The 54880-nt window shown below is 60.3% G+C and carries 64 protein-coding genes, 1 tRNA gene and 1 pseudogene (1 of these 66 cut by a window edge); 41 read left to right on the forward strand and 25 right to left on the reverse strand.

Going from position 1 to position 54880, the window contains the following annotated elements; all coding sequences use genetic code 11:
• Positions 1-99 precede the first annotated feature (99 nt).
• Positions 100-825 carry a protein sorting system archaetidylserine synthase gene (locus C481_RS14125; protein ID WP_049904672.1) on the reverse strand — a complete coding sequence of 242 codons (726 nt, stop codon included), beginning with the start codon at positions 823-825 and terminating at the stop codon, positions 100-102.
• A 248-nt stretch (positions 826-1073) separates the two neighbouring features.
• On the opposite strand from C481_RS14125, the gene C481_RS14130 reads away from it, so the two are divergent.
• The 3 genes from C481_RS14130 (at position 1074) to C481_RS14140 (ending at position 3636) form a co-directional block, all read left to right on the forward strand.
• Entirely contained in the window at positions 1074-1511 is a 438-nt protein-coding gene (locus tag C481_RS14130) for a cupredoxin domain-containing protein (protein ID WP_006109922.1), read from the forward strand.
• 158 nt (positions 1512-1669) lie between these two features.
• Positions 1670-2599: a sulfide-dependent adenosine diphosphate thiazole synthase gene (locus tag C481_RS14135; protein ID WP_006109923.1), complete on the forward strand. Its 930-nt coding sequence runs from the start codon at positions 1670-1672 to the stop codon at positions 2597-2599.
• A gap of 386 nt (positions 2600-2985) precedes the next feature.
• On the forward strand, positions 2986-3636 hold the full coding sequence (locus C481_RS14140) for a hypothetical protein (RefSeq protein ID WP_006109924.1): 651 nt from the start codon (positions 2986-2988) through the stop codon (positions 3634-3636).
• Between the two features lie 134 nt (positions 3637-3770).
• On the opposite strand, the gene C481_RS14145 is transcribed toward C481_RS14140, so the two are convergent.
• Both C481_RS14145 and C481_RS14150 read right to left on the reverse strand, forming a co-directional pair.
• On the reverse strand, positions 3771-4622 hold the full coding sequence (locus tag C481_RS14145) for an ABC transporter permease subunit (RefSeq protein ID WP_006109925.1): 852 nt from the start codon (positions 4620-4622) through the stop codon (positions 3771-3773).
• On the reverse strand, positions 4619-5536 hold the full coding sequence (locus tag C481_RS14150) for an ABC transporter ATP-binding protein (protein WP_006109926.1): 918 nt from the start codon (positions 5534-5536) through the stop codon (positions 4619-4621). Before C481_RS14150 ends, C481_RS14145 begins: the two co-directional genes overlap by 4 nt.
• A 267-nt stretch (positions 5537-5803) precedes the next feature.
• Between C481_RS14150 and C481_RS14155 the strand changes: the two genes are divergently transcribed.
• The gene (locus C481_RS14155; protein WP_006109927.1) at positions 5804-6574 is read left to right on the forward strand and encodes a DUF7001 family protein; all 771 of its coding nucleotides are present in this window, start codon (positions 5804-5806) and stop codon (positions 6572-6574) included.
• A 114-nt stretch (positions 6575-6688) separates the two neighbouring features.
• Positions 6689-7099, forward strand: a complete 411-nt coding sequence (locus C481_RS14160; protein WP_006109928.1) for an acyl-CoA thioesterase — start codon at positions 6689-6691, stop codon at positions 7097-7099.
• A 38-nt stretch (positions 7100-7137) separates the two neighbouring features.
• On the opposite strand, the gene C481_RS14165 is transcribed toward C481_RS14160, so the two are convergent.
• Together C481_RS14165 and C481_RS14170 are read right to left on the reverse strand one after the other, a co-directional pair.
• Positions 7138-7809, reverse strand: coding sequence for a class I SAM-dependent methyltransferase (locus C481_RS14165; RefSeq protein WP_006109929.1), 672 nt, complete (start codon positions 7807-7809; stop codon positions 7138-7140).
• 136 nt (positions 7810-7945) lie between these two features.
• Entirely contained in the window at positions 7946-8845 is a 900-nt protein-coding gene (locus tag C481_RS14170; RefSeq protein ID WP_006109930.1) for a thiamine-phosphate synthase family protein, read from the reverse strand.
• A 235-nt stretch (positions 8846-9080) separates the two neighbouring features.
• Between C481_RS14170 and C481_RS14175 the strand changes: the two genes are divergently transcribed.
• Positions 9081-9431, forward strand: a complete 351-nt coding sequence (locus C481_RS14175; protein ID WP_006109931.1) for a hypothetical protein — start codon at positions 9081-9083, stop codon at positions 9429-9431.
• A gap of 28 nt (positions 9432-9459) precedes the next feature.
• Here C481_RS14175 and dcd read toward each other — a convergent pair whose 3' ends face one another.
• Complete coding sequence (gene dcd, locus C481_RS14180) at positions 9460-10056, reverse strand: dCTP deaminase (RefSeq protein ID WP_006109932.1); 597 nt, start codon at positions 10054-10056, stop codon at positions 9460-9462.
• A gap of 82 nt (positions 10057-10138) precedes the next feature.
• Entirely contained in the window at positions 10139-10762 is a 624-nt protein-coding gene (locus C481_RS14185) for a DsbA family protein (RefSeq protein WP_006109933.1), read from the reverse strand.
• A 104-nt stretch (positions 10763-10866) separates the two neighbouring features.
• Here C481_RS14185 and pth2 point away from each other — a divergent pair, with 104 nt between their 5' ends.
• The gene (gene pth2, locus C481_RS14190) at positions 10867-11205 is read left to right on the forward strand and encodes a peptidyl-tRNA hydrolase Pth2 (protein ID WP_006109934.1); all 339 of its coding nucleotides are present in this window, start codon (positions 10867-10869) and stop codon (positions 11203-11205) included.
• Between the two features lie 132 nt (positions 11206-11337).
• Here pth2 and C481_RS14195 read toward each other — a convergent pair whose 3' ends face one another.
• Both C481_RS14195 and C481_RS14200 read right to left on the reverse strand, forming a co-directional pair.
• Entirely contained in the window at positions 11338-11808 is a 471-nt protein-coding gene (locus tag C481_RS14195; protein ID WP_049904673.1) for a DUF7344 domain-containing protein, read from the reverse strand.
• Positions 11809-11963: 155 nt separating this feature from the next.
• On the reverse strand, positions 11964-12185 hold the full coding sequence (locus tag C481_RS14200) for a hypothetical protein (RefSeq protein WP_006109936.1): 222 nt from the start codon (positions 12183-12185) through the stop codon (positions 11964-11966).
• Positions 12186-12385: 200 nt separating this feature from the next.
• On the opposite strand from C481_RS14200, the gene truD reads away from it, so the two are divergent.
• Positions 12386-13822, forward strand: a complete 1437-nt coding sequence (gene truD, locus C481_RS14205) for a tRNA pseudouridine(13) synthase TruD (RefSeq protein WP_006109938.1) — start codon at positions 12386-12388, stop codon at positions 13820-13822.
• Between the two features lie 103 nt (positions 13823-13925).
• Here truD and C481_RS14210 read toward each other — a convergent pair whose 3' ends face one another.
• Genes C481_RS14210 through C481_RS14225 form a run of 4 tightly spaced genes read right to left on the reverse strand, consistent with a single transcriptional unit; the run spans position 13926 to position 16785 of the window.
• The gene (locus C481_RS14210) at positions 13926-14567 is read right to left on the reverse strand and encodes a 30S ribosomal protein S3ae (RefSeq protein WP_006109939.1); all 642 of its coding nucleotides are present in this window, start codon (positions 14565-14567) and stop codon (positions 13926-13928) included.
• Positions 14560-14955 carry a KEOPS complex subunit Pcc1 gene (locus tag C481_RS14215; protein WP_083860920.1) on the reverse strand — a complete coding sequence of 132 codons (396 nt, stop codon included), beginning with the start codon at positions 14953-14955 and terminating at the stop codon, positions 14560-14562. The genes C481_RS14210 and C481_RS14215 overlap by 8 nt, the downstream gene beginning before the upstream one ends.
• Before the next feature lie 2 nt (positions 14956-14957).
• Positions 14958-16265, reverse strand: a complete 1308-nt coding sequence (locus C481_RS14220) for a hypothetical protein (RefSeq protein ID WP_006109941.1) — start codon at positions 16263-16265, stop codon at positions 14958-14960.
• Between the two features lie 49 nt (positions 16266-16314).
• Positions 16315-16785 (reverse strand): 30S ribosomal protein S15, encoded by a 471-nt coding sequence (locus C481_RS14225; protein ID WP_006109942.1) that lies wholly within the window; start codon positions 16783-16785, stop codon positions 16315-16317.
• A 421-nt stretch (positions 16786-17206) separates the two neighbouring features.
• Between C481_RS14225 and C481_RS14230 the strand changes: the two genes are divergently transcribed.
• Positions 17207-17278, forward strand: a tRNA-Ala gene (locus C481_RS14230).
• Between the two features lie 114 nt (positions 17279-17392).
• On the opposite strand, the gene C481_RS14235 is transcribed toward C481_RS14230, so the two are convergent.
• From C481_RS14235 to C481_RS22710, 5 genes are read right to left on the reverse strand one after another with little or no spacing between them, the layout of a single operon-like run.
• Positions 17393-18400, reverse strand: coding sequence for a tyrosine-type recombinase/integrase (locus C481_RS14235; RefSeq protein ID WP_006109943.1), 1008 nt, complete (start codon positions 18398-18400; stop codon positions 17393-17395).
• Positions 18397-19002: a J domain-containing protein gene (locus tag C481_RS14240; protein ID WP_006109944.1), complete on the reverse strand. Its 606-nt coding sequence runs from the start codon at positions 19000-19002 to the stop codon at positions 18397-18399. The genes C481_RS14235 and C481_RS14240 overlap by 4 nt, the downstream gene beginning before the upstream one ends.
• The gene (locus C481_RS14245) at positions 18999-19244 is read right to left on the reverse strand and encodes a DUF7389 domain-containing protein (protein WP_006109945.1); all 246 of its coding nucleotides are present in this window, start codon (positions 19242-19244) and stop codon (positions 18999-19001) included. Before C481_RS14245 ends, C481_RS14240 begins: the two co-directional genes overlap by 4 nt.
• The gene (locus C481_RS14250; protein ID WP_006109946.1) at positions 19241-19711 is read right to left on the reverse strand and encodes a helix-turn-helix transcriptional regulator; all 471 of its coding nucleotides are present in this window, start codon (positions 19709-19711) and stop codon (positions 19241-19243) included. Before C481_RS14250 ends, C481_RS14245 begins: the two co-directional genes overlap by 4 nt.
• Entirely contained in the window at positions 19708-19860 is a 153-nt protein-coding gene (locus C481_RS22710; RefSeq protein ID WP_241434687.1) for a hypothetical protein, read from the reverse strand. Before C481_RS22710 ends, C481_RS14250 begins: the two co-directional genes overlap by 4 nt.
• Before the next feature lie 433 nt (positions 19861-20293).
• Here C481_RS22710 and C481_RS14260 point away from each other — a divergent pair, with 433 nt between their 5' ends.
• From C481_RS14260 to C481_RS21750, 4 genes are all read left to right on the forward strand, one after another.
• The gene (locus tag C481_RS14260; RefSeq protein WP_006109947.1) at positions 20294-20605 is read left to right on the forward strand and encodes a helix-turn-helix domain-containing protein; all 312 of its coding nucleotides are present in this window, start codon (positions 20294-20296) and stop codon (positions 20603-20605) included.
• 146 nt (positions 20606-20751) lie between these two features.
• Positions 20752-20904 carry a hypothetical protein gene (locus tag C481_RS22715; RefSeq protein WP_006109948.1) on the forward strand — a complete coding sequence of 51 codons (153 nt, stop codon included), beginning with the start codon at positions 20752-20754 and terminating at the stop codon, positions 20902-20904.
• 60 nt (positions 20905-20964) lie between these two features.
• Entirely contained in the window at positions 20965-21474 is a 510-nt protein-coding gene (locus C481_RS14270) for a type II toxin-antitoxin system antitoxin SocA domain-containing protein (protein WP_006109949.1), read from the forward strand.
• Positions 21475-21855: 381 nt separating this feature from the next.
• Entirely contained in the window at positions 21856-23151 is a 1296-nt protein-coding gene (locus C481_RS21750) for a hypothetical protein (RefSeq protein ID WP_152422185.1), read from the forward strand.
• A 3-nt stretch (positions 23152-23154) separates the two neighbouring features.
• Here the strand turns inward: C481_RS21750 and C481_RS14275 are convergent, their stop codons facing one another.
• Positions 23155-23820: a hypothetical protein gene (locus C481_RS14275; RefSeq protein ID WP_006109950.1), complete on the reverse strand. Its 666-nt coding sequence runs from the start codon at positions 23818-23820 to the stop codon at positions 23155-23157.
• A gap of 292 nt (positions 23821-24112) precedes the next feature.
• On the opposite strand from C481_RS14275, the gene C481_RS14280 reads away from it, so the two are divergent.
• A complete protein-coding gene (locus C481_RS14280; RefSeq protein ID WP_006109952.1) occupies positions 24113-24640 on the forward strand; it encodes a hypothetical protein in 528 nt (175 codons plus the stop codon).
• A 97-nt stretch (positions 24641-24737) separates the two neighbouring features.
• A complete protein-coding gene (locus C481_RS21755) occupies positions 24738-25181 on the forward strand; it encodes a hypothetical protein (RefSeq protein ID WP_152422186.1) in 444 nt (147 codons plus the stop codon).
• Positions 25182-25197: 16 nt separating this feature from the next.
• On the opposite strand, the gene C481_RS14285 is transcribed toward C481_RS21755, so the two are convergent.
• A complete protein-coding gene (locus C481_RS14285) occupies positions 25198-25785 on the reverse strand; it encodes a tyrosine-type recombinase/integrase (RefSeq protein WP_006109953.1) in 588 nt (195 codons plus the stop codon).
• Between the two features lie 224 nt (positions 25786-26009).
• Here C481_RS14285 and C481_RS14290 point away from each other — a divergent pair, with 224 nt between their 5' ends.
• The gene (locus C481_RS14290) at positions 26010-27872 is read left to right on the forward strand and encodes a DUF4365 domain-containing protein (RefSeq protein WP_006109954.1); all 1863 of its coding nucleotides are present in this window, start codon (positions 26010-26012) and stop codon (positions 27870-27872) included.
• A 71-nt stretch (positions 27873-27943) separates the two neighbouring features.
• On the opposite strand, the gene C481_RS21760 is transcribed toward C481_RS14290, so the two are convergent.
• Positions 27944-28579, reverse strand: a complete 636-nt coding sequence (locus C481_RS21760) for a hypothetical protein (protein ID WP_152422187.1) — start codon at positions 28577-28579, stop codon at positions 27944-27946.
• A gap of 386 nt (positions 28580-28965) precedes the next feature.
• On the opposite strand from C481_RS21760, the gene C481_RS14300 reads away from it, so the two are divergent.
• From C481_RS14300 to C481_RS14380, 17 genes are all read left to right on the forward strand, one after another.
• Entirely contained in the window at positions 28966-29289 is a 324-nt protein-coding gene (locus C481_RS14300; protein ID WP_006109956.1) for a hypothetical protein, read from the forward strand.
• Complete coding sequence (locus C481_RS22405; RefSeq protein WP_006109957.1) at positions 29289-30383, forward strand: hypothetical protein; 1095 nt, start codon at positions 29289-29291, stop codon at positions 30381-30383. The genes C481_RS14300 and C481_RS22405 overlap by 1 nt, the downstream gene beginning before the upstream one ends.
• A complete protein-coding gene (locus C481_RS14310; protein ID WP_006109958.1) occupies positions 30380-31018 on the forward strand; it encodes a hypothetical protein in 639 nt (212 codons plus the stop codon). Before C481_RS22405 ends, C481_RS14310 begins: the two co-directional genes overlap by 4 nt.
• On the forward strand, positions 31002-31529 hold the full coding sequence (locus C481_RS14315; protein WP_049904676.1) for a hypothetical protein: 528 nt from the start codon (positions 31002-31004) through the stop codon (positions 31527-31529). The genes C481_RS14310 and C481_RS14315 overlap by 17 nt, the downstream gene beginning before the upstream one ends.
• Positions 31526-32113: a hypothetical protein gene (locus C481_RS14320; protein ID WP_006109960.1), complete on the forward strand. Its 588-nt coding sequence runs from the start codon at positions 31526-31528 to the stop codon at positions 32111-32113. The genes C481_RS14315 and C481_RS14320 overlap by 4 nt, the downstream gene beginning before the upstream one ends.
• Positions 32110-32898 (forward strand): ATP-binding protein, encoded by a 789-nt coding sequence (locus C481_RS14325; protein ID WP_006109961.1) that lies wholly within the window; start codon positions 32110-32112, stop codon positions 32896-32898. Before C481_RS14320 ends, C481_RS14325 begins: the two co-directional genes overlap by 4 nt.
• 4 nt (positions 32899-32902) lie before the next feature.
• Positions 32903-33094, forward strand: a complete 192-nt coding sequence (locus C481_RS22720; protein ID WP_006109962.1) for a hypothetical protein — start codon at positions 32903-32905, stop codon at positions 33092-33094.
• Positions 33095-33662: 568 nt separating this feature from the next.
• Complete coding sequence (locus C481_RS21770; protein ID WP_206537180.1) at positions 33663-34826, forward strand: hypothetical protein; 1164 nt, start codon at positions 33663-33665, stop codon at positions 34824-34826.
• A 148-nt stretch (positions 34827-34974) separates the two neighbouring features.
• Positions 34975-35250, forward strand: a complete 276-nt coding sequence (locus C481_RS14340; protein WP_006109965.1) for a hypothetical protein — start codon at positions 34975-34977, stop codon at positions 35248-35250.
• On the forward strand, positions 35251-35742 hold the full coding sequence (locus C481_RS14345) for a hypothetical protein (protein ID WP_006109966.1): 492 nt from the start codon (positions 35251-35253) through the stop codon (positions 35740-35742). It abuts the gene before it with no gap.
• Positions 35742-36479, forward strand: a complete 738-nt coding sequence (locus C481_RS14350; protein ID WP_006109968.1) for a hypothetical protein — start codon at positions 35742-35744, stop codon at positions 36477-36479. The genes C481_RS14345 and C481_RS14350 overlap by 1 nt, the downstream gene beginning before the upstream one ends.
• Positions 36480-36485: 6 nt before the next feature.
• Positions 36486-36716, forward strand: coding sequence for a hypothetical protein (locus tag C481_RS14355; protein WP_006109969.1), 231 nt, complete (start codon positions 36486-36488; stop codon positions 36714-36716).
• A gap of 65 nt (positions 36717-36781) precedes the next feature.
• The gene (locus C481_RS14360) at positions 36782-37474 is read left to right on the forward strand and encodes a phage tail protein (RefSeq protein ID WP_241434689.1); all 693 of its coding nucleotides are present in this window, start codon (positions 36782-36784) and stop codon (positions 37472-37474) included.
• A 1-nt stretch (position 37475) separates the two neighbouring features.
• Positions 37476-37691 (forward strand): hypothetical protein, encoded by a 216-nt coding sequence (locus C481_RS14365; RefSeq protein ID WP_006109971.1) that lies wholly within the window; start codon positions 37476-37478, stop codon positions 37689-37691.
• Positions 37688-38236 carry a hypothetical protein gene (locus C481_RS14370; RefSeq protein WP_006109972.1) on the forward strand — a complete coding sequence of 183 codons (549 nt, stop codon included), beginning with the start codon at positions 37688-37690 and terminating at the stop codon, positions 38234-38236. Before C481_RS14365 ends, C481_RS14370 begins: the two co-directional genes overlap by 4 nt.
• Positions 38237-38271: 35 nt before the next feature.
• Complete coding sequence (locus C481_RS14375; protein WP_206537181.1) at positions 38272-39045, forward strand: hypothetical protein; 774 nt, start codon at positions 38272-38274, stop codon at positions 39043-39045.
• Between the two features lie 6 nt (positions 39046-39051).
• A complete protein-coding gene (locus C481_RS14380; protein WP_006109975.1) occupies positions 39052-39675 on the forward strand; it encodes a hypothetical protein in 624 nt (207 codons plus the stop codon).
• 42 nt (positions 39676-39717) lie between these two features.
• Here the strand turns inward: C481_RS14380 and C481_RS14385 are convergent, their stop codons facing one another.
• Both C481_RS14385 and C481_RS14390 read right to left on the reverse strand, forming a co-directional pair.
• Complete coding sequence (locus C481_RS14385) at positions 39718-40170, reverse strand: ribbon-helix-helix domain-containing protein (protein ID WP_006109976.1); 453 nt, start codon at positions 40168-40170, stop codon at positions 39718-39720.
• 130 nt (positions 40171-40300) lie between these two features.
• Complete coding sequence (locus tag C481_RS14390) at positions 40301-40732, reverse strand: SWIM zinc finger family protein (protein WP_006109977.1); 432 nt, start codon at positions 40730-40732, stop codon at positions 40301-40303.
• Between the two features lie 802 nt (positions 40733-41534).
• On the opposite strand from C481_RS14390, the gene C481_RS22725 reads away from it, so the two are divergent.
• The 6 genes and pseudogenes from C481_RS22725 to C481_RS14420 all read left to right on the forward strand — a co-directional run bounded on the left by C481_RS22725 (position 41535) and on the right by C481_RS14420 (position 48261).
• Positions 41535-41918 (forward strand): hypothetical protein, encoded by a 384-nt coding sequence (locus C481_RS22725; RefSeq protein ID WP_006109978.1) that lies wholly within the window; start codon positions 41535-41537, stop codon positions 41916-41918.
• Positions 41919-42058: 140 nt separating this feature from the next.
• A complete protein-coding gene (locus C481_RS14400; RefSeq protein ID WP_006109979.1) occupies positions 42059-43702 on the forward strand; it encodes a thiamine pyrophosphate-binding protein in 1644 nt (547 codons plus the stop codon).
• A gap of 104 nt (positions 43703-43806) precedes the next feature.
• Complete coding sequence (locus C481_RS14405; protein WP_006109980.1) at positions 43807-45087, forward strand: MFS transporter; 1281 nt, start codon at positions 43807-43809, stop codon at positions 45085-45087.
• Positions 45088-45227: 140 nt separating this feature from the next.
• A complete protein-coding gene (locus C481_RS14410) occupies positions 45228-46580 on the forward strand; it encodes an aminotransferase family protein (protein WP_006109981.1) in 1353 nt (450 codons plus the stop codon).
• A gap of 80 nt (positions 46581-46660) precedes the next feature.
• Positions 46661-47665 (forward strand): ornithine cyclodeaminase family protein, encoded by a 1005-nt coding sequence (locus C481_RS14415; protein WP_006109982.1) that lies wholly within the window; start codon positions 46661-46663, stop codon positions 47663-47665.
• Positions 47666-47738: 73 nt separating this feature from the next.
• Positions 47739-48261 (forward strand): annotated as a pseudogene (locus C481_RS14420) (8-oxo-dGTP diphosphatase).
• A 645-nt stretch (positions 48262-48906) separates the two neighbouring features.
• Here C481_RS14420 and C481_RS14425 read toward each other — a convergent pair.
• Both C481_RS14425 and C481_RS22250 read right to left on the reverse strand, forming a co-directional pair.
• Complete coding sequence (locus tag C481_RS14425) at positions 48907-49878, reverse strand: quinone oxidoreductase family protein (protein ID WP_006109984.1); 972 nt, start codon at positions 49876-49878, stop codon at positions 48907-48909.
• Between the two features lie 99 nt (positions 49879-49977).
• On the reverse strand, positions 49978-50226 hold the full coding sequence (locus tag C481_RS22250) for a hypothetical protein (RefSeq protein WP_006109985.1): 249 nt from the start codon (positions 50224-50226) through the stop codon (positions 49978-49980).
• Between the two features lie 118 nt (positions 50227-50344).
• Here C481_RS22250 and proS point away from each other — a divergent pair, with 118 nt between their 5' ends.
• Positions 50345-51826: a proline--tRNA ligase gene (gene proS / locus C481_RS14435; protein WP_006109986.1), complete on the forward strand. Its 1482-nt coding sequence runs from the start codon at positions 50345-50347 to the stop codon at positions 51824-51826.
• 434 nt (positions 51827-52260) lie between these two features.
• Positions 52261-54880: the 5' portion of a glutamate synthase large subunit gene (gene gltB, locus C481_RS14440; RefSeq protein ID WP_006109987.1), read on the forward strand. It continues 1940 nt past the right edge of the window; 2620 of the gene's 4560 nt are visible here — the first part of the coding sequence; the start codon lies at positions 52261-52263; its stop codon lies beyond the right edge, outside the window.

Here is a 54880-nt window from a genome sequence, read left to right on the forward strand (position 1 = left end):
AGATGTGTATAAGAGACAGCTCATACTCTCACCGCCCCGGGGGTGGGACGACGCCGACGCGTACCACTGTTCATACGCTACGGTCGTGTCAGGATCGTCCTAAGCGTTTCCATGCGCGGTCGTCCCCTGCCGGGGAGTTTCCTCGCGCCAGTAGAACCACGGACTGAGCGTCATGTAGGCGAGTCCGAGCGTCAAGAGGGCGTAGGGAAACGTGCGCCCGGCGAAATTCGGGATCAAGATCGCGAGGACGTGGACGACGCCCATGATGGCCGCGTCGCGGGCGAGCAGGTCCGGGTAGCTGATCCGCGAGACCATCAGGTAACAGAACGCGCCCGTCACGGCGAGGACGAGCCAGGGATCGGCGACGCCGGCGAGGATCGCCGCACCCAGGACGGTCGCCGCGAGGGTCGTCTGGACGCCTTCGGTGTAGTTGACGGCGGTATCGTAGGCCGTGTAGAGACCGAGTCGAGCGACGGCCATGGCGACGAACAGCGCACAGACGCCGGAGACGAGCAGTAGTTCACCCGTCACGGTCTCGTGCGAGATGTCGAGTCCGGCCGTGATGACGACGAACGCGAGGGCGGCGGGGGCGACGGCGAAGGAGGCGACGTCGGCGAGAGAGTCGAGGTAGGGGCCGGCATCGGTGCCGCCGTAGCGGCGGGCCAGGATACCGTCGAGACCGTCGGCGACGGCGGCGAACAGGATGAGTCGGGCGGCGAGGTCGATGTCGACGAAGGCGACGACGACGGCGACGAACCCCAGGGCGGCATTGGCGATCGTCACCGCGTCGGCGACGCCCAGTCGCCCGACGAACCGGGGGAGCATACTCGCGGATTCGGCGGGCGTGTACCTTACGTGTTTTCGTTTCATGACGACAGGGAGTATGGGAGTCGTGTGGGACGAGCGCGGGAGCCGGGAGAGATTGGGGTGCATGGCTGGGGAGAGTGCAGAGGGGAAAGAGTAGAGAACGCCGGAGACGTGGCTCCAGGCGGGACAGCTCCGACGGTGGTTCGAGCGTCGAACCGGAGCCCGGAACCGGGGCGATTATATCGCGAGTCTCCCAAGCGTTCGGTATGAACCGGCGCGCCTATCTCGCCGCCGTCGGCACTTCCCTCTCGGCCAGCCTTGCCGGCTGTACCTCCACGCTCGGCGTGTTCGACGATTCGCCCTGTAGCGGCGACGACTGCACCATCGGGATGACTCGCAACGAGTTCCTCCCCAGAGAGTACGAGGCTACCGTCGGGGAGACGGTCGTCTGGAAGAACACGAGCGGTGCGATTCACACGATTACGGCGCTCGAATCGGGCATTCCGGACGGTGCAGAGTACTTCGCGACCGGCGGTTTCGAGGACGACGCGACCGCTCGCGAGCAGTGGCGCGAGAACCACAGCGGCGGACTCGATACCCGCGAGACGTTCGAGCACACCTTCGATGTCCCCGGCCGGTACGAGTACATCTGTATTCCGCACGTCAACGCGGACATGGTCGGGACGATTATCGTCAGCGAGTAATCTTTTCAGTTCCGTTTGGGAGCCGACGGCAGCGGATATCGCGCCTATCGGCCGTCACAAGTCCGTTTTCCGGCCGTTGGTCACGTACTCGGTGAGCGGCGGCTCTCGCGTCGTCCTCACGATAGACTTTTCACTACTGGATGATACCACCTAGTTGTATGAGCGAGTTTGATCAGTTCAGCCAAGTCGGCGAAGCCGACGTTACGCGCGCAATCGGGCAGGAATGGACCGAGGAGTTCATGGACTTCTCGGACTCGGACGTGATCATCATCGGCGGCGGCCCCTCCGGGCTCACGGCCGCGAAAGAACTCTCCGAGCGCGGCGTCAAGACGATGGTCGTCGAGAAGAACAACTACCTCGGCGGCGGGTTCTGGCTCGGCGGGTTCCTGATGAACAAGGTTACCGTCCGCGATCCCGCCCAGCAGGTCTTAGCGGACCTCGATGTCTCGTACAAACAGTCCCAGGATAGCGAGGGACTGTACATCGCGAACGGTCCCGAGGCCTGTTCCGGGCTCATCAAGGCCGCCTGCGACGCCGGCGCGAAGATGCAGAACATGACCGAGTTCACCGATATCGTCATCCGCGAGGACCACAAGGTCTCGGGAATCGTGATGAACTGGACGCCGGTCCACGCGCTCCCGCGCGAGATCACCTGCGTCGATCCGATCGCGGTCGAGGCCGACCTGGTCATCGACGCGACCGGCCACGACGCGATGGCGGTCAAGAAACTCGACGAGCGCGGCGTGCTCGACGCCCCGGGTATCGGCGACGCCGAAGCCAGCGCGACCGGCATGGACCAGACCGGCGACGACAGCTACGGCGCGCCCGGCCACGACTCACCGGGCCACGACTCGATGTGGGTCGGCAAGTCCGAGGACGCCGTCGTCGAGCACACCGGCCTCGTACACGACGGCCTGATCGCGACCGGAATGGCGACTGCAACGACCTACGGACTCCCGCGGATGGGGCCCACCTTCGGTGCCATGCTCGTCTCTGGCAAGCGCGCCGCCCAGGTCGCGCTCGACGAACTCGAAGTCGACGCCGAGCCGGTCGAGTTGACCTCGCGCGCCGCGCCGGCCGACGACTGAAACCGACCGGTCGCTTCGTCCGTCGGCGACTGGCCGCGAAGCGACGATCGTCTCCTCTCCCACACCTCGCCCTCGACGCAACGGAAGCAGCAGTTGGATCGCCCGGTAGTGTTCCGGACGAACTCTTCGAACTCTTTGCGTTGCTCGACCGTGTTACTCCAGATCGAACGGCGAGAACATGATTTTGGCGTTTGGTATTCTTTACTTACACTTCTATAGCCCCATAATATCAATGAGATATTATCATTGGTCATTGGATTGGGTGGCACATATGTGAGATACCATTGTTAACATGATATTACAATATGTAGTGTTATATGCGTCTATTCAGAAATCTTCTATTATCTACCCTATATTTATTAATGATTATATTATATTATTCATCAATGTCTTGCAATGATAACCTAGACAGATCACGACGTACAGTTCTACGAACACTCGGTAGTGCCGGCGTTGCTGGCGTCGGGGCGGGAGCGCTTTCGTCGAGCGTCGCAGCCGAATCCGACGGAATCGAGAAAACCGATCTCGATTTAGAGAGAGACGGGGCGCTGGAGACGCTGCGCGAACTCGATGTCGTCGCCGACGACGAGCGGTCACTTTCCGAGGCGATGGTGACCGGAGAGCAGTTGTTGAAAACGTTGAGAGCGAACGATATCATTCGGGCGAGTTCACTCGGGAATGTTGTCGACCGCGCTCGAGACACGTACTACCGAGAGGGGAAGGCCGGTCCGGAAGTGCACTTCCGACTGCCGACTGGCAAGGGTCCCCTTCAGATTACTTTCGATTCCGAAGGCGAACCGTTTGCGGCGTACTACCCTGAGGAGCGTTCGGAAACAACGTTGTTCGTCATTGACGGTACCGAAGACAAGTATAAGCAACTCATCCACGAACCCGACGCGAACGCTCTCGACTGCGGGAGCAACTGTGGCGGGTGTACGTGCGGCCGGTTCTGTAACACTCAGCCGTGGAACGACAGACGGTACTGCCAAACCTGCGACAACGGAGAGTGTGTTACCGGTCGGGACTGCGGTTGCTAACGCCGACCGAGAATCTAATCTTTCGTGTTACCGGTCCTGTTGCACTCGCTTCATAGCGGCAGTACAGGTCTCCAATCAGCGCCATGTTAGTGGTGAAAACACTGCGTCGAGGGACACCGAACGTTATCGTGGGCTCACTCGAGTTCTGCGTGGATGAACCGGTAGTAGCCGATGGCGATCGGGACGGTCCCCCAGACGAGTAACATTGCCAGTCCGAAGAGGTTCGGTCCGTGAGCCGCGTCGATCGTTTCTCCGGCGGCGAGCGCCTCGAGCAGGTTCGGGACGTACCACTGTGTGGCTTCGAACGCATTAACGGGATTGACGCGGACGGCGTAGGGGAACCACGCCGGGTCGAAGATATCGACGAGACCGGTGGTGATGTCTATTCCGAGATCCGTCGAACCAGTCTGTACGAACATGAGTAGTTCCAAGATGGACTGCCACGCGTAGAGAAAGAGAAAGACGAGGAAGCCGCCGATCGCGATCGAACGGAGTTGCGTCGACGCGCTACAGGAGGCACCGAGTGCGATGCCGAGCCACGCCGTGCTGGTCACCGTTACGACCACCATCGCGCCGAGAAAGCCGACGGCTGTCGCCTCGGTGGGTTGCCACCCGACGGTTACGATGACGGCGGCGATGACGACCGGAAGCCAGAGGACGCTCACGAGCGTGACGAATCGACTGAGGAGTTTCCCGGCTACTAATTCGGGTCGAGTGAGTCCGGCCCCGAGCGAGAGTCGGATCCGTCCCGAGGCGCGTTCTCCCGCGATCGCCGTGTAGCCGAGCCCGATGGCGTACAGCGGGCTCATAATGACGAACGGATCGATCATAATGCTCCAGGCGCTCCCGATCAGGTGCTGTGAGGACGTGTGCCACTCGTACACGAGATAGACCGTCAGCACGACGATGCCGAGCCAGACGATCTTCGACCGGATCAGTTGTTCGAAGTCGTGTTTAGCGATCGAGAGAACGTTCTTGCGATTCATCGGTCCCCGGCCTCCGTATACTCCGAGAACAACTCCTCGAGCGACCGTCGTTGAACGTCGACATCGGTCACCGTCAGGCCCGCGCTGCTCGTCTGCGTGATCGCCTTGGATTTGACCGCCGGATCGGAACAGGAGAGCCGGATCGTCGTCCCGTCGGCGTCAACGTCGGTGATCCCATCGAGTTCTTCGAGGGATCGGAGCGACGACTCGATCGGTTGGTCGTCGACCGTAAGAAGGAGTTCGGAACTGCCGCCGATCGCCTCCTGTAAGGCGTCGATGGCGTCGACCGCGAGCAACTCTCCGTCGTTGAGGATACCGACGCGGTCGCAGACGGCCTCGACCTGTTCGAGAAGGTGACTCGAGAAAAACACCGTCGTTCCGCGGTCGGCCTCTTCTCGAACGATCTCCTGCAGTTGTTGGATTCCGTTCGGGTCGAGTCCGGACGCCGGTTCGTCGAGGATAAGCAGATCCGGATCACTGGCAAGTACCATGCCGAGAGCGAGACGCTGGCACATTCCCTTGGAGTAGCTGCCGACCGGCTGGTCGCCGTCGCCTTCGAGTCCGACTCGAGCGAGTACGCGATCCGGGCGGCTATCGACGCCAGCGACGGTAGCGGCGAACTCGATATGCTGTCGTCCGGGAAGTCGGCTGTACAGCTCGTATCCGTCCGGGAGAATTCCGGACCGCTGTCGAACGATTTTGGATTCTCGCTGGGAGTCGTGACCGAGAACCGAAAGCTGCCCGGAGGTCGGTCGCCGAAAATCGAGCAGAATGTCGATAAACGTAGATTTCCCTGCGCCGTTCGGACCAAGAAATCCAAATATTTCTCCTTCTTCCACCTGCAAATCGATCGAATCGAGGACCGTACTTTCGCCGTATCGCTTGGAGAGGGCATTGGCTTCAATGACTGCCATGAGTCGTCTATTACAGTGAAATAGCTTATTGTATATATATTTTGAATAACTGGAACTATATTTTAAAAGAAACGATTCAGTCGTATGTCAGAAGGTGAGGGTATCGGCCGTGATACCCGATCGACGACCCACGCGAGCTTCGAGCGGCGCTCTTCGCTGGATCAAGAGGCTCGATCGACAATTCGTGAATCCGCTTTCGTGTATTCAAGAACGACTGACACGAGTTCAACCGTAACTAATTCACTCTGTGGTACAACTAGCGAATACATGGTCGAGCAGATCGTCATCTACCGAGCGCCGACGGCGGAGGCCGACACCGAGGCCATCGCCGACTGGCTCGAAGCGCACGTCGACGCATCCGTTTCCGTCCGCGACCGGTTCCTCGATGTACACCGCACCGACGACCTCGCCGAACGGTTCGCCGAGGCGCGCGTGCAATCGCCGCACGAGTTCAGCACGGGAAACACCATGCTGGGGACGGTCCGGTACGAGGAGCGAGCGCTCGACGACCCCGAGCGCGAGGGAGGGGTACTCTACGATGGTATCGGAATCCAGCGCGCGCTGAACGAGGCGTTGCCGGCGGCCGAACGCGAACTCGATGCGGTACACGTTCCGGTGCTCGACAGAGCGATCGGGACCTGGGGCGAGCACGACGGCCGCTGGCACAAGCGAGTTTCCGTCCTCGGACAGCCGGCGTTGATCTCGGTCCCCGGCCTCTACGAAGCGCCGGCGAAGCCCGAAGCGTACTACGAAGAGCAGCAGCGCCACGCCCTGTTGTCGGGCGATACGCCGCCGCGGGAAGTGCTCGAGAACCAGGTCGAAGGCGAGTTCCTGGTCGCGGACGATCCGCGGACGACCGACGCGCTGAAGGGGTACGTGCTGCAGGCGGTGCACTACCTGGAGACGGGCGAGCCGTTCTGCGAGCGAAACTCTTGCCGGCTCTTTAACGCGCACTATCACGAGGAACTGATCGAGGCGCAGTTGCGCGAGCCCGCGTTCTGCGCCGAACACGCCGCGATGTACGGCGCGTCGACGTAGCTGTCGTCGGGCGACTCGACGACGGGTCCGCGTCTCGCCGCTGTCCCGAATTCGCGAACGGCAACTCGCCGAAACCGATGTGTACTTTTGTGCGACCCACTTTTGAAACACACAATGAGTGAGAAGTTTACCGTCGCGGTCCCCGTTCGGTACCGTGACCTCGATCCGATGGATCACGTCAACCACGCCGTCTACGCGAGTTACCTCGAAGCCGCCCGAACCGACTACATCGCGGACGTTCTCGAGATCCCTCAGGAGGAACTGGCGTTCGTCATCGCGAATCTCGAAATTTCGTACGAACGTCCGATTACGATGGACGACGAGCCTACCGTCGCGCTCGAAGTAACCGACCTCGGCGACAGCAGTTGTACGATGACCTACGAGATCCGCACCGGCGACGAGATCGCCGCGACCGCGGAAACGACGATCGTCCGCGTCGATCCCGACACGGGGCACCCGACGCCGCTTTCGGACGCGGTCCGGAATCGAGTTCGCGAGTTCGAAGAACTCGAGGCACCGGCGTAGTCCTGAGCTTCGGTTCTGTTTTGCCGTCTCGTCGATAGTTACTCGAGTTCACCGCCGGTGAGTCGAACGACGCCGAAGAGGTGCGTTTCGTCGGCGACGGCGCGCGAGTTCGCTCTGAGTCGGGTGTGTGCCGCGTCGATGCGCTCGTCCAGGCGCACGTGGGGCGGATGCTCGTAGCGAAGTCGCGTCGTCGGTGGCGTCGAGAGGACGACGATGGCGCGGAAGACGGCGTTGACCGGCGGGGCGTACCACGCCTCGCTGCGGGCGGCGTTGGCGAGGACGACGTGGCCGCCGGGGCCGACGAGTTCGCACCAGTCGTCGACCGCGCCGGCTGGATCGTCGAGCATGCCGACGACGAAGGTTGCGAGGACGGCGTCGATGTCGGTGGCGGGGATCGGCGGTCGCGTCGCGTCCCCGCGGACGACGTGGACGTTGTCGTATCGGTCGGCCGCCGTCGTGGCTGCACGCGCAAGTACTGGCTGTGTTACATCGATACCGATGACGGTCCCTTCGGGGCCGACCTGCTCGCGAAGATAGGGGAGGTTCGCTCCGGTTCCACAGCCCATCTCGACGACGGTGTCGCCGGGATCGAGTCGGCAGGCGGCGGCGACTCGCCGTCGCAGCCGCGACACGCCCGGTGTTCGACGCGCGATCAGATCGTAGAGGCGCGCCCAGCGTCCGTAGAACTCCTGTGTGGTTTCGGTTGTCATCCGTCGGTCCTGGTCTCCGTTCGTCGCGTTCGGTCTGTGTTCTCGACAGGTGTCCCAAAAGCTTGCGGTGGGCTGGGGCGGGGACGCGGGACGGCGTGTCATCCGCAGCGGCGGGTTCCCGTCACCAGTCTCCAGATTAGAGCAGCGAGCGCACGTCGTCCGCGACGGCTTCCGCGTCCGGACCCAGGAGGTAGATCAACGGCTCGATCCCCGGCCCGCCGGTCTGGTACAGCACCGTCGCGTCGGGGTGGTCGTCGATCGCCGCACCGACGCTCGAGCCGACGTCGTCGCTCTCGTCGAACTCGGCCGTCTCGTGGCCCTGTTCCTCGAGTTCGGCGAGCACGTCGGCGTCGTACCGGACGTTGATCGCCGCTTCGGCGGTCGCGCCGTGACGGCGCGCCGAGAGCAGGACCGTCGCGACGTGTTCGGAGACGCCGAATTCGGGATCGGCCGGCACCGTCGCCTTTCCCTTCACGTCGAATATCCGCCCGGGAACGCCGGCGACGTCGTCGATGTTCGATGCATCGGGCGTGCAGGCGACCAGGTTCGAGCCGACCGCCGGGATCAAGCCGGCGAAGCCGCTCGCGTTCTCGAGAATCCGCAGGCCGCGTCGGAGCGACGAGAGGACGCGCTCGCTGGTCCGCCGGTCGTTCTCGGGATCGTGCACCCGGAAGCTCGATCCGTGATCGGCGAGTTCGGGAACGGCCTCTTCGTGGAGTTGGGCGAGCAGGTCGCCGCCGGTTTCGAGTTCGCGGATGAGGATCTCGATTTCGATGAGCGCCTGGACGGGCGTGATGTCCCCGGCCGCGAGTCCGGCACCGAGTTCGTCGACGAGGCTGTCGACGCGCTCGTCGGCGGCGATACGGTCGTTCGTGGCAACGTCGCCGTGAGCGTACTTCGAGACGGCGCTCTGGCTGATCCCGAGGACGGTCGCGACTTCGCTCTGGGTGAGCCCCCGGTCGCGAAGCTCCCCGGCCAGGAGCGAGCGGACCGTCGGCAGGAACTCGTCGACCACTAGTTCTTCGACGAATTGCATTCGGTAGGCTGGCCTTGGACCGCAGCGGGGTTAACTTTCCGGGGATTCGGGCTGCCGTTTGCGGATCGCAGATCGTGGCTCGCGGCTCACGGCTCACGGATCGCGGATCGCGGATCGCGGATCGCGATTGACGAGCCACGAGCCACAGATCGCACTTCAGGTGTGCAGGTCGAGTTCAGAGACGGCCGACCCGAACTCGAACATACTTATCGCTGGGGTGTAAACGAACGGATCGATGAGCGTCAAGGCAGTCGTCTTCGCGATCGGTGCCGGCATCGCCGCATTTCTCGGAGTTGGACTCGGGGTGACCGAGATCACGGGTCACTGGGTCGCGTATCCGCAGTTTCTCGGGCTGCCGGCCGGCTTCGTTACCGGTGCCGTTGCAACGATCGGCGTCGCCCTGAAACTCACCGACGACACCTCCGACGGGAGACCTGAGCTTGCGGGCGCAATGGGCGGATTCGCGGTCGGTCTCGTCGTCGGTATCCTCATCGCGGCTGGCACGATATTCGGCGCCGTCAGTTCGCTCGCCGTCGGCGTCGTTTTGGGGCTCGCCGTCGCGATCGCGGTCGCCCGGTATCGGTGAGGATTCGAGTTCGCGGGACGATCGTCCGTTAGCGGTCCAGTTGCTCGCCGCCGAACTCGTGATCGCTCTGGATGCGCGAGGCCTGCGGACCGTCCTGATCCTGATACTTCGAGCCGCGCTCGCTGCCGTAGGGCCGTTCCGCCTCCGTCTTGAGTTCCGTAAAGGTAAGCTGTGAGATACGCATGCCCGGCGTCAGCGCGACGGGTGCCGTTCCGAGATTCGAGAGTTCGAGCGTGATCTGTCCCCGGTAGCCGGGGTCACAGAGGCCCGCGGTGGCGTGGACCACGACGGCGAGGCGGCCGAGCGAGGAGCGCCCCTCGACGTGGGCGATCAGGTCCGCCGGAATCTCGACGCGCTCGTAGGTCGTTCCGAGAACGAAATCGCCCGGATGAAGGATAAAGTCGTCGCCGTCCTCGACGAGCGTCTCGGTGACGTATTCGTCGACCTCGCGCTCGGAGTCGGGGTGAATGCAGGGGATGTTCGTCCGCTGGAACTCGAGGAATTCCCGTCCCAGACGGAGGTCGATACTCGCGGGTTGGATCTGCAGTTCCGGATCGTCGAGCGGTTCGACGACGAGGTCGTCCGCGTCGAGTCGGCGGCTGATGTCCGCATCGGAGAGGATCATATCCGACGAGTCGGACGGTGGATGTGAAACTGTTCCGATTGCCGTCGTCGCGCCGGACCGACGCGGCCTTTCGCTCCCCGCGCTACTCCAGTGCGTTTTCGATCGCCGTCGTCGTCTGCTCGAGTGCCATCATCACGAAGTCGTCGCTCTCGTAGAACTCGACCTGCTCGCCGTCGACGAAGACGGCCGGCGTCCCGGCGACATCGTTCGATTCGCCGTGGGACTTGTTGTCCTCGATTACCGACCGGTGTTGCTCTTCTTCGGCGGCCTCGCGGACGGCCCCGCCATCCGCTCCGGCGTCGTTAGCGACCTCCTCGATGACATCGTAGGTGTAGGATCCGAGGTGCTCGTAGATGTCACTTGCAAAGGTCCAGAAGGCGTCGTTACCTGTATCCTCGAAGACCTCGCGTGCCGCGCTAGCGACCTCCCACGACCATTTCTCGTTAACCGGATTCGGGAAATCGCGGTGCTCGTACCGAATCTCCCCCGGTTCGATGTACTGACTTTCGAGGTCGGGGTAGACCTGGAGTTTGAACGTCTGGCAGTACGGACAGGAGAAGTCTTCGTAGATAGTAACGGTCACGTCGGCGTCCGAATCGCCGTTGACCGGTGCATCCGGCGGGCCCCCATTCCCGAGACAGCCAGCAACACCACCGATACCGACGGCCGCCGTCGTGGCGAGAACCGCTCGCCGGGTTCGGCTCATAGCGGCTATTCGTCCCCTCGGACGAAATGTGTGTCGATCGCCACAACAGAGCCCTAATGGTCGTAATCGCCGTTGCTTTATCCGTCGCTCTCGAGAACACCCGTATGAAACAGGCCATCATCGCCCGAACGGATATCGGAATGGGACAGGGAAAACTCGCCGCACAGGTCGCACACGCGTCGTTGTCGGCATACGAGAAGGCCGATAGTCAACTTCGAAATCAGTGGAAGCAAGGCGGGCAGAAGAAGGTCGTCCTCAAAGGAACGAGCGAGCGCCAACTCCACGAACTCGCGGAGATCGCGGATCGAGACGGCATTCCGAACGCGATCATCCGGGATGCCGGCCACACGCAACTCGAACCGGGGACCGTCACTGCACTTGCGGTCGGACCGGCCGGCGATGACCGGGTCGATAGCGTGACTGGTGAACTCTCGTTGTTCTAACTGTTACAGTCTGTATCAGACGGTCTGCCGTACCGATTTCTTGGTGCAACCGCAGACGGTTCGCGGTTGCTTCGGAACTGACTGACAAGAGTCCGTGTTACTCGACTGACCGTCCCCCACGTGCTGATCGCGTTATGCGCTGTCGCCGTCGATTTCGATGTCGACGTCGACGGTACTGTCGAGATCAACGGTAACTCCGGTAAGATCGAGATACGGCGACAGAACACACCGGTCGACCGTCAACTCGACGAGTTCAGTCACGTCGGTAGCGGTGAGGAGGCCGGCGTCGGACAGGTGTGGCAGGTGGACGTGATAGAGGTCGGTCAGGACGCGTTCGTAGCGATCGGTGTAGCGGCCATTGGTATGGGAAAGCTGCCGTTCGGCCATATCGTCGGTCGCGTCGAGCGAACTGTCGTCGGACTCGAGTTCCGACCGCGTGATAAAGGTAGCGAGGTCCGTGATCGAGACCGGAACCGGGTGCGCCGCTAGATAGGCGAGTGCATACTGTCGCCGTTTGACGGCGAAGGCGGCAAACAGGTCGGTCGAAGTGATCAGTCGTGGTTCCGTCGCGTCATCGATGGAGTTGCGTGTATCGGACATCATGCGCTCCGTACTTCACTTACACTGCTCTCGATCGCCGACAATTCTCGCGCCCCGACTTCAGTAGAGTACACGTACAAATTGACGGGGGTACATATAACCTTTATTGTCGATTTATGAAGAGGGAACAAAACGTCAGCAGTACTGATCGGTTCGGCTCATTTCTCCGGTGACGTATGCGAGTCAGACGACTGCGAATCCGCGTTCTCGCGTTCGACCGTGACGATCCAGTTGGGGGCATCAGCCAGCGGCGTCGTGATCACCCACGTCGCTTCGATGGCGGCACCGTGTGCGAACGCGGACGTGATCAGCGTTTTGAGGTCCGCTTCAAAGGTCTCCGTCGCTTCCGTGTGATCCTCGGGGGAGTGATTCGTATTCATGGTCGGGCGGCAAAGACAGATCGGTACTCGATTGCCTGTTGCCAGGAGGCAAGCGGCGGCAATAACCGTATCGGCCCGTCCCGATCCGTTCACGAGCCCGGACGGCCGCTCGCGGGGAGCCGCGGCAGACACCAGCCGACACACCGCGTGGACCGCGAGAACAAACCGATTTAGTCTCCGCACGCAAACGCCCCATCAGCATGCGCCCGGCACACCCCACCGAACACGCCGTCGGAATGACAGCCTACGTCAGCGACACCGACGGCACCGGCGGCCGCCTCCGTGCGGCCGACGACCACTTTCGCGTTCGTGAACTCGAACGCTTCTCGACCGAACCGATCGACGCGTCGACGGACGCCTATCCGCACCTCGTCTTCCGAGCGACGCTTCACGGGTGGGACACGAACGACTTCGCCGCGCGCATCTCGGACGCCCTCGGCGTCTCCCGCGAACGGATCAACTGGGCCGGCACCAAGGACAAATATGCCGTCACCACACAGCTCTTTTCGGTCTACAGCACGGACGCGGTGGACCTGCCGGACATCAACGACGCCGAACTCGAACCGCTCGGGCGCGCCGGTCGCTCGCTCGAGTTCGGCGACCTTGCGGGCAACGCCTTCGAAGTCGTCATCAGCGATCCCGCGGAGCCGGCGAACGCGACCGATATCGCCCGCGAACTGCGGGCGTTCGGCTCGTTCGACGGTGAATCCGGTCGCACCGACGGCGACAGCGACGGCGAACCGACGACCGACGGGTCGGTAGCAACCGAACCGAGCGATTCCGCCCCGATCGGCGTCCCCAACTACTTCGGCCAGCAGCGGTTCGGCAGCCGCCGGCCGGTCACCCACGAAGTCGGCCTCGAAATCGCCCGCGACAACTGGGAAGGCGCAGTGATGGCCTACCTGGGCGCTCCGACCGAGGCCGAACCCGACGGGACGCAGGCGGCCCGAACGTTCATCGAGGAGACGAGGGACTGGCAACAGGCGCTCGACCGATTCCCGAATCGGCTGCGCTACGAACGCTCGATGCTTCACGAACTCGCCGCGTGCGACGGCGACCCCGGCCCCGACGACTTCCGTGCCGCACTCGAGTCCGTCCCCTCGAACCTGCAACGTCTGTTCGTCCACGCCGCCCAATCCTACGCGTTCAACCTGCTCCTCGGCGAACGCCTCGAACGCGGCCTCCCCTTCGACCGTCCCGTCGCCGGCGACGTCGTCTGCTTTACCGACACCGGCGACGACGTCCCCGCCGAACTCACGCTCCCCGATACCGACCGCCTCCAGCGCGTCGACGAGCGCCGCGTCCACTCGGTAACCCGCCACTGCGAGCGCAACCGCGCCTTCGTCACCGCCCCGCTCGTCGGCACCGACACTGAACTCGCCGACGGCGAACCGGGCGAAATCGAACGGGACGTACTGGACGACCTCGGACTCCGCCCTGGCGACTTCGACCTCCCCGGCGAGTTCCACTCGACCGGCACGCGACGACCGGTCCTCCTCCGCACTGCACTCGGCATCGAGCAGACCGAGCAGGACGGGTCGGATGCACTCACCCTCTCGTTTTCGCTTCCCAAGGGGTCGTACGCAACGGTCGTCCTGCGAGAGTTCATGAAGGTCGATCCGATCCGTCTCGGCTGACGACCGATCGTTGCCGCGGGAGCGCAGTCCGTGCTCGTTCCTCCGGCGGCGCTGCTCGTACGCTGGCGTCGAAAAAACAAAACGGGCGTCTCAATCGAATCGATTAGTCGCTCGTCGCGACGTCTTCGTCGTCGACATCGACCGCGGTCGCTTCCTCTTCGGCGACTTCCTCGGGGTGGGCTTCGAGCGTTGCCTTCTGGATCTCGACCCGGCGAAGCGGGTAGATCGTCTTGGCTTCGCCGTAGATCGCGGACGAGAGTCGCCCCTCGACGACGCCGTCGATGAGTTCCGCAAAGGTGCGCTCCGCGGCCGCCTCCTCGACCATCTGGACCATCTGTTCGCGGATGGCTTTCTCCTGGCTCGCGTCCGCCTTCTTGGTCGTGAAAGCGACGGGTTGGACCTGCACGCGGTAGTCGTCCGTCGTGAGGACGGTGACGTAGGCCTCGATCTTCGAGGCACCGCGACGGACCAGCGAGCGCAGGTAGTCGCGGGTCAGCGAGTGCTTCTGGAACTCGGTGTAAGCGGTGTCGCTGCCGACGTCCGTGATCTTGAAGGTCAGCTTCGTGTTGTTCTCGCTGGCGTTGTTGTTGAGGTCGCCGAGCGTCGTTTCGATGGTTCGGTCGTAGACTTTTTCCGGTTCGTCTGCGGGGGTCTCGCCGAGTTCGGTCCGGTCGAACTGCTCCGGAGCGAGCACGGTGTACCACCGCTTTTCCTGTTTCGCACGTGAGACTGAGCGTTCACTCATTGTGTTCTTGTGTTGTGGTATCAGCGTCGGACACAGTACCCGTGTCCGCTGGGTCGTCGTACTGTTCAGTCGCGTCTGCGGGTGGGGCGTCCGTGGCGTCGGTGCCCGCGGGGTCGCCGTCTCGTCCATCGGGAGCGTCTCGCACTGTGCGAGCAACATCGACCGCAACCTCGAGGTTGACGACGTAGTCGTCGACCGTCGAGTGCAGTCCGCCCGTCGTCTCGCGCTCGATCCGGGTGACGACGGTCGTCTCGTCCGCCACGACGGTCTCCATCTCGTCGGTGTTGTCCGGGCGAAGCGCCCGCGCGACGAGTTCGGGATCGTCGTGGTCGGTGCGGATCGTGGCGCGTTTGTGCGGTGCCATCTCCGTGTCTGTCTCCGATGGCATGATCAGTAGTGCTCCCTCACTGCCGCGATGATCGTCGAGTTGTCCACCCGTCTCTCTTCGCCGGCCGCGCTCTCGTCCTTCTCGGCTCCATCGACGGTGACGCCGTACTGCAGATAGCCGCGTCGAGGCCCAACGTCGTACTCGGCACGGATACCGTCGGCGTCGAGTTCGCGCGCCACCGCTTCGACGGTCGCCGCAAGCGACGCCGACTCGGACGCGCGCGTCGCAATCGCCGCTTCACCATCGCCGATGGCGAGCACCGTCGGCTCCGGCGAACGGAACTCGACGGCCATGCGAGCAACCGCTTCGACGGGACCGTCGTCAATATCCACGACGAACAACCCGTCGTAGCGGCCGGTCGAGGCCGTCTCGAGCGCGCCGTGTGCGCGTTTTCCGTGCGTTCGCCAGGCCGAAAGCGCCGGTCCGACGGCGTCGTGGCCCATCGCCAGTGCGGCCCCCGTACCGGGTTCCGTGCGAGCCGTCGCCTCGAGCACGTCGGCGTAGCCGCCGACGGTGGGAAAGGCGCACTCGTCCTCAGAATCGGATTCGGTCCCGGTGATCGCGTACGGCTGTAACACGCGCTGGATCGACGTTGCGGCCGCCTCGGTGGCCGCCTCGGTTCCCACGACATCGAGCGCGACGAGCGAGCCGATCGTCCGATGCGCGTCCGCGCCGAACGAGGCCGGCTCGTCGAACTCGAGTCCGGCCCCCGCGAGCGCATCGCGAGTCGCCTCGGGATCGCCCGACCACGGCGCGCACAATCGCGTCGAGTTCGCCAGGCCGTCGATCGGGTCGACGGTCGGCACCGCGACACCGGGTCGGCGCTCGACGAGCCCGCGTTCGCGAGCGCTCTCGAGGAGCCACTCGCTCTCGCCAGCGCCGGGTTCGACGCCGGCTGCGACGAGGCCAGCAAGCGCGAGCACCGGATCAACCCCGGCGACTGCCGTCGAGCCGTCCGCACTGAACTCGCGAACGAGGTCGGTCGCTGCGAGCGTAGCCGGACGGTCGTCGGAGTCCAGCCGGACGACGGCCTCGGCATTACCCACGTCGACGGCACCGAAGACGACCGTCAGCTCGTCGCTATCGCTGTCTCGCTCATCCCGTCCCCGAACTCGGTCGGTCCGATCACCGACCGTTCGGGCGACCGTCATCTGAAACGGGATTTCCGACTCAGAGAGCGCCGCGGCGAGAATCCCACTCGCTGCGAGCGCATCGCCGTCCGCTCGCGTGACGATGCGAACGAAGCCGGCGCTCTCGATGTCGGGGGCGTCTGTCACGGCGGTAGAGCCGGCGTGGCCGTCGGTGGACATTGAACGTGGACGATCGTGCGGGTGGTCGTGTCTCGACGAGTCGGACGCGTTAGTTCTCTTCGAGGAGATCGACAGCGATCTCGTAGGAGTACGCAAAGTCCGGCTCGAGTTCGTCGCCGCGGTAGTAGTCGGCGAGTCGGCGGACCTTCGACTCCGTGTTCTGCAGGGCACGCTTGTTCTGGTAGTCCTGCGGATTCTCCTGGACGTGCTCGCGCAGGCGGATGGCGCGCTCCATCAGATTACGGAGATCCTCGGGGATGTCTGCCTTGGCATCGTTTTCGTCGAGGATTTGGGTGATCTTCTTGCCCGTCACCAGCTTCACGTCCGGGACAGGCGTTCCCGTGACGCCCTCGTCACGCAGTTTGATCCCGATCTGGCTGGGATCGTGGCCCTGTTCTGCCAGTTCGACGACCCGCTGTTCGACTTCGTCGGGGTCGACGTCGCTCCACTCCGGTGGTTCGTCTGCCGCGGGCTTGTCCGAACCGGACGAGCCACGACGGCGCGTATGCATTCGTGCCATTGGTGAGGATAGGAACCGCACTGACCGCTCGAAGACGCGACAGTCGATGCCATACAGCGACCCAACTGTCTGAACGTGCATGGTGCACTTCCGCAATCCCAAGCCACCCAAGCGAGTGGCACAGTCAGATTTGCGGCCGTGCGCTTCCCACCGTCGCTTTCAGCGGGACGGACTAAAGGGTTTCTAGATCTAGAGCGACCGTCGCGGCAGTCTTCAATACGCGTTCGTTTCGCCGCGGCATCGCGGGACCGACCTGCGCCAAACAGCGTTCCACGAGCGGGCGGGGGATCGAACGGAATCGGCGCGGCCGCTGAACTCGTCGGAGAAACGAATAGAGTCGGCGTGTGAGGCAACGACAGGGCCACCCCGACGATTTCGAGGGGTTTATCTATTCCCGTGGGAAAGCAAGTACTGCGAACGAGGGCTCGTAGATCAGGGGTAGATCACTCCCTTGGCATGGGAGAGGCCCCGGGTTCAAATCCCGGCGAGTCCACTCGAAATTTGGCGTTTCAGGCCTTCTACTTCCCGAATTCCGTTCCCTAAGGGTGTTCTGACGGCTATCGATACGACAGTGTTGACAGCGGCTTGCTTGAGAGTCATGTTCCTGTTATAGGTCTTCGATGAAGTCGCGTCGCTGTTCCATCTTCTCACGGTCTGTACGGCGGTCGTAGTGGCGATCGAGAACTTCCGAGGAAACGTCACAGCGGTCGCTGACGATTTTCTCGGGGATGTCCTCGCGGAGCTGGTACGTGATCGCGCCGCGCCGGATAGTGTGCGGCGAGAGACTGCTCGGGCAGTCGTAGTAGTGCCCGTACTCCGTGGCTTCGCAGTCGTTCGGATCGCGGTCGTGGGGACACCCCTCGATCATGCAGGGCTGTGTGAGTCGGTACACTTCAGACCGGATCTGGCCGGAACTCAGCCGGCCCTGATCGCTCGTTACCAGCGGCTCGCGGCCGTGGTCGTCCACGACATCGTGCCGGTGGAAGCGGATATACTCGTCGAGGACATCGCAGTAGTAGTCGTCGAGCGCGATCGCCCGCTCGGCCGGCTCCTGATTCTTGAGCGGCGTATCAGTATCTGGTCGGTGGCGGAGCCAGAAGCACTGGTCCTCGGGCTCGTAGTCCTCGAGGTCGACTGCTCGAAGACTCCCGAGGCGGATCCCCGTGTGCCAGAGGATCGCCATGATCACGTGCTCGCGGCTCGCGCGCTTGTACCGCTCGAGGTAGCCGATTATCTTGTGGGCGCGATCGGCATCAAGCATCTCGTCGCGCGCTTCATCACCGCGGTCGACGTCCGGAAGCTTCACTCGCTCGCGCATCCCCGGTTCGACGGCGTCGATCGAGGCGCAGAACTCGAGGAAGACGCGCAACGTCGCGAGCTGCCCGCGAAGCGTAACGATGTTCACGTCCTGCTGTCGCCACACCCGGTAGCGGTGGAGATCCCGGCCGGTGAGATCGTTGAGGTTGTCGATTCCAACCTCGTTGCACCACTCGACGAAGGCATTCAGACGGTACTTGTGGTTCTGCAGCGTCTTCGCGCTGATCTCGAGTTCGCGGTGTGAGACGTAGAGGTCGACCGCCTCGCGAGGCGAGATTGGCTCGAGGTCGTCGCTCATCGTTCACCACCTTCGGGCGCGGTAATAGCCCGGTAGGCAACGTTCACCTGCTTGAACTCGTCCTCGTCTCCGCCCGTATCCGGATGCGTCTCTTTCACCCGTTCCCGGTACGCTTCGCGGATTTTGTCGGAGCTGGCATCCTCCGTAACACCGAGGATTTCGTAGGGCGACTGCGCCGTTTCATCCTCGGTCTCGTCAGCACTGGGGAGACGGAGCTTCTGATATTCGCTTTCAGCCGTAACGGTCCCTCGCTGTTCCTGCATCCGCGTCTCGTGCAGGAAGTGATAGAGGTCCTGCGCGTTGTCCCGAAGGTTGTCCCACCGATCGCAGGCAGCGGCCATCTGCTCGCTGTCTTTGGTGAAGTAGGCGACGACACCCGGATCCTCGACGCTCGCGTTCGCGTACGGTTTGTTCGGATTCTGAGTTTGATGCTCAGCACCACTCTCGAGTCGAACGTCAGTTATCCCGTCCCACGTCGCCAGTTCGTCGAGGACGTTCTGGAAGGCTTCTGAGCGAGTGACCCGAAAGCCGCCCGGATACGATGTACGATCCGCCGATGAGGTTCGAGGGAACGAGTCTGGCCATTGGAGGCTGTCGCTCATGCCTCTACCTCCCCGAGTTCAGACTGATCATCGGTGAGTTGGCGGCGGCCTCGAGAGTTCTCCGGCTGGATGTTCCGGACCTCGTCGGCCCAGTCCTCAAGCTGCCGGCGGACGCGCTCGAGTTTGGCGTCGAGTTCATCGACGGACTCGGCGCTCACCTCGGCACGGATCTTGTCGCGATCGTCGGTCGATGTCCCGCGAGTGAGCTCGGTCGTGATCGAGATCGCGTCGTCCTCGCTCATCGGTTGCCACCGTCGGTCGCAGGAATCTGGATCTCACAAGCCTCGGCACGTCGGCGAACACTCTCCTCGAGCAGCGTCTCGGCGTCGGGCGTCAGCGTGTAGCTGTTCGTCCGGCCGTCGAGTTCGCTCCGTTCGACAAGCCCGTCCTCGATCAGACCGTTGAGGTTCTGGTACAGCCGGCTGTGGGGTACGTCGCCGTAATACTCCTCGAGATTTTCCTCGATCGCGAGCCCGTAGGGATCCATCCCGGCCGACTCGAGGCCAGCGATCGTCTCGAGGATGTCGCGCTGGAAGCCGGAGAGATCGCCCCACGCGATGCCGCCGTCGGCGACCAGCTCGGGCTCGGCGTCGTAGTCTTCGGCGAGTTCGCCCGCGCAGTCCTCACAGACGTAGCCGTCAGGCGTGAAGACTTCCTTCCAGTTGGTGCAGCCCGGCGTATCGCAGGTGTAGGGACTGCGGGCGTTCATCGGCTCACCCCCTGCTCGTTTCGAGTGGCCAGGTGATCGTCGATTGCCGTGTTGATCGCCGTCGCCGAGCGCATTCCCTCGCCGTGGATCGCGTCGAGGGTGGCGATAACCTCGGTGAGAACAGCGTTCTGGTACCGCAGCTCGCTCACGATCGTCTCGAGCGTGTCGGCTTGACGTCGTTCCTCAGGTGAGCCCGTAGTGGGGCCGCCGTCAGCATGGATCGTCGCGCACGATCGGCAGGCTGGTTCGTCGAATCGAGCGTCGTAGCACTCCGCTCGAGCCCCGCAGGCGCAGCGAGCGTTAGACCTTTTGGCTGGCGATGCCTCTTGCCGTGCGTGGGGTGTATGCCCCACTGAAGTTCCGGAGTTCATACTCTGATCGACGGAGCTACCTTCTGGGCGGCGTTGCACCGCCGCCCGGTCTCACATACCAACAAGAGTCATCTTCAGCCGAGTTGGTAGCTCCGTACAGCCACTGTTAGTCTAATCTTGCATAAATGCAACGGTTAGCTATAGGTGCCTAAGTCTGTTCTTAACAGTATATTCCGGACCATTAGGGTCACAGATACCGTTTTGGATCACAATGAGACAATCTGGGACATGGATGACTATATGGGATGACCGTATTCTGGAGATCATTCGAGACGAGGATGCAGGACGAGTAGGAGATCTCACTGATCGGGATGGGATCAGAATCTCTCAATCATCAGTATCCCGGAGATGCAAGAAGCTTGCAAAACATGGTCTTCTCACCCCTCTCGGAAACGGAGTCTACACGATCACCGAGCGGGGCGAAGCATACCTCGATGAGGAGTACGACGCCGAAAACGAGACCTACCTCAACGGCGGCGACTCGAGAGATGGACCGAGCGCCAGTGGAACCACCCAACCCTAATGAGCCGAAAGCCCGCCTGCTGGATGTGTACGCTTGATGAACGGATTCTCGAGCATCTCTCGGAGGATTCGTGGTCGACACCACGGCATATGTCTCAAGCTGTCAAACTCACTGCGTCACGTGGGCGGGTCGAAGAGCGATGTCTAATGCTTTCTCAGGTCGGACTAGTCGCTCCGATCTTCGAGGATAGCAACATGTACGAAATCACCTGCGAAGGACAGGGATACCTCGATGGTGATCTTGATGCCGAGAATCGACCGGAACCGTCGATTCAGCAATTGTACAACGGATCCAAGTGAATAGATACTAAGAGACAACAGTTTATAGGAAGCAAGAACGATAACCTGAGTAACGTCACGATGCCTAAAATAGATCAAATAAACAACAAAAAGGATTTAGCTTTCTTACTATTCCATTACGCCGACGAAGTTGAAGGTAAAACTGAGTTGCAGAAACTGATTTTTCTTCTTCAAGAGGAGACGGAATTCAAAGAGCGCTATCCGGATCTCGAGTTCGAATTTACTGCGTATAAATACGGCCCATTTTCAGAACGCGTGTTTGATGAATTAGAATTTCTTTTATCAATTGGCGCTATTGAGGCCATCGATCCTGAAGAAGAGGTGGATTTCATACGAGACGAGACGGATCCAAGTGACCCATATGCTGGAAAGAGATTCGTAGTAACAGAAAAGGGTGAGAAAATCATGAATGGGGTAAACGCGGCACTTGATGACGACTTACAGGTAGAGTTTGAGGAAGTCATCGACCAGTACACGGATCTATCTCTTCAAGAACTTCTCGAATACGTCTATAAACAGTATCCGGAATATACAACTGAATCAGAAATTAAGGAAAAGATTCTCGGTTAATGTATTGGCCAGAAAAGTACCAGGTTGGCATCGTCAGTCACTACCTCTATGAAGAGGGAATCGATTTTGTTACTGAGGCTTCCCTATACTCAATCCCAGTTGACATCCTAGGATATGACGGTGATGATACCTATGCAATAGAGCTTAAAACTAGAGATTTTTCTCGTGGAATTCGTCAAGCAGAGCGTAACCTACTCTATACTGATTACTCATATCTATCTGTTTGGGAAGAAAATGTGACTGAGAATCTAATAGAGCGTATAGACGACTCTTCAGTTGGGTTACTATCTATCGCCGAAAATACTGAATGCTTATCATTACCTAGGCGAAATACCCCTAGTCAACACGCGAGAAAGAGGGTCATAGAGAAAGTACTTAACGATGATCGAAAACAGCGTACACTATCTTCATGAAGGAGAGCGGCCGGCTATAGACAAGTCGGTTGCAATGTATGATTCTCTTATTATCCCTGCACATTTCGTTGCAGCTCGATATGAGAATCTATCCGGCTTTTTGAATCGATTAAAGAACAACCATGGAACGGAATACTATATCAATCCACAACTCCCTCGTTATCGTAAGGGAGATGATTTTAGAAAAGATACGGGAGATATTTCTGAATGGAATCAGAGTCTTCTAGATTATTATGATCCCCTCGTGAAAGATATCTTATCTGAGGAGGGGAATATACGTTTTAGAGATCTAACTTCTCAGGAGCAAAAGAAAGTGGTTAAACAATCCTGTGACTTCCAACTCAATTTCTTAGAGGACGCACCCGAACAAGAGAACCTGAGTAGATATGGTATAGATACAGTTGAATTGGTACCTCGAGCAATAATCCCCTGGTACGTGAAAATGAAAAGCCAGGCCGACATCGCCTCAAATCAAAGGACCATAAAATATGCTACGGACTATCTAGATGCACCGATTAAACCATGTCTATTCTTTGAGAAAGACTTAGTGAAAAATGAGGACTTCAAACGCGGTCTGACTAGTTTAGTGGACGATTCTGATATACAAGAAGTCTTTGTTTGGATAGAAGATTTAGATAAACCAAATACAACAACAAGAGAGTACGTAAACACGATAAATCTAATTCAGCGTATAAGTAATTGCGGCGTGGAGCCACATATGTTCTATGGAGGGTATTTCTCGCATCTTTTGGCCTTTTTTGGCCTCAGAGGAGTCGGATTTGGAACTTTCCATCAAGAGTCAAAGAAAGAGAAAACAGAAAGCTCCGGTGGAAGTGGTGGAGAAGGTCTAAAGAGATATTATTTTAATCCAGTGAAAGAGTTTTTGAATATACCTGAAGCAGTTGAAATGGGAAGTGAATTTGATGAGAGAACCTGTGACTGCCATGTTTGTGAGATAGAGATCCATGAGTGGGACGATCTATTTGCAATAGGTGATGAGTACCAGATTCTTCAGAGGCACTATATCGCCTCTCGCCGCCTCCATAGCGAAAAGATCCTTAATACAGGACTTGATCAACTTTTGGATGAAATTGAGGAGTCTGATAACCGTTACAGAGAACCGTTGAACGAATCAGATACAGCTGCCAATGCTAACCATCTCAGAAAGTGGCGATTGTCAATAAACCACTACATATCCGAATCAGATATTAATTCAAATCGACTTTCTGAAGGATTACTAGAGATCGGAAAGACCGGAAACTGATTTTCATTCCTCGTCTGAGTTCAAATGTAGATCTATCTCACCTTTCTCCATCTCTGAGGAGATATCATCGGTCAAACGGGAAAAGAGATTGTCTAGTAGTTCTGGATTCAAATCAGAATCACCTGATCGAACAATAGCACGTAATTCGTCGGGTTCTAACGGATCTCCTGTTTCTAGTTTCTGAACTAATTTCTTTATATCTGTCTTTTTTCTAGAAACATCATAGCTAACGTTAACATCTTCAACTACATATCCACGTTGTTCTTCTCCAATCTCGATTCCTGATTCTAATACCTCGTCAAATGGAGAGCCAGTATCAGTAACTCCAAGATAGAAAAAACCAATAGCAGATGAGATACCGTTTATGAACATCGTTTTCTTAACTAGTTCTTGGAGGTCATCTTCAGTTATCTCGTCATTTGGTGGCTTCTCTGACTTAGAAAAGTTACTCTCAAATATTTGCTCTCGATCTTTCTCATCCATATTATTAACTAATATATTAAAATCGAGAATAGAATCCATAAGCCGCTGTCGAATTCGATAACGAGCATCCCTTTCAGACTGTTCACTAGAATATTCTTTTTCGCCTCTTAGGAAATCTCGATCAGCTGGTGTCAAAATCCCTCTATCTCGGTCTAAATCAAAGTCCTCTGTTAGTCCCGGTGTCATAGTCTGTTTCCAACTACGAATCCGGTCCTTGTTAGTTTTTTCGGGCTATGCCGTCGGTGATGCGGCGAAAGAGTTTTTATGGGGGAGTACTATCGTCTAAGTGGAAGATGAGTCGGTCGAAGAAGGTTGGTCGGGTTGACCCGTTTGCATCCAGGAAAGTCCTGCCAGACATCCGGTGGATGCCGGGTCGATCAGAAGTTCGCCCGACAGGCAACAGTGTTGACTGCTGCCTTCACCTGTCCTTAGGTGAGGTGGGTCTTGAATGTTGTCGTGATCGGGCAGGAGCGAGAACATGACAGGTACACTCACTCAGACTGACGAACTCACGGAGAAACGGACGGAGATCATCAAAGTCATTGCGGCAGACTTCGAGCGGACAGAGTTCGCTCGCAGTCAGCTCAATGCCCACATGTACTACAACGACATGGGCCACCTCATCGAAGAGGACGACGACGAAGAGGAGGATACTCTCCAAACCACAACTGGCCTCCTCAACAAGATCGCCGAGGAGGACGGTTATCTCCACAAGACCGAACAAGGCGGTACGAATCGTTTCATTATCGACACTGGCGCAGACGAAGACGAAGGCGACCAAGTCACCGCTGTTACACCCAACGAGATCGCGCAGTTGGTAGCGCAAATCGCAGATCGTCATGGCGTCACTATCAACATTCCAGAGGACCGTCTCCCAGAATGGGGGTTCGTGTGCAATCGCGTGAATGGAACAGTGGGAAGTAACGTTCTTCGGATCGCCTCAAACCCGAACCGTTACCGCCTTACCACAGAGGGGCTCGAGTTAGTCCAGGAAGAGCTACTCTAGCGTAGACTCAGAGCCCTTCGAAAGTAATAGGCTCGTCTGCGATCATTTTTTGATGACTAACCCCAAGATAGAATACTAGCTGCGCCTTTCTCACCACATGGTCAGCGTATCTTGGGAAAGAGAGACAGGTCGGTTAGTAGCAGTACAACCAGGAGACGGTCCAGGTAAGTATTCTGCCGGAGTAGACCCTGATGCAGTAAGAGAACAATTGAGTGGATCTGACCACGTTTCAGAAATGGCGATTGCAGCATCGGTCGCGAGTGCGTATGATGGACCATTTTCTATTGAAAAGACGGTTGTTACTACAGAGACATATGACAAACAGGATACGGCTGGAGTGTTGACTACATTAGCGTTTGTTGAAATAGCGGATATAGGAGAAAAGCTGGGGAAAATCAGTTGTGAAAACTGTAATTATACTCCAGATGACAATCCTAATTGGCTATCTCAAGAACGAGAGGGTCCACAGCTTCAATATATGGATTGGCTTTGTCCTGAATGTAATTCTATCGTCCACACAGAAGCATACGGCTCTATCTGAGTTAGCCCACTGACACTCATAACCACCTTACTTTTTTGCGTTCTCGCTGCTGAGCCTCAGGGCTATAGCTACCTCGATAGTGTTCGAGGAAGGTCTCGAGGTCGTTCCACCCACCCCAGTCACAGACCAAGAGCGGATCGACATCGTCTGAGGCGAGTGCAGTCGCCCAGGTCCGACGGAGATCGTGGAACCCGAGGTGATCCCAGCCGGCGTCTCCCGTCTCGTCGTACAGTTGGTCGGCAGACGATCGAACCCACCGCCGGAGTGAGCGCGTACTCGTGATCTCGACGAGCGACGAGCTGGTCGGTGCGTCGCGCACGTCGTCGACCGTTCGGATGGTCGTCGCGAGATCGCGCGGGACCGGAGTCTCTCGGAACTTGTCACCTTTCCCGTGCCAGACGCGGAGCATCGTTCCAGCGTCGGTGTCGACGACGTCCTCCGGTGCAACATCGAGGACCTCGTGTGAGCGGAGTCCGCACCGCGCTCCGAGTGCGAACGCGATCCGCTGCTGGGTATCGTCGGCAGCCTCGAGCAACTGTTCCACTTCGTTCTGGCTGAGCCAGACCTTCATGTCGTCGCGGTTCTCGTGCTGTTGCAGATTCATGCGTCCGGGATGCCTGCATCCCGGACAAGAACCGCCGGGAATCTAGTTTTTTCGGTGGTGCTCGAGGGGGAGATCGGGTCGATTCTGTCCGACTCTACCAGTATTCTCGGACACCGCGCTCGCAGTAACTACGGCTGTATATCCATCAGTCAAGAAGTTACAGTACCACCAGGACGATTTCATACGACGGAAATCTTATTACTGCCGTATGATAATACCTGGTAATGGCCAAAAACCGGAGCGATAATCAACGGCTTGAAGATCTCTCTCGTGGAAAAGCTCAGGTTCTCCTAAGCCCATTCGTTGTTAACGAGTTGGAGAATGACTTCGGCCTCGATCTCGAAGTGGCACTGACAGAAGAAGATACAGAAGATGTTCAAGAGGTAACTGCTCAGAACTTCTACATCCAACTAAAAGCCTCTAATAGCTTCGAAGGTGATAAGGCTAAATTCGACATACGGACTTCTGACCTAAAGTTCTATATCAGGCAGAACATTCCCGTTATTCTCGCACTATACGATGAAGAAGCAGACACATTTTACTGGTGTGCGATCCAAGAATATGTCTGGGACAAGTTAGAACGTAAAAAACCAGACTGGAGACGACAAACAACATTTCGGATGAAAGTCGATAAAGACTATACTTTTGAAGATCTTGATATCCTAAACCGTACTGTCGAAGACGTACAGAAACGAATCTTACGGCGCCAAAATCGAGGGCTCGATATTGGAGAAGGTGTCGCAATTAATGTTAATGATTTTCGTGAAATGGACGAGCAGATAGAGTCCGATATTATGAACTACAAGGGCCATTCCCTTCTGAAGTCAAAAAAGTTGATGAAACAAGGAGAGGAAAGCGAGGCCCGCAAAATAATTGAAGAAGTTCTTCAAGCACCGAAAGACGATGAGGGTAAAGTGAAATCTATTCTCGCTAGAATGTTCTTCATAGACCCCATGGAGCCAGAGAGTGCGCGGCAAGTTCTGAAACTAAGTGGTCATGGGATCGAGCTGGCTGAGGAATTGGAGATGATTGGAGATGAACAATACCTCCGTGTGCAACGTGAAATAGCGAAGCTCTACTTGTTACTGGATAAGCAACGAGATATCGCTATCATGGCTTCTATCCAGGAAGAGGCAACATACAGTGGTGATGACGTACTTGCATCGCTTTCTATAGAGGAGAGGGAACTGCTGGAAAAGAAGCTTGAGGTGTCTACTGAACTGAACAATGCACTAGCTGCATTGCTTGATGAGGGCTTGTTTTTCGAGTATGCGACCTGTTTGTCTGATATTATCGACTTCATCTCTCGTCAATTAATGGGGTCCGTAGCTCTGCGAAGAGTTGACCGTGACACGCTTTCTGAACGAGAGCACCCGTTCGTAGAGCAAGCTGAGCAAATATTAGACTTCCTACCGGAACGAGAGGAAGCCTACAATCTACACAAGAGCCTGGCACTCTATCGGCATCATACTTGTAATCCAGATACAGCACTTGTTCACGCTGAGAAATGCGTTGAGTTGGCCGAGATGTTAGAGGATCAGCGTCTGATACCCTTGAGCCGGGACCTTGTTGAGAAAATCGAAAACGAGCCAGATCCGTACGCAGAATTCTCCAATCCAGATGCTGCAGAGGATGACCGTGACTTAGAGATGGGTGAGCGCCAGGACATGATGAAGACACTGGTAGAACAGTTAGGCCATAACGTAGAGGATCCCGCGAACGCGTATGATAGGGCGTTAAGACAAGGAATTGAAGATGCTGATCCAACAGAGTACTTTCGATACTGTGAGCATTTGAGGATGCGATACTACACAACTAATCAATTAGGCAAAGCAACGGGTGTCCACACACTTGGAGAGAAGGTAATGTGGTGCGGGCACGGCGGACACATATCCGGAACTGATTTAGAATCAATGTTCTCCGAGTTCAAGAGTGCGTACTGTGAAGACTGCAAGTATCATTCACCTCGAAGTGACGATTGGACGTGTACATTTGGCTGGTATGAGGATCAAATTGAGTTTGAGAATTTTTCGAAGTTTTTGGAAGAATACGAGGAGGAGCATTTCACACAGGAAGTAAGTGAATAGCAGAGCTTCTGTCGTTAATTGCTTCTCCACAATCGTCTGTTTAACCGTATCACAATGTTAAATGGTGTTATTCAGCGTTCAGAGACACTAGAGTTGTTTATGCTTTTTCGGCTTTCGTAGATGAGAAAAGCAAAGAAAGCGATGAGAAGAAGGACAAATACCTGGTTCATCATATCTTGTGAGGAGTACCAATCCCAAATCAAAGAAGTGAATGTTAAAAGGTACTCTGAGGCTGCGAGGATGACAACAACACTTGTTGAAAGATATCCAGAGAGATACTTCAGAAGGGCCCTATAGTCATCGTTTTCGGCGACAAGAGGGGTTAGGTGTGCAAGTGTCGTAAGAACCCCTCCACATACAAGTAAAGTATACGAAGGGAACTGGTTGAATATCGTGGATTCAACGGTCAGAATAGACATCACAGCTAAAGTGGAGAATACACCAAATAGATACCAGCTCAGACCAGATTGATGTTGTTTTAGTGACGATCCTAAGTAGTAGCCTGTTCCGAGTCCGATTGATGACATCCGGATCGAGGTAATAAGTTCGCCAGAGATATCTATCAGATCGGTTGATTGACCAACAGCACCACCGAGTAAGGTGAGAAAAAGAATGCTCATTATACCCAATAAGAATGCCGTCACTGAACCGTACAGTTGGTGGCTCTGTATTCGCTGAGGTAGCGTCTGTGAAACCTCTTTTGACATAACTAAATTGGAGATAGAGACGACTTTATATATTCTTGTTTGCCAGTCCTTCGTTATCTGATGTCGGTTTTAATCTCCGATCACGATATCACAGGTTTCGGATAATCATCTGGGTCGATTACAGACACCTCCCACGTCCCGGTATCCTTCTGGGTCACCCGCACTGGCTGATCTTTCACGTTGCCCTCTTCATCGACCAATCCAAGCGCCCGAAGCTCGCTCTTCGGGAGCACAACACCGCCCGACGTACGACCAACTTGTACCAACTGATGGATCGGCATGACTACGTTTTCAACTGGTCCTGAATCTGTTTAAACATTGGTCTCACCAGTACGAGACTATGATATTCCTGACCGCTATCACTCGCTCGAGAGTTCCATCTGAGCATGGGTGCAGACAACCCGCCACCGACTGACGGGGAGCCTATCGACGAGGTCTACCACGACCGGAATCTGCTCGCGATCGCCTTCGCGAGTGCGATCCGGCTCACGTGGGGCCCGAACAGCGCCGGCTGGTACTGGCACGACGAGTGGCCCCTCGTCTGGGTTGATACTCCGACGGGGCAGAAGTCGTGGCACGTCACTCCCGATCTCGAGGATGTTCTCGAGCGTTCGTCGCTCCAACAGACCAACCCAGAGGGCGGTTACGACGGACACTCGCGGACGCTGAAGAACTGCCGACTTGCCCGCTACATCACCGGAGCCTACTGATGACCGAACGGATTGAGTTCGGATCGAAAGCGGCGGCCGACCAGTTCCGCGACGAGTACGCCGACCACCTCTGTGCCGACGACGATCGCCGACTCAAGACCGTCGCGATCTCCTCGGACGCGCCCAACTACGTCCTCGAGACGGCAACGATCGAAGCGTCCGATAGCCAGGCCGACCGGGACGGCTCAGGCCAGCTCCCCCTCGAGGATCACGAAATCGAGTCGATCGACTGGTCGAAGGGACGGGCGAACGTCCCGTGGGCCCGCTCGGTCAAAGCGGTGATGCGCGACGAAGGCGTCGACGACTGGCTTGCCTTCCTCGATCCGTCGCTCACCGTCGACGAACACCGCGACGTTGCCAAGCGGGCCACTCGAGACGAGCGCGGTGATCGCCTCGATTCCGAATCGGATGTCGACGAGCAACTCGCCGAGACGCGAGCTGCAGGCGATCAATGCGGTAACGCGGCGACCCACTGTGAGGACGGCGACGATGCCGCCTGCGAGTTCCTCACTGACGAATGTGGATTCGACGAATCGGAGGTACAGACGCTCCTCTCCAATTTCGATGATGAAGTTCCGTCCGACGAAATCACCGGGAAGTGGCTCGGTACGATACGGCGGGCCTGGCAAGGCTACCACAACGCGACCGACACGCTTGAGGCAGCCCTCGCAGAAGCCGGCGATTCGGTCAACCACGCGATCGCCGCCGCGAAGGCCATCAATGGCATCCGCCGAGCGCACGGTCAGGACGAAATTGAGGCGTTCACCGAACTCGAGCGACTGCAGCGGCCCCTTCGGTGGGATCCAACGGCGGAGATCAGTGATGAACTCGACACCGACGACGAATCTGACGACCAACCGCTCGCAGATGATCGCCACCTCGAGGACGAGACGGACGAGACGCTGTTCGACCACGCGGTGAACGAACCCGACGAAGGATCCGACGGACCCTCGAGGGAGTTCCGCGCAACTCAGCAAGACGGCTACCTCCGACAGAGTGACGGTGATGACGTCGACGAACGCGAGGGACTCGGCCAGTTCGGAGCCAGGAGAAGCGACACGAAAGCACTCGAAGACTTCGAGAGCGACTCATGACAGGCTACTTCTGCCCCGTCGAGGGGTGCGACAAACACGACGATGAATGGGACGACGAGCAACCTCCTTTCGCCTCGAGGGAGGCGGTCAGGAGCCACATCAACGCGATGAGCGGCGACGACCACCAGCGAGCAAGGGACGAAGGGGCCTGGGAAGGGGCCCCGACCAGCAGCGAAGGCACAGACGGCGAGGGGGTCGAGAGCAGCGACGACCAGCAACCCGAAGGGACCGAGAGCAGCAACGACCAGCCAGACGAGCAGGCAGAAAGCAGCAACGAAGGGGACGAACCCAGCCCCTCGAGCAGCGACTCGACTGACGAGAGCAACGACGACCAAGGAGACGAGCAAGTGAAACCCGCAGACAGCACCGACCCGTGGGACCCAGACGAGCAGGGAAACGACCAGCAAAAAGGGGCCGCTCAAGGGGCCTCGAGCAGCGCCTCGATCGGTGGACCGAGTCTCCGGACCACTGCCGTCCTGATCGGGGCGGCCGTCGCCGTGGCGCTCCTGATCCTCTTGTGGCGTCGTCGCCGGTCGAACATGATCGACGCCGACTCGGCCGACCCGACGCCCAACGAGGACGACTCGAGCGGCAACGGCATCGACCGCGAGGCCGGGGGTGGTCTCGTTGACTGACGACCGAGACGGCGACCGCGAGGACGAACCCGAGCCCGAGGAGTCCCTCGAGGAAGAAGCCTACGCGGACATCGATCCGGAGATAGCCGAGCAGGTTGCGGAAGCCGACGCCGAGGACCCCGACAAAGAGGTAGACGTCGACGACCCGGCAGAGGAGCAGGACGGCACCGACGACAGTACCAGTACGGGCGACCGGAAGACGGTCGGTCACGTCTACTGCCGGGCCCTCGGAGCCGGCGCGGCGATCAGCCAAGACCGGATGGGGTCGGGCGTCGACGACCGCTCGGCGGTGATCGACGAGTACGCTGACCTCGCGAAGGAACTCGACCTCGACGAGTACATGGACCAGTGGTACCGGGAGAACCTGAGCGGCAGCTCGGAACTCGGGCCCGGTCAGGGACTCGTGGCGATGACCTCGCTGTTCGCCGTGATGGTTCTCGTCGAGGACACGGAGATGCTCGACGGGGCGATCGACTCCATGAGCGGAGCCACTGCGGAGGTGGAGGCATGAACCTCCGCGAGATCGCGACCGGCGGCGACCCGCGGAAGGCCCTCGCGACCAAGTTCTTCCAGAGCAAGCAGGCCGAAGCCTTCCTCTCGATCGTCGCTCACCGCGAGCGGCGGATCATGGAGGCCGTCGCCGATCTGCAGGAAGCCGTCGACGATGACAACATCGAACCCCTCGAGGGACTGCCGTCGGTCGACGACCGCGTCGAGCAGATTCGCTCGATGGCGCTCGCGATGATTGACGATTCGCTCCCCTCGTGGTACGTCGAGGAAGCGATCGACATCGACAACGCCGAGGAAGCCGCTCAGTACGCCGATCTCTCCGACGAGGAGTGGCAGACGACCAAAGAGACGTGGGCCGACCGCTACCGCGAGCAAGGCGTCGAGGGCGGCGTCGACGAACTCGCGACCGCCCACGTCCGTACCCGCTTCGATGTTGACGACCTCGAGACGTTCCGCGAGGCCGTCGTCGAGTGGCCCAACGAGCGACAGCAAGCCGTCCTCGAGGAAGCCCTCGCCGGCGGCCTCGAGATGGCCGAACAGGGGATCCGCGACGTAACCGACGCCGTCGACTCGGAGGATCGATGAACCTCGCGTTCGGTGCCCGAACGAACTGGGGGAAATCGTACGGTCTACAGGCGTACACGGAACGCAACGCGCCGGAGTACGACCGGACGGTACTCGTCGACTACAAGGACGAGTACACCGGCCTCGTCGAGTCAGGGCTCCTGCAACGGCTCCCGCTCCGACCGGGAACTGACGAGCTCTCGCGGGCCGAGTGGCGACGGATCTTCGAGGACAACGGCAGCCTCCAACTCGCCCGCGACGGCATGACCGACGACGCCTGGCGCGAGGCGATCGCGACCGCCATCGCCGCGCTCGCCCAGCTCGAGGAACGCACGTTCCTGGGACTGGACGAGGCGCACCGTCTCGCTCCCCAGCGGGACGGTTACCCCGACGAGTTTGACACGCTCGCGACGACCTGGCACGGCGACGGAATGGGCGTCGCTTGGGTCACCCAGCGCTTCGCGAAGCTCGATGAAGATATCGCCTCGCAGTGTCAGGCGTCGATGCTCGGCGGCTTCGGCTCCGGGAACGATCTCGACAAGGTCCGTGGGATCGTCGAGTACCCCGCTGATGTCCACAAGGCCGATGCCGAAACCTGCCCGCGGACGCTCCCCGACGAGTTACTCGTCGACGGCGAATCGCTGACGCTTCGCCGGTTCAGCGACGACACGGGCAACACGATCGGCTCCGAGTGGATCTACTCGGATGACACTACCCTCAGACGCATCGATTCACGCGAATGGACGCTCGAGAGTACCCACTACGGAAGTGATCGCGTCCGGATCAAACACCCCTTCGACGACTAATCAGATGCGCACCGATGTCACGCTCCGCGGGAGCAAGGCCGACCAGTTCGAACGGATTCAGAATCACCTCGAGGACCGCCGCGGTCACGAACTCTCGCGAACCGATGTTGTCGGGGTCTTAATGGCCGAGTTTGAGCAAGATACCGAAACTGACCGTGCCAATTCTACTAAACTACTCAATTGCCGTCGAAAATAGTATGATCCATCTCTATTAACATCTCAATGTGACTTTGTCCGTTAACCGGTTTAAAAATGGGATATCCGCTTTCCTAGAAGAATCTCGGTCTAAAGCAGAGGACTATCCTCTTATATTCCGTCTTTGGATAGCAATCATAATAATCTCTATCACCATCGCTATTATCGCAAATTGTACGTCAAATGCAGAAGCACGGTCGTCAGTAGTTAATTCACTAGTTGTAGGAGTCATCACGCTATTTACAATCAGTCTAACTGTTACTACGATGGGGATTCAACTCGCTTCGACGCGGTATTCGCACCGAGTTGACTCTTCTGTACTCCAAATAAGGCCATTTGGCCTTCATTTTTCGCCGCATCTATTGGCTATTTTCGTAGGAATACTACTTCTATCATCTTCTGATTTTAACACAATTCTCTTTCCCTTATTCGTATCGTTCACTGTTGCTGCCATTCTGAGCATCTTCCCATTTATATTGTGGCTGCTCCAATCACTAACGCCGAGTGAGGTTCTCATAAAGTCGATAGAACAAATTGACGATAGCTACCTCAATCGAGTAGAGGGGATCGTGCAGGAAGAGCGAGAGAAGTTCCACGAGAATTCTAATCAGAACAGCGACACGATCTTTAAGGAGGTTACTTATTCACAAACCACTGAAAATGACCCGGTAGACACTGTATCGGACATTGTTCGGTCCAGTATTACGGAGGAGGATACTGGAACTGCAAAGCGTGTACTTAACGAATATATTGACAGAATCGAACCAATAATAATACAGAGATATCGATATCGTGGGTTCAAAACGTCACATAGCGATTCGCAGCTGGTTTGCTGGTATCTCTATGGGCCTCTTGAAGACATATTTCGGCATGCCCTCAAACACGATAACCATATTATTACGATGGAAGTCATTTCGCTTCTCCGCGAATCTATTGTTTCATGGTATAAGGCAGACCGAGATGTACCGGAAGTATTCTTTCGGCTATTCGGAAGCATAACTAATGACTATGTTACTGAATGTGATCAAAGTCAACGGCGCACAATTGCATCTGAATATAGTTCAGTCGCTAGAATTGTTGCGAAGGATATCGATTCCCCACACACCAGAGTTAACGGGGCGACAAAGCACAATTTTGGGAGTGATTGCATGAATTTTGCACTTGAATCAATTAGCCAGGGGGATTACAGACCAGGCAGGGTAATTACCCACGGCATACGTTTAATAATAGAAGCTCGACTTCGTATACCAAGTAGTAATCCGAAACGCGATCTGCTATCAATGGGACTAATTGGCGAAAAGTTCGCTATGGAGGAAGCGAAGTCAAAAGAAATTGTTGCGGTAGCGGATGAAGTATCAATAATGGATGAAGCAGAATGGACAGTAGTCACATTAGTTACATTCCTCGACAAAATAGACGAATATGGGAATGGATACTCTACTTATAAATATCGTGAATTGGTTGTAAAAGAGATAGACCGAATTAATGATGCGCTTGAACCTCGGAACAAAGATATTGCAAACAAAGTTCCGCAGAAAGATTCGTTAGTGAAGGACGTTGTGCGAGCCAGCAGGTTCTTCCGTAGTTCATTCACTCCAGAGAAATTATTGCAGGAAATCCACTCACAGATAGATGTACAAGAGATTGCAGATGTATGTGAGGAGTTAGTTAAGGTTAATGCCATGGCGGAGATCGGGGAAAACGAATACAAGACCACTTACGAAAATATATAAATTAAATCAACCAGTTCTATTGGCTAGAATCGATCCTAATTAGGATAGCAAATCGCCGCGGACTGCCGCGTAACTCTGCTATCTGCTCCTGCTGACGGCGCCCCTAACGCGCTCTTATATCCGAATTCGGCCGATTGGTTGGAGTCGCATGGCGATGAATTTCGATCAGGCCACGCAGGCTCTGACTGACAGCGACGTGTGGATGGATGTCGGCATGGTCGCGGGCGGCTACCTCACCCCGTACCTCGTCGACACGGCAACCGGCACGATGCTTCCATCGGAAATCTTCGGCATCGGCGGGATGGCCCTCGGCGAGATGGTCGTCAACAAGCGTGCGTTCACCCTCGGCTCGGGCGCATTCGTCATCCGCGAGGCTGCCGAGCGCTTCAACGCCCAAGGCATGATCAACGAGGTGCTGGCCTAAATGAGCCTCTCGCTCTACGCCGCCCTCGGCGACTCGAGCAAGTACGTCGAGACGGAAACGAACGTCACCGATCAGCTGACGCCGGTCCTCTCGATCAACCCCAAGGATGGCGTCGGCGTTCTCATCCGCAACGCCGTCGACATGGGGAACAAGGTCGGGCTGCCGATCTACGCAAAGCTTCGCGACACCGACGGCAACCCGCTACCGGCGGACACCCGCGTCGCACTCGGCTACCAAGCACCGACTGACGAGAGCATTCAGGTCGTCTCCGATCCGAAGTCGACGATCGCGAGCTACATCAAAAACTCCGTCTCGGACCAGCAGGACGACCGCAAGGTTGACGCCGTCAAGCACCAGCTCAAGGGCGAGAAGCTCGAGGTACGGGACATCGACGAAGCGTACATCCTCGTCGATTCCTCCGAGCCGATCGACCACGCCCAGAGTGAGATCTACTTCGAGGAGGCGGCGCTGGCGGAGGTGGACCTCGAGTAATGGCGATCAAACACAAGCTCAAGTCGGCAAGCTGGGTTCCCGGCAGCGTCTCCCTCCGCGAGTTCGAGACTCAAGCCGCAACTCCCGGCGAGGCGAGCGTCGTCGCCGAAATCCAGCTCGGCCGGCCACTCCAGCTCCGCGACGATCCAGACAGCGAACTCCGAGTCGTCCTCCCGGCTCACGAACATCGAACGACCAACGGGACGGCAGACGATCAGGAGACGTTCGAACTCGATCACAACCTGATCGAGTGTCCGACGACCGAGTCGTTCGTCCTCTACGAAGACGGCGCGATCGTCAAACCAGACAGCGTCGACTATGACGCCAACTCCTTCGACTACACCTCAAGCGGGACGGAGACTGACCTCGACGTCTTCTACGTCCCGCGCGATCCGGCGGCGGTCGAGATTCGGAAGACCGCACCGGGAGCGGGCGGTAAGGTCAATCAGACGCTCAAGGAGGCACAGACGGCGATCCTGCACACTCGCGATCAGGCCCAACAGGAGATCCGGTTCGGGTTCGATCGAACGCCGCTGCAGCCGTACCTGCCGCGAAAGTTCCGGCTGCAGGTCGTCGTCGACGCGCCGTACAAAGTCGCGTTCGAGGCTCCCGAGCGAGCCAACGGGACGCCTCGAGCGCGCAACGCCCTGCTGTCGCTGCCGCGGTTCCAGACCGAGGCCCGCATCGACGGGCTAGGAGCGGCGGTCAAGCAGGACATGATCGGAGTCCGGGGGTGATCCCCCGTGCAGGGCGGTCTTTCAGACGGTACCGAACCCGGAGAGATAGCGGTCACCACGACGACCATGTCGTCCGAAGCGACCGCAACCTCGAGGCCGGCGAACCAATCCCAGCAGCCACCGGAGAGTCCGACGGCACGGCTCGTCTACGGGACGCAGTGGACGCAGGACGACATCATGATCGGCCTGCTCGCGCTGCAGGCAGTGCTGCTGGTCTTCGTCACGATTCGATCATGAATGGACACACGAAGGGGCTCGCGATGAGTCCCCCCGACAGTAACGGCAGAGAGGTGAGCTGACCGATGGCGGGACCTGCAGCGGCGATGGCCGCTGGCGAGGCAGCGGACCAAGCCAGCGATGTCGCCGAGCCCGCTGCCGAGGCAGTGAGCAACGTCTCGGATAACGTGAGCGAAGCAGCCCAGAACAGCCGCGGTTTCAACATCGCGATGGTCGTTGGGGCGCTCGCCCTCGCGTTCATCGTCTGGCGCGTCATGCAGATGACGCGCGGCCCCGGGCAAGCAGCGGACGGTATCGGCGATGCGATCGGTAACATCGTCGGCGGAACGACCAACGCGGCCGGCGGAGCCGGCGATGCGGCGGCCGGTGTCGGCGGTGCAATCGGTGATATCTGGGGCGGCTCAACCGATGCGGCCGGTGGAATCGGCGGCGCGGTCGGCGATGTCTGGGGCGGCGCGACCGACCTCGCAGACGGCGTGAGCGACTTCGGCGGCGATGTTCTGGGCGATACCTGGGATGGCACGACCGATGTCGCGGACGGAATCAGTGATACGTTCGGAGATGCCGTCGACACCGGCGGTGATCTCTTCGGCGGGATGCTCGGCGCTGGCGGCGACGCAGCTGACGGAGCAGCCGACGCCGGCGGCGACGCGGTCGACGGTGCAACTGATGTCGGTGGCGACATCGTCAACGGCGCGGCCGACGCTGGGGGCGATCTCGTCGACGGCGCAACCGACTTCGCCGGAGGGCTGATCTAAGATGGAGCCCATCACCGTGCTCAACCAGTTCGGGTTCCCCGCCGTTGCGTTCGGACTCATGTGGCGACTCTACCGGGAAGAACGCAACGAGCGCCAAGACGAACGGGAGAGTTGGCTCGAGGCGATCCAAGAGCACACGGACGCTGTGCGCGATCTCCGACGTGATGTCAAGACCGTCGCGACTGACGGCGGCGAGCAGGAGGAGGATGCACCGTGATCGGATCATCGACGATCGGACCGAACAGCCCGATCGAGCAGGTTCTCGCCGACTACGGGATCGACGCCTCGTCGTGGACCGAGGACATCGTCGAGAACGACACGGAGCGACTCCTGCTCGCGCTGTTGCTCGAGCAGCGCGGGGAGAACGCGGTTGAGGCACTCAACCCCGAGTCGGAGGACACCCAAGAGGCGGCGTATTTCGTGACCGAAGAGCCGCTTCCGGTAACGTCGACTGAAGAGAATCGTCTCAAATGGGGATACCCAGCAACCTCGGTCACCGTCTGGGGATTCGACGAACCGATTTACGTCGCATTCCGGTCGGAATTCGACGAACCGATTTACGTCGCATTCCGGTCGGAATTCGACGAACCGATTTACGTCGCATTCCGGTCGGAGGGCGATTATCGAAAGATTCCGTTGGAGCCCTCTGGGTCACCCTATCACGCGGGACCAGAAGGCGGTCTCGGGGCATCAGCCGCATGGATTAGCAAACAGAGTAGCGAGACGAACGACACGACGGTCAAGGTCAAAGCGTACAAATGACGTTCGACGGACCAATCAATTCGACGTATGGCGAGATGGTCGCACAGATTCGAGACAAGATCGCGAGCATGGCGAACTGGACGCTCACGGAGGAGAGTACCGCCGGAACGGACGCGTTCAGTAGCAGCGACTGGGCAGTATTTGAGACGCCGACCGGTTCGTATGTCCGGCTCGCTATCGTAAGTGATCAGGAGCTCGAACTTTCTCACGGTCTCGAGTGGGACACCGAGAATTCCTCGTGGAGCGACCAGTACAGCAACTCGTGGTCGTGCTTCCCAGTGAACGGCGACAACTACCAGTCGGCGAGCATGGACTCGCAGGTTCGCTGGTGGATCGAATACGTGGATGGGAAGGGCTTCGCTTTCGTCGCCACGCGAGAGGAGGGCGACGGTCTGGACGAGGCGATGGCGATGGGGTTTTCGGAACTCACGCGCCTGTGGGACTACACGACCGCACAGGTTCGTGAGTCGAAGTACACCGCCCTCGTGGTCGGCCACAAGGAGGACGAGTACGGCGACAGGATCACGCAATTCTCGGCGACGTTCGAGGGCGGCGCAAGCTCTGGAACGTACCACGGAAAGGGCGAAGTGAACGCCGACGGCAACAACGACAACTACCCGATGGTCGAGACGACGCTTCAGGGCGGAGCGAAGTACGAGGACGCCCTCATCGGCGAACACGACCTCTGGATTCAGGACGACTCTGGTGACCGCTCGGCTCACCTCGACACGGTGACCGACGGCGGAGCCGACAAGTTCACCATCTTCAAGGAAGGGCTGCCCTCCCCGGTCGGGATCCGCATGGACTAACTCAAAATGGCCAGCTACGAAACCAGTACCGCGACGACGATCTCGTCCTCAGCAAGCACCGGAACCGTCACTCGGACGGCATCGGCCTCGAGGACGACACCCACAAACGCCGGCCGACCATCGGCAGCCCGAGCCGGGAGCAACGCTGGACGCGAAACACTTACCAACGCCGGCCGACCCTCGGCAGTCCGATCCGGGAACGACTCCGGACGCCAGACGCTCACTAACGCCAGGAAACCAGTCCTCACCCGAAGTAGCGATAGCATCGATGATCCGACGACGAGCAATGCAGTCCTCGTCCCCGGAGACTTTCGAGGCGTTACCGTCGTCGTTGTCGATCCAGACGGCGAACCGCTCGAGGATCTCGAGCAACTGCTCGTGCTTACACCGTTCCCATCGTCGACGAGCATCGACGAGAACGGTGTCGGTCAGCTACCGATGCTTTCGACCACCTATACCGAGTTTCGGGGGCTCGCCCCGCGAGGCGACGATGTCGGATATATGTGGTATGAGGGGGTCAAGAACGTCGTCGGTCCGCAAGACGACGAGGCGGTGATCGTCCTTGACCCCACGGAAATCAAGGGCATGTACGCCGGCAACGGCGTCAACATGGGCGGTCCGCTTCGCTGATATCGACGAAAGTGCGATCGGGAAGTGAAGAAAAGAGACCGCTTAGGCGACTGCCTTCTCTCCCGCGTCGACGATGTCTTCACCGTCGGTGTAACGCATCGGCGGGACGATCACCCAGACGTGTTGGTTCCCCGCCCAGACTGAGACGTATCCCTCACTCTCGAGGGGCTTGATAATCTCGTCGAGGACGGCGCTCTTCGGCGTGGTGTTGTCGTAGAGCTTGTTCTTCGCAGTCTCGAGTTTGACGCGGCGCTTGCTCTTGTGGCGAGCCGACGCTCGCTCGTGGAGCATGCGGTACGCTTCAGCGAGCCGTTCGTCGTCGGGAAGGACCGGCTGAGGTTCGTCCAGATCTCCTTTCGCCTCGACCTCCTTCTGGACCAACTCGCGAAGCTTCTCACTCCGATTCTTGTCCTCCCGCTCGGCGATCTCGTCGAGCGTCTCGAGCAGGTTGTCGGGACAGCCAAAGGAGACGCGGCTCGAGGGGTCGTGATCCATCCGAGCCATCAGTGGCTCACCCCGATTTGCATATCCCGTGAATACGCAGACGGCGTCGGGCTTCGCAGTTCGTATGCAAGGGGGGCGGGGATGCCTACGGAGGCGACTATCGCGCGGGTGTGCGTGCGCGTCATGGCCGCACCTCCGCCTCCCGCTCGTGGCGTCGTGTCTTCTCGATCGCCCCATCATGTGGCTCACCCTCGAGCGCCTCGTTGGTCGCGTGGCACATCTCGTGTTCGTCGTCGGGACTGCCGTCGGTCGACTTTACGTCGATCAGTTCGAGGAAGTCGGCTTTGCGGAGCGTGCAGAGATGGGCGCACGGGCCGTCGTGGTACTCCCAACCCTTGCAGTCGCATCGACCGATGTACTCGCCGTCCTCGAGGCCGAGCGCACAGTAGTGGACGCTCTCGCCGTCTCTGAGCGTGACCTTGTAGCCGAACCGACTGAACGACTCGATCAACGCCTCGCGTGGATCCGCTCGAGCCCACGACTCGGTGTCTGCGTCGCGTTCCTCGAGGAAGTCGATGTCCTCGCCGTCGGTCGGCTCTGGGAAGGCGCTCATCGGCCGTGGGACACCTCCTGAAGATCGTGTGGTCCGTTCTCACAAACGCGACGGGGGAGGCCGCCGGTCGAGGTTTCGGTGATCATCCGACCACCGCAGTGCGGGCAGTATCGGGTCACGCGCCGACACCTCCGCCGTACTGCGATTGATTACGACCGCGGATTACAGTTGCCCGCCCGGCGAGTCCACTCCGTTACGTCCCGTTACTCGTTCAGTCGTGAACTCGCCGACCATCGCAAACGCTTCGGATTGCTCAACCCCGACGAGTTCAGTTTCCGTCGTCGCTTCTTCGTTTTCGAAAATGTGTCGAGCGCGGCAAACGCGTCGGGTGACACTGTACTGACGAGTTCACTGCGGGAGGTGAATCGCCGCGTACACTTTCCTCGGGGGCCGTCGTTGGACGCGGTATGGACGATCGACTGGGACCGGAATCTGGACCGGAAACGGCGCACTGGGTCGTTCGAGAGCCAGTCGGGGACCGATCTCACGTACGAGACGACTGGGGAGTCGCCGATCAAACGCTGGCTCTTGCTGGACGGGAATCGGCTGTTGATCGCCGGGATACTCGCGGGTGGGCTGTACGCCCTTGTCATCGGCTGTCAGTTTGCCGGCGTTATCGAAGTGGCTCTCGCAGGAACTCGGCTGGCCGAACGAACTGACCGAGCGCTTCGAACGAATGACGGAGTTCCAGCGCCGCGTCGAGGGGTGACCGACATTACGGTGAGTCCGGCCTCGTCGGCGGCGTTTCTCCAAAGTTATCGTACGAGCGACCGTCGATCGGGGGCGACGGCTTCCGACATCGATGACAGCCGACGCGACGGCCCGCCAGCGCGAGGGGGTTGCACGCTTCGTTCGCGAACTCGAGGCTGATGGCGACGCAGTCGCGGGGACGCTCTCCGAGGCCGAATTCGGGACGTTCGAAGCGCTCTCGGCCGTTCTCGGACATCATCAGGGAAACTACTACCATGCTGCTCGCTTCTTCAAAGCGGAGTGGAGCGGAGAATTCGAAGAGACGCAGCCACTCGAGGACCTGATCGAACTGCTCGGGCTGCTTGCGATCGCTGCGGGCGGGGTCGTCCTCGTCTTTCTCCCGTTTGTCGTGCTGTTGAGCTACGCGCTTCGGATCGCGACGATTGCCGCTCGAACGGCCGATTTCGGCCCGTTCATCCCACGGCGGCCGTCGTGACGGTGTCGGTCGGCCTTCGCTACTGGTTCGTGCCACTCGCCGGCTCCGCAGACTCCCTTTCGATCGACAGCAACGGGAGACGTTCCACGGAACGAATATGATCCTCAACCTTTACGCTCCCGTGTGGCACATCCATCGGTATGCGAATCAGCGAGGCCGTCATCGAGCGGTTGGTGGCAAACGGGATCGATACGCTGTTCGGAATTCCCGGCAAGCAGACGCTCCCGTTGAACGAGGCGATCAGCGAGCGCACCGACATCGAGTTCATCATGGCGCGCCACGAGACGGCCGTTTCGCACCAGGCGTGGGGCTACGCCGAGAGCAGCGGCGGCCTCGCGGCGACCGTCGTCATTCCGGGACCGGGAGATATGAACGCGATGAACGGCCTGAAGAACGCGAAAAACGACTGCACGCCGCTGGTTCACATGGCTGTCGAGACGGAGCCCGACGTCCGGGGCGGCGACGGGATCCACGAAACGCCGCCGAACACGTACGACAACGTCGTCAAGGAGAACGTCACCGTCGAGACGCCACAGAGTACGATCGCCGAACTCCAGCGCGCGATCGATATCGCGCTGACGCCGCCGAAGGGACCCGTTCGCGTCGGCGTTCCGAAGAACTTCCTGCCGATGGACGCTTCCCTTGCCGACCCCGGCGAGACCGACCCGCACTCGCCCGCCGCGCCGGCCGACGACTCGGTCGGCGACGCCGCAGCCCTCCTCGCAGCAGCGCAGCGCCCGATCATCATCGCCGGTGGCGGCGTTCGCGCCGCGGACGCGAGCGCTGAACTCGAGGCCGTCGCCGAACGGCTCGGGGCACCGGTCTTTCCCACCTACAAGGGCAAGGCCGTCTTCCCCGACGATCACGACCTCTTCGGCGGCGTCCTCTGCGGCGGCACCGGCACGGCGGTCAAAGAGCACATCGCCGCCGCCGATGCGGCGCTCGGCGTCGGGACCGACTTCGACGCCGTCTCGATGCACCACTGGGAGATCGACGTTCCCGACGACCTCGTTCACGTCACCCTCGACGCCGCCGACATCGGCACGGGATACGATCCGGCGGTCGGCATCGTCGCCGACGCCGGGCGCACGCTCGCCGCCCTCGATACTGAACTCGCCGAGCGCTCGATCGCGGCGACCGGCGGCCGCGAACGCGCCCGCGAAACGAGGACCGCCGTGGACCGGCGGCTCGACGATCTCCGCGCGGTCGACGAATCGCCGATCACGTCCGTCAGCGCGCTGGAGGCGATTCGGGACGGCGTCCCCCGCGACGCCGTCGTCACCGCCGACGCCGGCGGCTCTCGGATCTGGGCGCTCGTCGCGTTCGAAACGTACGCGCCGCGCGACTACGTCAACCCCGGCTCCTGGGCGACCATGGGATCGAGCCTCCCCTCCGCCATCGGCGCAAAGGCCGCGAACCCGGACCAACCCGTCGTCGCCCTCGTCGGCGACGGCGGCCTGATGATGTGCGTCCACGAACTCCACACGCTCGCGGACGAAGCCCTCGATGTCACCGTCGTCGTCTTCACCAACAGCGACTACGCGATCATCAGCGAGGACGCCGAACGAAACTACCGCATGGACGAAGGCGAGTACGGCTGGCAGGACGTCCCGCTCGAGTTCGACGCGATCGCGTCGGGGATGGGACTCGAGACGATGCGGGCCGCGACCCCGACGGAGATCACCGAAACCGTGGCTGGCGCGATCGACAGCGACGGCCCGACGCTGGTCGAGATCCCTACCGACCCGTACGAACCACAGGCGAGCGTCTGGCTGAACGACTGACGAGTGCAGACCGGCGTGTCGAGTGGGTAGCCACGGGCGCGTGTCCGGACAGTATCGCTGGCTTAGCAACCATTATGCCACGTGCAGTGCGTGTGAAACCTAGTATGAGTACTGCCCAATCGGGTCGACTCACCGGGAACGACAGGTCGATCACCGGGTTCGTGATGATCGCCCACGCCGTCGTTCACACCTACGAGCTCTCGATCCCGATTCTGATGGTGATCTGGCTTGCCGAGTTCAGCGTCAATACCGCCGTTCTCGGGGTCGCCGTCTCCGTCGGCTACGCGCTGTTCGGACTCGGTGCGCTGCCGGCCGGCATCCTGGTCGACCGGTTCGGCTCGCGCGAACTCGTGGTGGGCTGTCTGGCGGGGATGGGCGGCTCGTTCTTGCTGTTGAGCGCTGCCCAGGGAGTCGCGATGATCGCGGCCGCGCTCTGTCTCTGGGGCGTCGCAGCGAGCATCTACCACCCCGCCGGGCTCTCGCTGATCTCGACCGGCGTCGAACAACGCGGCACCGGATTCGCCTATCACGGCATCGCCGGCAACTTCGGCATCGCGTTCGGGCCGCTGCTGACGGCGGTGTTGCTGTTGTTCTTCGACTGGGAACTCGTCACGGCCTTGCTCGTCGCGCCGGCCGCGCTCGGCGTGCTCTACGCGCTGACGGCGAGTTTCGACGAGACGGCTGCGGTGCAGACGGAGCCGGACGGCGGCACCCCAGGGGACGACCGGCAGATGTCGCTCTCGCAGTTCGTCGCGGATAGCCGGACGCTATTTACGGTCGGCTTTACGATCGCGATGGTCGTCGTCATGATGAACGGGCTCTTCTACCGCGGCACGTTGACCTTCCTGCCCGACGTGTTGGGCGACTTCATGCCGAACATCGCCGAGCGACTCCAGTTGTTCGACCCCGACAGCCCGATGGCCGAAGAGTTCGATCCGGCCTCGTACCTCTACGCCGGGCTGTTGATGGTGGGCATGGCCGGCCAGTACGTCGGCGGCAAACTCACCGATCGCATCCGAACTGAGACCGGGATGACGGTTATCTTCGCCTCGCTCGCCGCCGTCGCCGTGGTGTTCGTCCCGGTCGCACGGATGGGGTTCGTCCCACTACTGGTAATCGGATCCCTGCTCGGCTTTCTGCTGTTCTCGCTCCAGCCGATGTACCAGGCGACGATCGCGGAGTACAGTCCGCCGGGGGATCGCGGCCTCTCGTACGGATACACCTACCTCTGCGTCTTCGGCGTCGGTGCCGCCGGCGCTGCGATCGCGGGCGCTCTCCTCTCGCTGATCTCCGTCTGGCAAACCTTCGCTCTCCTGGCAGTGTTTCCCACGACCGGCGCTCTCCTCTCCGTCGTCCTCTCGAGGACGGGCGACCGGCGAAACTGACCCGCGACGAAGCGGGCGTCGCGGGCGGTCGCGATTCGGGTTGACCGTGGTTCGAACGCTGTGAGATGATCTAACTCCAAGATCAAAGCCAGTCGAATTGCGGGACAACAGTTAACCCGAACCGAGTGGATGTCACTATCATGTTAGAAGGACCCACGGGCGAATCGACGGCGGTTCCGACGACGATACCCCACTGGTACGACCCCGACAGCGACGCGTTAGCGATTACGGACGGCGACGGCACGACGGTCGTCGACGAGACGGGAACGACGTACCTTGACTTCGTCTCGCAACTCTACTGCGTTAACGCCGGCCACGGTAACCGAACGATCATCGACGGCATGACCGAACAACTCGAGCAGATCCAGTACGTCTCCGCCGCGAAACGCTCGCCCGTTCGCGCCGCGCTCGGCGAGCGACTCGTCGACCTCGCTCCGGCCTCTCTTTCGCACGCGCTGTTCTCGGTCACCGGCAGCGAAGCCAACGAACTCGCCGTCCAACTCGCGCGCAACCACACCGGCGCATCGAAGGTTCTGACCCGCTGGCGCTCCTATCACGGCTCGACCTACGGCGCGGGCAGCCTGACCGGCGACCCCGAAACCCGCAACCTCGTCGAAACCCACGCCGCCACGACCGGCGCGGCGAAGTTCCTCCCGCCGATGGCCCACCGGTCGCCGTTCGACGCCGAGACGCCGGCCGAACTCGCGGACGCGGCGGCCGACCACCTCGAGTTCGTCATCCGAAACGAGGGACCCGACAGCATCGCGGCGATCATGATGGAACCGGTCGCGGGCTCGAGCGGCGCGTACACGGCCCCATCGGGGTACTTCGAGCGCGTGCGCGAACTCTGCGACGAGTACGAGATCCTCCTGATCGCCGACGAAGTCATCACCGGCTTCGGCCGCTGTGGCGAATGGTTCGGCATCGAAACCGAAGGGGTCGAACCCGACCTGCTCACCTTCGCCAAGGGCGTCACGAGTTCGTACGCGCCGCTGGCCGGCGTCCTGGCGCGACCCGAACTCGTCGCGGATATCGAGCAGGAGGGCTTCGACCTCGGTCAGACCTTCGGCGGCCACCCCGTCAGCTGCGCGGCGGGGCTCGCCGCCATCGAGGCCTACGACAACGGACTCATCGAGAACGCCCGAGAGAACGCTCCGGCCCTCGAGACCGGGCTGGCCGAACTCGCGTCCCGGACCGACGTCGTCGCCGACGTTCGAGGCCGCGGCTACCTCCGGGCGGTCGAGTTCGCCGATCCCGCGACCGGCGAGCCGTTTTACGATCCGCGCGTCGACGATACGGACGGTGACGAGAACGCCGACGAACCCGAGAATCCGGTGCCGGCCGTCGCCGCGGCGCTCGAGGACCGGGGCGTCATCGTCGGCACCGGTCGTCCGGCCACGCAGCTCCTGCTCGCGCCGCCGCTGTGCGCGACGGCGACCGAGATCGAGACGGCGCTCACCGAACTCGAGGCGGCGATCGACGAGGTGTTCTGAGACGCGGCCGCTCGTTTCGCTTTCCCACCGCGTTCGCCGCTTGTGACGGCTTTTTCCTGCTCGAGCCGAAACGAGCACGCATGACGGACACGCTGTTTCTCACCAGCGAGGAGATCGACGACCTTGCATCGCCGGCGGACTACGTCGACGCCGTCCAGGACGGCTACCGACAGGTCGGCAACGGCGCGCCCGCGTTTCCGCGGCAGAAGTTCTACCGCGAGGACCCCGCGGGGATGTTCACCAGCTACGCGGCCCTCCTGCCCGAAACCGGCGCGATGGGCGGCTACATGTACGGTGCCGGCTTCGGCTCCGGCGACGGCTGGTTCGTGACGCCGCTTTTCGACGCCGAGAGCGGCGAGCCCCTCGCCCTCCTCGACGGCGCGAGCATGAACCCGTTCAAGACGGGAGCCGCCGGGGCCGTCGCCGTCGACGAACTCGCTCGAGACGACGCCGCGACGCTCGCCGTCATCGGCAGCGGCCCGCAGGCCCGCGGCCAGGTCCACGCCACCGCGACCGTCCGCGAGTTCAGCGACGTTCGCGTCTACTCGCCGACCCGGGAGAGCCGGACGGCGTTCGCCGACGAGTTCGACGAGGCGCTCGACGCCGACGTCGCGGCCGTCGACTCGAGTGCGGCGGCGATCGACGGTGCGGACGTGGTCATCACGGCGACCAGCGCCAGCGACCCGGTCTTCGACGGCACCGACCTCGATCCCGGGACCCACGTCACGGCGATGGGTCAGTATCAGGAGGGCAAGCGTGAACTCGATACGACGACGGTCGAACGGGCCACCTACGTGCCGGACCTCCGCGAGCGTGCCACCTACGACGCGGGCTCGTTCCTCGCCGCGCTCGAGGCGGGCGCCGTCACCGAGGACCACATCCACGCTGAACTCGGCGAGGTCGTCGCCGGAACCGCACCCGGTCGGAGGGGAGACGACGAGATCACTGTTTTCGACAGCGGCGGGACGGGCATCGAAACCGTCGCCGCAGCGCACATGCTGTACGAACGCGCAAAAGCGGCGGGCGCGGGCTCGACGATCTCGTTCGCACCGGCGAGCGAGGCGCTGACTGGGAAGCGGCCGTAGGTCGGCGGCCGACGCCGATCCGCAGCGATACCGGTTCGGCTGGCTTTAGTAACTGGTCGCCAAACGAGTTCGTATGATCGAGGCGACGCTCTGTTTCGTGCTTCGCGGTCGCGGGGATGGACGGCCCGACGATGCGGCTGGTGCGCCGAATGCCACCGACGAGGTCCTCCTGATCGAAAAACGCCGCGGCCTCGGCGAGGGCTGGTACAACGGCCCTGGCGGGAAACTCGAAGGCGACGAAACGCCGCGCGAGTGCGCCGTCCGCGAGATGCGAGAGGAAGTCGGACTCGAACTCGATCCCGCGGCCCTCGAGAAGGCGGGCGAACTCGCGTTCCTGCTCGACGACGCGGTTCANCCATCAGAGATGTGTATAAGAGACAGCCTCCGACGAAGCCCGTCCCGAGTGGGTTCCGATCGACGAAGTCCCCTACGACCAGATGTGGGAGGACGACCGGCTCTGGCTTCCGGGAGTGCTCGAAGGAAAGACCGTCGCCGGCGAGTTCAGGTTCGCGGGCGGGCGGCCGCTGGACGAGGCCGAGTTCGTCGATCACGAACTCGAGTGGGACGCGTCGTTTCGTGCGGCAGAGAGCGACTGAACCGGCTTGAACTCGTTTCCGTCAACCAACTTCGTTGAAATCTGTTTCTTCAGCTGTGCCGTCGTGCGGAATGGACATTTGCTACACGCGCTTATTGAACGTCGTCAATCCCTGATTGAGCTTGTTTGTCGTCATCTATCTCGTCAGCAAAGAACCGTCGATAGATCGTTTCTACAAGATCGAAAATCAACTCAATGGTTTTGATGAATAACAAGACGATTTCGTCCATATCTATTACACTGTGTTCGTTGGAATAAGATTGCCCGTACGTGTCGCTGAGGAGTCCACCGCACCGCGTCGACGAGAGTTCAATAGAGCCGCTCTCGGAGAGACCGAGACGACCCCAAAGCACTTTGTGAGGTCCGTTGTAGCCGCGGAGCGCCGGTATCGCAGACGATCTTCCGACGAAGCTCGATGGTAGTTACCCGCGTCGTCCGCTGCTTTACAGGCTGTCTTTGACAGCAACACGACCGAAACGGGAGAGGAGTCGTCCCGAACTCGAATGGATGACGGTCGCCGCGACGGGGGTCGATTTTTTGAGTTTCTTTCACGCCCTACGTCCGCCCTCCGGCCTCCCACCTCGCTCTTCGCTCTACAGTTCCAACTTCTGACCACTCACTTCAGTGAGTTATCGGTCACCGCACGTCAGGGCTTCAACACGACCTTTCCCGAACTCTTGCGGTCCTCGATGTATTGGTGGGCCTCGGCTGCATCCTCGAGTGCGAAGTCCTCGCCGAGGATAACCTCGAGATCGCCGCTCGTCAGGCCCTCCGTCAGATCTGGGACGGCTTTCATGATCCTCTCGGGGTCGTGGTAGGAGGCCTGCCCGAGGTGGAAGCCGGAAACGGTCTTGTTCTCGAAGAGGAGTCGGCGGTTCTCCGCGCTGGCGGGAACGCCGCTCGCGACGCCGTAGGTGACCATGCGCCCGAAGTGGGTCATCGCGTCGAGGCTGCGCTCGAAGACGTCGTCGCCGACGGATTCGAGGACGAGGTCGACGCCTTCGCCGTCGGTCTCCTCCTCGACGACCTCGCGGAAGTCCGTCTCCGTGTAGTTGATCGGGTGATCGCAGCCGAGTTCGGCGGCGAGATCGAGTTTTGCCTGCGTGCTCGCGGTGCCGAAGACCTCCGCGCCCGCGTTCGAGGCGAGTTGGACGGCGGCGGTGCCGACGCCGCCCGCTGCGGCCTGGATCAGTACCGTCTCGCCGTCTTCGAGGCCGCCCCACTCGAACAGACAGCTGTGGGCGGTGAGGAACTGGACGGGGAAACCGGCGGCTTCCTCGAAGCTCATGCCCTCCGGAATCGGAAAGAGCATCTGCGCGTTGGCCGTGGCGTACTCGGCGTAGCCGCCGGTGTCGAGCATCGCGACGACGCGGTCGCCCTCGTTCAGGTCGACGCCCTCGCCGGTCGCGTCGACCGTCCCTGCGGCTTCCATGCCGGGAACGTAGGGGGTTTCCGGACCGCCGGGATACGCGCCGCGGCGCTGCATGATGTCCGCGAAGTTGATGCCCGCGGCTTCGATCTCGATCCGGACCTCCCCGGCGTCCGGTTCGGGCAGATCGGCGTCGATTTGCTCGAGCTGATCGCTGTCGCCGTATGTTGTTACTTCAATCGCTCGCATACTCGTACATTCGTAACACGACCGCATAAAGGGGCGAGAACCGGAAGGAACCAACCAACCGTTGTCGGCGGCAATTCACCCGTTGCTGGACGGCAAGCGTTACTCGTCTGCCCAGCCCTGATGAGACGGGTGGAGATCCGTCCGGCCGTGATTGGAGCCGCGCTCCCACACGTCGCCGGTGTCGCCGGACGGGCCGCGGCGCGTCTTCCACTCGAACTCGCGCTCTTCGTCGTTTCCGCCTCCCTGCCAGTACCAGTTCTCGCCGAGCGTGCCGTAGTCGTGGCAGTGCTCGTCGCGGTCGAACTGCGGGAGGTCGACGGAGCCGTCCGGCCCGTCCGCCGTCGCCATGTGATACAGGCCAGCCGGTGTGCCCGCTGATAAAGCGGTGAGAGCGCCCCGACGATAGTCGATCGACGGCGCTCGCCAAACACTGCGGATTTATTTCCCCGGTCGCAAAGGAACTCGTATGAGCAACGAAAGTCAGGAACTCGGCATCACCGAGTCGAAATCGCACAAACCCGGTGAGTGGTACGCCGAGGTCGTCCAGAAGGCGAACCTCGCGGACTACGCACCCATGGGCGGGTTCATCGTCACGAAACCCCGCGGCTACGCCCTCTGGGAAGCCATTCAGGACGCACTCGACGGCTGGTTCAAAGAGACCGGCGTCGACAACGTCTACTTCCCGCTGTTCATCCCCGAGAGCTTTCTGGAACGCGAGAAAGACATCGTCGAAGGCTTCGATCCCGAGGTCGCCTGGGTCACCCACGGCGGCCACGACGAACTCGAGGAACGGCTCGCGGTGCGACCGACGAGCGAGTCGATCATCGCGCCCTTTATGGCCGACTGGACGCGCAGTCACCGCGACCTGCCGCTGCGGCTGAATCAGTGGTGTTCCGTCGTTCGGTGGGAGGCCACCGAGACGAAGCCGTTCTTCCGGACGAAGGAGTTCATGTGGCAGGAAGGCCACACCGCCCACGCGTCCGACGACGGAGCCTGGGACGAGGTCTGGACCCGTCTGGGGCAGTACGAACGCGTCTACGAGGACGTGCTCGCGATTCCGGTCCTCCGCGGGAAAAAACCCGAACACGACAAGTTCCCCGGTGCCGACACCACGACGACGGTCGAAGCGCTGATGCCCGACGGCAAGTCCGTTCAGGGCGGGACGAGTCACAACCTCGGGCAAAGTTTCGCCGAGGCGTTCGACATCACCTTCGTCGACGAAGACGAGGACGAACAGACCGCCTACACGACCTCGTGGGGCCTCTCCTGGCGTGCACTCGGCGCGCTCATCATGACCCACTCCGACGACCAGGGCCTCGTGCTCCCGCCGACCGTCGCACCCACGCAGGTCGCCATCGTCCCCATCTGGCAAGAAGAGACCAAAGACGACGTCCTCGAGTACTCCGAGAACATCGCCGACGAACTCGAGGACGCCGGCTTCCGCGTCGAACTCGACGACCGCGACGAGCGCAATCCCGGCTTCAAGTTCAACGAACACGAACTCAACGGCGTTCCCCTCCGACTCGAGATCGGCCCCTACGAGGTCGAAGACGAGGAGGTCACGCTGGTTCACCGGCCGGACAACGAGGAGAGCGTCGCGGACCGCGACGGCATCGTCGAAACCGTCGACGAGCACCTCGACGACATCTTCGACAAACTGTACGACGCCGCCGAGGAAAACCTCGAAAACAACATCCGCGAAGCCCACAGCCCCGAAGACATCCTCGGCACGCTCGGCAAACACGGCGGCTACGTCAAGACGCCGTGGTGTGGCGACGAGGCCTGCGAGGAGGCTATCAAGGAGAAAATCGCCGCCGAAATCGTCATGCAACCGCTCGAAGACGAGGGCGGAACGACGGCCGGCGAGGTCCCCGAACCGGACCGCGACGAGTGCGGTGTCTGTGGCGAACCCGCCGACGAAATCGCCTACTTCGCGAAGTCTTACTAACGGATCACCGATCGCAACCCGCTCGTAGCTCGCGCCGCTCTCGCTCGTCTCCGTCGCGATCGAGTTCAGAATCGGGTTCCGAAGCCGCTGTTCGAACCCTCGAACCCGGCGTTCCACCGGGCGTCGACGTATCAGATTTTGAGACCTAATGATTTAACCCAAGAGTGCTTACCGGTAGCGTGTGAACTCGTGAGTGTGGTGTTCACTCTGGTGGGTGAGCACTACGTGCCTCTGACACTTTTCCCGAGTCGAACGGTACAATCGCTCCGTTGAAGCGAATGTTTTGTCCCGAGTTCCAGATCGCACAGTCGGCCACGCGGACGAGCAGCATCACGATTTCGTGAATAATACACCTTATACTACATTATATGTGTTTATAATACACTTAGTCATTATGGATTATCCTCTTATAGGCCGTCTCGGTATGCAGTGGTATGCCACAGCCACACAGCGAAGCATCCGCCGAGCGTTCGCAGGGACTTTCGGACCCTGCTGACGCGCGGTCGAACTGCGGCGTCGGCGTCGTCATGGACCTCGATGGGGGATCGAGCCACGACGTCGTCGCCGACGGACTCGACCTTCTCGTCAATCTCGAACACCGCGGGACGACCGGCGCGGAACCCGACACCGGCGACGGTGCGGGGATTATGCTCCAAACACCACATGCGTTCTTCGACGGTGAACTCGACGTCGATCTTCCTGCTCCGGGAGCCTACGCCGTCGGCTCGCTCTTTTTGCCGACCGACGACGACGCCCGCGCTGCACTCGTCTCTCTGCTCGAAGATACCTTCGGAACCTACGACCTCGACGTGCTCGCGTGGCGTGACGTGCCGACGAACAACGCCGACCTCGGTGCGACGGCGCTCGAATCCGAGCCCGACGTCTGGCAGGTCGTCGTCGCTCCCACGGACGACGTGACGGGCGACGAGTTCAACCGACGGCTCTACGTGGCCCGTCGCGCGCTCGAAAATGCGGTCGATGAGGCGGATATCGACGGGAAAGAGCGGTTTTACGTCTGTTCGCTCGACTCGCAGACGCTCGTCTACAAGGGCCTGCTCAAGGGCGAGCAGGTCGCCACCTACTACCCCGATCTCACCGACGAGCGCCTCGAATCGACGTTCGTGATGGTTCACGAGCGGTTCTCGACGAACACGCTCGGAGCTTGGCACCTCGCCCACCCCTACCGGAACGTCATCCACAACGGCGAGTTCAACACGATCAAGGGGAACATTAACTGGATGCGCGCGCGGGAGACGGACATCGAGAGCGACGTTCTCGACGATTTGGAGGCCGTCAAGCCGATCATCGACGATCCCGACCAGTCCGACACGGCGAGCGTCGACAACGCGCTCGAACTCCTGTTGCAGGACGGGCGCGACCTGGCACACGCCCTGCGGATGCTCGTCCCCGAGGCCTGGCGCGGGGACGACGCGATGGACGAGGACCGCAGGGACTGGTACGACTTTCACGCCTCGCTGGTCGAGCCCTGGGACGGTCCCGCGCTCGTCGCCGCGACCGACGGCGACCGCGTCGGAGCCGTCCTCGACCGCAACGGCCTCCGTCCCTGCCGGTACGACGTGACGACGGACAACCGCCTCGTCATGGCGAGCGAGGCCGGCGCCCTCGACACCGATCCCGAGGAGATCGAAGAACGCGGCCGCCTCAAGCCGGGCCAACTCTTCCTCGCCGACCCGAACGAGGGACAGGTCATCCCGGACGAGGAGGTCTTCGACGACCTCACCGACGACCGCTACGGCGAGTGGGTCGATCGGGAGCAGGTTCGCCTGCCCGAAATCCAGTCGACTGGCGACAACAGTCCCCAACGGCCCGTCTCGAACCTGCGAGCCCGGCAGGCCGCCTTCGGCTACACCCACGACGAACTCGAGAACCTGCTCGAGCCGATGACCGCGAAGGGGAAAGACCCCGTCGGCTCGATGGGCGACGACACGCCGCTGTCCGTCCTCACCGAGTTCAACCGCCCGCTCTTTTCGTACTTCAAGCAGCTGTTCGCCCAGGTCACCAACCCGCCGCTCGACTACATCCGCGAGGAACTGGTGACGAGCCTCGAGAGCCGCCTGGGCTTCCAGCGCAACCTCCTCGACGAATCGCCCGCCCACGCCCGCCAACTCGTCCTCGACTCGCCCGTGCTGACCGACGCCGAACTCGGGGCGATCCGGGACTGCTCGACGAACGGCATTACGGCCGCAACGATCGACATCACCTACGAACCGACGAGCGACGAGTTCGGCTCGGACCTCGACGCGGCGATCGAACGCGTTCGCGAGGACGCCGTCGCGGCGATCGAGGCGGACCACGACGTGCTCGTCCTCTCGGATCGCAACGTCGACGCCGAGCGCGTCGCGATTCCGAGCCTGCTCGCGACGGGCGGCGTCCACCACCACCTCGTTCGAAACGGGCTTCGCAACCACGTCGGCCTCGTCGTCGAGTCCGGCGAACCCCGCACCGTCCACCAGCTCTCGACGCTCGTCGGCTACGGTGCCGGCGCGGTCAACCCGTACCTGGCCACCCAGACGATCGCCGATCTCACGGCCGGCCCGGACGGGGCGGACACCGAGGCCGCCATCGACGCCTACGTCGGCGCGCTCGAGAACGGCCTTTTGAAGGTCATGGCGAAGATGGGCATCTCGACCGTCGAGAGCTACCAGGGTGCTCAGATCTTCGAAGCCGTCGGCCTCGACTCCGATCTCGTCGACGAGTTCTTCGCGGGCACCGAGAACCGGACCGAGGGGATCGGGCTCGCGGAGATCGAAGCGGACCTCCGGGAGCGCCACGCGACCGCCTTCGCAGCGGACGACGAGACTGAACTCGACCGCCACGGCGAGTACGAACACCGCTCCGACGGTCTCACTCACCAGTGGAATCCGGAAACGGTCGGCACGCTCCAGCAGGCGGTTCGCTCGAACGACTACGAGCGGTACCGGGAGTTCGCCGAGCTGATCAACGATCAGAACGAGAACCTCCAGACGCTTCGGGGCCTGCTCGAGTTCGATTCCGACCGCGAGCCGATTCCGGTCGAGGAAGTCGAACCGGTGA

It is taken from the genome of Natrialba asiatica DSM 12278, from assembly GCF_000337555.1.
Lineage (GTDB): Archaea > Halobacteriota > Halobacteria > Halobacteriales > Natrialbaceae > Natrialba > Natrialba asiatica.

Excerpts from the sequence above, each read along its gene's own strand:
- C481_RS14125 (WP_049904672.1), bottom strand. The coding sequence starts at position 825 with ATGCTCCCCCGGTTCGTCGGGCGACTGGGCGTCGCCGACGCGGTGACG.
- C481_RS14130 (WP_006109922.1), top strand. The coding sequence starts at position 1,074 with ATGAACCGGCGCGCCTATCTCGCCGCCGTCGGCACTTCCCTCTCGGCC.
- C481_RS14135 (WP_006109923.1), top strand. The coding sequence starts at position 1,670 with ATGAGCGAGTTTGATCAGTTCAGCCAAGTCGGCGAAGCCGACGTTACG.
- C481_RS14140 (WP_006109924.1), top strand. The coding sequence starts at position 2,986 with ATGTCTTGCAATGATAACCTAGACAGATCACGACGTACAGTTCTACGA.
- C481_RS14145 (WP_006109925.1), bottom strand. The coding sequence starts at position 4,622 with ATGAATCGCAAGAACGTTCTCTCGATCGCTAAACACGACTTCGAACAA.
- C481_RS14150 (WP_006109926.1), bottom strand. The coding sequence starts at position 5,536 with ATGGCAGTCATTGAAGCCAATGCCCTCTCCAAGCGATACGGCGAAAGT.
- C481_RS14155 (WP_006109927.1), top strand. The coding sequence starts at position 5,804 with ATGGTCGAGCAGATCGTCATCTACCGAGCGCCGACGGCGGAGGCCGAC.
- C481_RS14160 (WP_006109928.1), top strand. The coding sequence starts at position 6,689 with ATGAGTGAGAAGTTTACCGTCGCGGTCCCCGTTCGGTACCGTGACCTC.
- C481_RS14165 (WP_006109929.1), bottom strand. The coding sequence starts at position 7,809 with ATGACAACCGAAACCACACAGGAGTTCTACGGACGCTGGGCGCGCCTC.
- C481_RS14170 (WP_006109930.1), bottom strand. The coding sequence starts at position 8,845 with ATGCAATTCGTCGAAGAACTAGTGGTCGACGAGTTCCTGCCGACGGTC.
- C481_RS14175 (WP_006109931.1), top strand. The coding sequence starts at position 9,081 with ATGAGCGTCAAGGCAGTCGTCTTCGCGATCGGTGCCGGCATCGCCGCA.
- dcd (WP_006109932.1), bottom strand. The coding sequence starts at position 10,056 with ATGATCCTCTCCGATGCGGACATCAGCCGCCGACTCGACGCGGACGAC.
- C481_RS14185 (WP_006109933.1), bottom strand. The coding sequence starts at position 10,762 with ATGAGCCGAACCCGGCGAGCGGTTCTCGCCACGACGGCGGCCGTCGGT.
- pth2 (WP_006109934.1), top strand. The coding sequence starts at position 10,867 with ATGAAACAGGCCATCATCGCCCGAACGGATATCGGAATGGGACAGGGA.
- C481_RS14195 (WP_049904673.1), bottom strand. The coding sequence starts at position 11,808 with ATGATGTCCGATACACGCAACTCCATCGATGACGCGACGGAACCACGA.
- C481_RS14200 (WP_006109936.1), bottom strand. The coding sequence starts at position 12,185 with ATGAATACGAATCACTCCCCCGAGGATCACACGGAAGCGACGGAGACC.
- truD (WP_006109938.1), top strand. The coding sequence starts at position 12,386 with ATGCGCCCGGCACACCCCACCGAACACGCCGTCGGAATGACAGCCTAC.
- C481_RS14210 (WP_006109939.1), bottom strand. The coding sequence starts at position 14,567 with ATGAGTGAACGCTCAGTCTCACGTGCGAAACAGGAAAAGCGGTGGTAC.
- C481_RS14215 (WP_083860920.1), bottom strand. The coding sequence starts at position 14,955 with ATGCCATCGGAGACAGACACGGAGATGGCACCGCACAAACGCGCCACG.
- C481_RS14220 (WP_006109941.1), bottom strand. The coding sequence starts at position 16,265 with ATGTCCACCGACGGCCACGCCGGCTCTACCGCCGTGACAGACGCCCCC.
- C481_RS14225 (WP_006109942.1), bottom strand. The coding sequence starts at position 16,785 with ATGGCACGAATGCATACGCGCCGTCGTGGCTCGTCCGGTTCGGACAAG.
- C481_RS14235 (WP_006109943.1), bottom strand. The coding sequence starts at position 18,400 with ATGAGCGACGACCTCGAGCCAATCTCGCCTCGCGAGGCGGTCGACCTC.
- C481_RS14240 (WP_006109944.1), bottom strand. The coding sequence starts at position 19,002 with ATGAGCGACAGCCTCCAATGGCCAGACTCGTTCCCTCGAACCTCATCG.
- C481_RS14245 (WP_006109945.1), bottom strand. The coding sequence starts at position 19,244 with ATGAGCGAGGACGACGCGATCTCGATCACGACCGAGCTCACTCGCGGG.
- C481_RS14250 (WP_006109946.1), bottom strand. The coding sequence starts at position 19,711 with ATGAACGCCCGCAGTCCCTACACCTGCGATACGCCGGGCTGCACCAAC.
- C481_RS14260 (WP_006109947.1), top strand. The coding sequence starts at position 20,294 with ATGAGACAATCTGGGACATGGATGACTATATGGGATGACCGTATTCTG.
- C481_RS22715 (WP_006109948.1), top strand. The coding sequence starts at position 20,752 with ATGCTTTCTCAGGTCGGACTAGTCGCTCCGATCTTCGAGGATAGCAAC.
- C481_RS14270 (WP_006109949.1), top strand. The coding sequence starts at position 20,965 with ATGCCTAAAATAGATCAAATAAACAACAAAAAGGATTTAGCTTTCTTA.
- C481_RS21750 (WP_152422185.1), top strand. The coding sequence starts at position 21,856 with ATGATCGAAAACAGCGTACACTATCTTCATGAAGGAGAGCGGCCGGCT.
- C481_RS14275 (WP_006109950.1), bottom strand. The coding sequence starts at position 23,820 with ATGACACCGGGACTAACAGAGGACTTTGATTTAGACCGAGATAGAGGG.
- C481_RS14280 (WP_006109952.1), top strand. The coding sequence starts at position 24,113 with ATGACAGGTACACTCACTCAGACTGACGAACTCACGGAGAAACGGACG.
- C481_RS21755 (WP_152422186.1), top strand. The coding sequence starts at position 24,738 with ATGGTCAGCGTATCTTGGGAAAGAGAGACAGGTCGGTTAGTAGCAGTA.
- C481_RS14285 (WP_006109953.1), bottom strand. The coding sequence starts at position 25,785 with ATGAATCTGCAACAGCACGAGAACCGCGACGACATGAAGGTCTGGCTC.
- C481_RS14290 (WP_006109954.1), top strand. The coding sequence starts at position 26,010 with ATGGCCAAAAACCGGAGCGATAATCAACGGCTTGAAGATCTCTCTCGT.
- C481_RS21760 (WP_152422187.1), bottom strand. The coding sequence starts at position 28,579 with ATGTCAAAAGAGGTTTCACAGACGCTACCTCAGCGAATACAGAGCCAC.
- C481_RS14300 (WP_006109956.1), top strand. The coding sequence starts at position 28,966 with ATGGGTGCAGACAACCCGCCACCGACTGACGGGGAGCCTATCGACGAG.
- C481_RS22405 (WP_006109957.1), top strand. The coding sequence starts at position 29,289 with ATGACCGAACGGATTGAGTTCGGATCGAAAGCGGCGGCCGACCAGTTC.
- C481_RS14310 (WP_006109958.1), top strand. The coding sequence starts at position 30,380 with ATGACAGGCTACTTCTGCCCCGTCGAGGGGTGCGACAAACACGACGAT.
- C481_RS14320 (WP_006109960.1), top strand. The coding sequence starts at position 31,526 with ATGAACCTCCGCGAGATCGCGACCGGCGGCGACCCGCGGAAGGCCCTC.
- C481_RS14325 (WP_006109961.1), top strand. The coding sequence starts at position 32,110 with ATGAACCTCGCGTTCGGTGCCCGAACGAACTGGGGGAAATCGTACGGT.
- C481_RS22720 (WP_006109962.1), top strand. The coding sequence starts at position 32,903 with ATGCGCACCGATGTCACGCTCCGCGGGAGCAAGGCCGACCAGTTCGAA.
- C481_RS14340 (WP_006109965.1), top strand. The coding sequence starts at position 34,975 with ATGGCGATGAATTTCGATCAGGCCACGCAGGCTCTGACTGACAGCGAC.
- C481_RS14345 (WP_006109966.1), top strand. The coding sequence starts at position 35,251 with ATGAGCCTCTCGCTCTACGCCGCCCTCGGCGACTCGAGCAAGTACGTC.
- C481_RS14350 (WP_006109968.1), top strand. The coding sequence starts at position 35,742 with ATGGCGATCAAACACAAGCTCAAGTCGGCAAGCTGGGTTCCCGGCAGC.
- C481_RS14360 (WP_241434689.1), top strand. The coding sequence starts at position 36,782 with ATGGCGGGACCTGCAGCGGCGATGGCCGCTGGCGAGGCAGCGGACCAA.
- C481_RS14365 (WP_006109971.1), top strand. The coding sequence starts at position 37,476 with ATGGAGCCCATCACCGTGCTCAACCAGTTCGGGTTCCCCGCCGTTGCG.
- C481_RS14375 (WP_206537181.1), top strand. The coding sequence starts at position 38,272 with ATGGTCGCACAGATTCGAGACAAGATCGCGAGCATGGCGAACTGGACG.
- C481_RS14380 (WP_006109975.1), top strand. The coding sequence starts at position 39,052 with ATGGCCAGCTACGAAACCAGTACCGCGACGACGATCTCGTCCTCAGCA.
- C481_RS14385 (WP_006109976.1), bottom strand. The coding sequence starts at position 40,170 with ATGGATCACGACCCCTCGAGCCGCGTCTCCTTTGGCTGTCCCGACAAC.
- C481_RS14390 (WP_006109977.1), bottom strand. The coding sequence starts at position 40,732 with ATGAGCGCCTTCCCAGAGCCGACCGACGGCGAGGACATCGACTTCCTC.
- C481_RS22725 (WP_006109978.1), top strand. The coding sequence starts at position 41,535 with ATGACAGCCGACGCGACGGCCCGCCAGCGCGAGGGGGTTGCACGCTTC.
- C481_RS14400 (WP_006109979.1), top strand. The coding sequence starts at position 42,059 with ATGCGAATCAGCGAGGCCGTCATCGAGCGGTTGGTGGCAAACGGGATC.
- C481_RS14405 (WP_006109980.1), top strand. The coding sequence starts at position 43,807 with ATGAGTACTGCCCAATCGGGTCGACTCACCGGGAACGACAGGTCGATC.
- C481_RS14410 (WP_006109981.1), top strand. The coding sequence starts at position 45,228 with ATGTTAGAAGGACCCACGGGCGAATCGACGGCGGTTCCGACGACGATA.
- C481_RS14415 (WP_006109982.1), top strand. The coding sequence starts at position 46,661 with ATGACGGACACGCTGTTTCTCACCAGCGAGGAGATCGACGACCTTGCA.
- C481_RS14425 (WP_006109984.1), bottom strand. The coding sequence starts at position 49,878 with ATGCGAGCGATTGAAGTAACAACATACGGCGACAGCGATCAGCTCGAG.
- C481_RS22250 (WP_006109985.1), bottom strand. The coding sequence starts at position 50,226 with ATGGCGACGGCGGACGGGCCGGACGGCTCCGTCGACCTCCCGCAGTTC.
- proS (WP_006109986.1), top strand. The coding sequence starts at position 50,345 with ATGAGCAACGAAAGTCAGGAACTCGGCATCACCGAGTCGAAATCGCAC.